The 54,063-nt window shown below is 69.3% G+C and carries 59 protein-coding genes (1 of these 59 only partly in view); 32 read left to right on the forward strand and 27 right to left on the reverse strand.

Going from position 1 to position 54,063, the window contains the following annotated elements; all coding sequences use genetic code 11:
- Nucleotides 1-195: 195 nt before the first annotated feature.
- Nucleotides 196-1,347, reverse strand: a complete 1,152-nt coding sequence (locus Q0833_RS00005) for a TIGR03862 family flavoprotein (RefSeq protein ID WP_298428753.1) — start codon at nt 1,345-1,347, stop codon at nt 196-198.
- 10 nt (nt 1,348-1,357) lie between these two features.
- Here Q0833_RS00005 and Q0833_RS00010 point away from each other — a divergent pair, with 10 nt between their 5' ends.
- Nucleotides 1,358-1,702: an HNH endonuclease gene (locus Q0833_RS00010; RefSeq protein WP_298428755.1), complete on the forward strand. Its 345-nt coding sequence runs from the start codon at nt 1,358-1,360 to the stop codon at nt 1,700-1,702.
- Here Q0833_RS00010 and msrA read toward each other — a convergent pair.
- The 4 genes from msrA to Q0833_RS00030 all read right to left on the reverse strand — a co-directional run bounded on the left by msrA (nt 1,699) and on the right by Q0833_RS00030 (nt 5,234).
- Entirely contained in the window at nt 1,699-2,322 is a 624-nt protein-coding gene (msrA, locus tag Q0833_RS00015; protein WP_298428758.1) for a peptide-methionine (S)-S-oxide reductase MsrA, read from the reverse strand. The genes Q0833_RS00010 and msrA overlap by 4 nt on opposite strands.
- Before the next feature lie 57 nt (nt 2,323-2,379).
- Nucleotides 2,380-3,411 carry an AbrB family transcriptional regulator gene (locus Q0833_RS00020; protein ID WP_298428761.1) on the reverse strand — a complete coding sequence of 344 codons (1,032 nt, stop codon included), beginning with the start codon at nt 3,409-3,411 and terminating at the stop codon, nt 2,380-2,382.
- 64 nt (nt 3,412-3,475) lie between these two features.
- Nucleotides 3,476-4,699 (reverse strand): argininosuccinate synthase, encoded by a 1,224-nt coding sequence (locus Q0833_RS00025; RefSeq protein WP_298428763.1) that lies wholly within the window; start codon nt 4,697-4,699, stop codon nt 3,476-3,478.
- Nucleotides 4,700-4,790: 91 nt separating this feature from the next.
- Nucleotides 4,791-5,234, reverse strand: a complete 444-nt coding sequence (locus tag Q0833_RS00030; RefSeq protein ID WP_298428766.1) for a PRC-barrel domain-containing protein — start codon at nt 5,232-5,234, stop codon at nt 4,791-4,793.
- A 143-nt stretch (nt 5,235-5,377) separates the two neighbouring features.
- Between Q0833_RS00030 and Q0833_RS00035 the strand changes: the two genes are divergently transcribed.
- Together Q0833_RS00035 and ilvA are read left to right on the forward strand one after the other, a co-directional pair.
- Nucleotides 5,378-6,136 carry a hypothetical protein gene (locus tag Q0833_RS00035; protein WP_298428769.1) on the forward strand — a complete coding sequence of 253 codons (759 nt, stop codon included), beginning with the start codon at nt 5,378-5,380 and terminating at the stop codon, nt 6,134-6,136.
- A complete protein-coding gene (gene ilvA, locus Q0833_RS00040; protein ID WP_298428771.1) occupies nt 6,129-7,373 on the forward strand; it encodes a threonine ammonia-lyase IlvA in 1,245 nt (414 codons plus the stop codon). The genes Q0833_RS00035 and ilvA overlap by 8 nt, the downstream gene beginning before the upstream one ends.
- A gap of 4 nt (nt 7,374-7,377) precedes the next feature.
- Here the strand turns inward: ilvA and Q0833_RS00045 are convergent, their stop codons facing one another.
- Nucleotides 7,378-7,698 (reverse strand): hypothetical protein, encoded by a 321-nt coding sequence (locus tag Q0833_RS00045; RefSeq protein WP_298428773.1) that lies wholly within the window; start codon nt 7,696-7,698, stop codon nt 7,378-7,380.
- Nucleotides 7,699-7,823: 125 nt separating this feature from the next.
- Between Q0833_RS00045 and Q0833_RS00050 the strand changes: the two genes are divergently transcribed.
- Nucleotides 7,824-9,107 (forward strand): PP2C family protein-serine/threonine phosphatase, encoded by a 1,284-nt coding sequence (locus tag Q0833_RS00050; protein ID WP_298428775.1) that lies wholly within the window; start codon nt 7,824-7,826, stop codon nt 9,105-9,107.
- On the opposite strand, the gene Q0833_RS00055 is transcribed toward Q0833_RS00050, so the two are convergent.
- Nucleotides 9,104-9,553 (reverse strand): NUDIX hydrolase, encoded by a 450-nt coding sequence (locus Q0833_RS00055; protein WP_298428777.1) that lies wholly within the window; start codon nt 9,551-9,553, stop codon nt 9,104-9,106. The genes Q0833_RS00050 and Q0833_RS00055 overlap by 4 nt on opposite strands.
- Nucleotides 9,554-9,715: 162 nt before the next feature.
- Here Q0833_RS00055 and Q0833_RS00060 point away from each other — a divergent pair, with 162 nt between their 5' ends.
- From Q0833_RS00060 to Q0833_RS00095, 8 genes are read left to right on the forward strand one after another with little or no spacing between them, the layout of a single operon-like run.
- Nucleotides 9,716-10,735, forward strand: coding sequence for an Hsp33 family molecular chaperone HslO (locus Q0833_RS00060; protein WP_298428779.1), 1,020 nt, complete (start codon nt 9,716-9,718; stop codon nt 10,733-10,735).
- Nucleotides 10,722-11,327 (forward strand): CoA pyrophosphatase, encoded by a 606-nt coding sequence (locus tag Q0833_RS00065; protein WP_298428781.1) that lies wholly within the window; start codon nt 10,722-10,724, stop codon nt 11,325-11,327. Before Q0833_RS00060 ends, Q0833_RS00065 begins: the two co-directional genes overlap by 14 nt.
- Complete coding sequence (locus Q0833_RS00070) at nt 11,311-12,450, forward strand: CCA tRNA nucleotidyltransferase (protein WP_298428783.1); 1,140 nt, start codon at nt 11,311-11,313, stop codon at nt 12,448-12,450. The genes Q0833_RS00065 and Q0833_RS00070 overlap by 17 nt, the downstream gene beginning before the upstream one ends.
- A 57-nt stretch (nt 12,451-12,507) precedes the next feature.
- Nucleotides 12,508-13,089, forward strand: coding sequence for a LysE family translocator (locus tag Q0833_RS00075; RefSeq protein WP_298428785.1), 582 nt, complete (start codon nt 12,508-12,510; stop codon nt 13,087-13,089).
- Between the two features lie 37 nt (nt 13,090-13,126).
- Nucleotides 13,127-14,986 (forward strand): ABC transporter ATP-binding protein, encoded by a 1,860-nt coding sequence (locus tag Q0833_RS00080; RefSeq protein ID WP_298428788.1) that lies wholly within the window; start codon nt 13,127-13,129, stop codon nt 14,984-14,986.
- The gene (locus Q0833_RS00085) at nt 14,983-16,830 is read left to right on the forward strand and encodes an ABC transporter ATP-binding protein (protein ID WP_298428790.1); all 1,848 of its coding nucleotides are present in this window, start codon (nt 14,983-14,985) and stop codon (nt 16,828-16,830) included. The genes Q0833_RS00080 and Q0833_RS00085 overlap by 4 nt, the downstream gene beginning before the upstream one ends.
- A 40-nt stretch (nt 16,831-16,870) precedes the next feature.
- Nucleotides 16,871-18,085: a class I SAM-dependent RNA methyltransferase gene (locus tag Q0833_RS00090; RefSeq protein WP_298428792.1), complete on the forward strand. Its 1,215-nt coding sequence runs from the start codon at nt 16,871-16,873 to the stop codon at nt 18,083-18,085.
- Nucleotides 18,082-18,957 carry an ion transporter gene (locus tag Q0833_RS00095; protein WP_298428794.1) on the forward strand — a complete coding sequence of 292 codons (876 nt, stop codon included), beginning with the start codon at nt 18,082-18,084 and terminating at the stop codon, nt 18,955-18,957. Before Q0833_RS00090 ends, Q0833_RS00095 begins: the two co-directional genes overlap by 4 nt.
- Here the strand turns inward: Q0833_RS00095 and Q0833_RS00100 are convergent.
- From Q0833_RS00100 to Q0833_RS00135, 8 genes are all read right to left on the reverse strand, one after another.
- Nucleotides 18,840-19,616, reverse strand: a complete 777-nt coding sequence (locus Q0833_RS00100) for a sugar transferase (protein WP_367274927.1) — start codon at nt 19,614-19,616, stop codon at nt 18,840-18,842. The genes Q0833_RS00095 and Q0833_RS00100 overlap by 118 nt on opposite strands.
- Entirely contained in the window at nt 19,586-20,407 is an 822-nt protein-coding gene (locus Q0833_RS00105) for an NAD(P)-dependent oxidoreductase (protein ID WP_298428797.1), read from the reverse strand. Before Q0833_RS00105 ends, Q0833_RS00100 begins: the two co-directional genes overlap by 31 nt.
- 81 nt (nt 20,408-20,488) lie before the next feature.
- Nucleotides 20,489-22,417 (reverse strand): 1-deoxy-D-xylulose-5-phosphate synthase, encoded by a 1,929-nt coding sequence (gene dxs / locus Q0833_RS00110; protein ID WP_298428800.1) that lies wholly within the window; start codon nt 22,415-22,417, stop codon nt 20,489-20,491.
- A gap of 10 nt (nt 22,418-22,427) precedes the next feature.
- Nucleotides 22,428-23,297 (reverse strand): polyprenyl synthetase family protein, encoded by an 870-nt coding sequence (locus Q0833_RS00115; protein ID WP_367274928.1) that lies wholly within the window; start codon nt 23,295-23,297, stop codon nt 22,428-22,430.
- Nucleotides 23,294-23,536: an exodeoxyribonuclease VII small subunit gene (locus Q0833_RS00120; protein ID WP_298428803.1), complete on the reverse strand. Its 243-nt coding sequence runs from the start codon at nt 23,534-23,536 to the stop codon at nt 23,294-23,296. The genes Q0833_RS00115 and Q0833_RS00120 overlap by 4 nt, the downstream gene beginning before the upstream one ends.
- Nucleotides 23,533-24,456 carry a histone deacetylase family protein gene (locus Q0833_RS00125; protein ID WP_298428806.1) on the reverse strand — a complete coding sequence of 308 codons (924 nt, stop codon included), beginning with the start codon at nt 24,454-24,456 and terminating at the stop codon, nt 23,533-23,535. The genes Q0833_RS00120 and Q0833_RS00125 overlap by 4 nt, the downstream gene beginning before the upstream one ends.
- Nucleotides 24,457-24,510: 54 nt before the next feature.
- Nucleotides 24,511-25,215, reverse strand: coding sequence for a response regulator (locus Q0833_RS00130; RefSeq protein ID WP_298428809.1), 705 nt, complete (start codon nt 25,213-25,215; stop codon nt 24,511-24,513).
- The gene (locus tag Q0833_RS00135; RefSeq protein ID WP_298428811.1) at nt 25,212-25,706 is read right to left on the reverse strand and encodes a MarR family transcriptional regulator; all 495 of its coding nucleotides are present in this window, start codon (nt 25,704-25,706) and stop codon (nt 25,212-25,214) included. The genes Q0833_RS00130 and Q0833_RS00135 overlap by 4 nt, the downstream gene beginning before the upstream one ends.
- A gap of 121 nt (nt 25,707-25,827) precedes the next feature.
- On the opposite strand from Q0833_RS00135, the gene Q0833_RS00140 reads away from it, so the two are divergent.
- Together Q0833_RS00140 and Q0833_RS00145 are read left to right on the forward strand one after the other, a co-directional pair.
- On the forward strand, nt 25,828-26,697 hold the full coding sequence (locus Q0833_RS00140) for a branched-chain amino acid aminotransferase (RefSeq protein ID WP_298428814.1): 870 nt from the start codon (nt 25,828-25,830) through the stop codon (nt 26,695-26,697).
- Nucleotides 26,698-26,998: 301 nt separating this feature from the next.
- Nucleotides 26,999-27,325: a DUF2794 domain-containing protein gene (locus Q0833_RS00145; protein ID WP_298428817.1), complete on the forward strand. Its 327-nt coding sequence runs from the start codon at nt 26,999-27,001 to the stop codon at nt 27,323-27,325.
- Between the two features lie 41 nt (nt 27,326-27,366).
- On the opposite strand, the gene Q0833_RS00150 is transcribed toward Q0833_RS00145, so the two are convergent.
- From Q0833_RS00150 to Q0833_RS00160, 3 genes are all read right to left on the reverse strand, one after another.
- Nucleotides 27,367-28,224: a C40 family peptidase gene (locus tag Q0833_RS00150; RefSeq protein ID WP_298428820.1), complete on the reverse strand. Its 858-nt coding sequence runs from the start codon at nt 28,222-28,224 to the stop codon at nt 27,367-27,369.
- Complete coding sequence (locus Q0833_RS00155) at nt 28,221-29,606, reverse strand: M17 family metallopeptidase (RefSeq protein ID WP_298428823.1); 1,386 nt, start codon at nt 29,604-29,606, stop codon at nt 28,221-28,223. The genes Q0833_RS00150 and Q0833_RS00155 overlap by 4 nt, the downstream gene beginning before the upstream one ends.
- An 86-nt stretch (nt 29,607-29,692) precedes the next feature.
- Nucleotides 29,693-30,073 (reverse strand): hypothetical protein, encoded by a 381-nt coding sequence (locus tag Q0833_RS00160; RefSeq protein ID WP_298428826.1) that lies wholly within the window; start codon nt 30,071-30,073, stop codon nt 29,693-29,695.
- A 153-nt stretch (nt 30,074-30,226) separates the two neighbouring features.
- Here Q0833_RS00160 and Q0833_RS00165 point away from each other — a divergent pair, with 153 nt between their 5' ends.
- From Q0833_RS00165 to Q0833_RS00175, 3 genes are all read left to right on the forward strand, one after another.
- Nucleotides 30,227-30,877 (forward strand): carbonic anhydrase, encoded by a 651-nt coding sequence (locus tag Q0833_RS00165; RefSeq protein ID WP_298428829.1) that lies wholly within the window; start codon nt 30,227-30,229, stop codon nt 30,875-30,877.
- A gap of 72 nt (nt 30,878-30,949) precedes the next feature.
- The gene (locus Q0833_RS00170; protein WP_298428832.1) at nt 30,950-31,924 is read left to right on the forward strand and encodes a sodium-dependent bicarbonate transport family permease; all 975 of its coding nucleotides are present in this window, start codon (nt 30,950-30,952) and stop codon (nt 31,922-31,924) included.
- Nucleotides 31,925-31,929: 5 nt separating this feature from the next.
- Nucleotides 31,930-32,241 carry a DUF3240 family protein gene (locus Q0833_RS00175; RefSeq protein ID WP_298428835.1) on the forward strand — a complete coding sequence of 104 codons (312 nt, stop codon included), beginning with the start codon at nt 31,930-31,932 and terminating at the stop codon, nt 32,239-32,241.
- Between the two features lie 7 nt (nt 32,242-32,248).
- On the opposite strand, the gene Q0833_RS00180 is transcribed toward Q0833_RS00175, so the two are convergent.
- From Q0833_RS00180 to Q0833_RS00190, 3 genes are all read right to left on the reverse strand, one after another.
- A complete protein-coding gene (locus Q0833_RS00180; protein WP_298428838.1) occupies nt 32,249-33,856 on the reverse strand; it encodes a DUF4139 domain-containing protein in 1,608 nt (535 codons plus the stop codon).
- Nucleotides 33,857-33,946: 90 nt separating this feature from the next.
- Complete coding sequence (locus Q0833_RS00185) at nt 33,947-34,969, reverse strand: aspartate-semialdehyde dehydrogenase (protein WP_298428842.1); 1,023 nt, start codon at nt 34,967-34,969, stop codon at nt 33,947-33,949.
- A gap of 137 nt (nt 34,970-35,106) precedes the next feature.
- Nucleotides 35,107-35,619 carry an ester cyclase gene (locus Q0833_RS00190; RefSeq protein WP_298428845.1) on the reverse strand — a complete coding sequence of 171 codons (513 nt, stop codon included), beginning with the start codon at nt 35,617-35,619 and terminating at the stop codon, nt 35,107-35,109.
- Between the two features lie 69 nt (nt 35,620-35,688).
- On the opposite strand from Q0833_RS00190, the gene Q0833_RS00195 reads away from it, so the two are divergent.
- The gene (locus Q0833_RS00195) at nt 35,689-36,255 is read left to right on the forward strand and encodes a TetR/AcrR family transcriptional regulator (RefSeq protein ID WP_298428848.1); all 567 of its coding nucleotides are present in this window, start codon (nt 35,689-35,691) and stop codon (nt 36,253-36,255) included.
- Between the two features lie 14 nt (nt 36,256-36,269).
- On the opposite strand, the gene Q0833_RS00200 is transcribed toward Q0833_RS00195, so the two are convergent.
- Nucleotides 36,270-37,430 (reverse strand): MFS transporter, encoded by a 1,161-nt coding sequence (locus tag Q0833_RS00200; protein ID WP_298428851.1) that lies wholly within the window; start codon nt 37,428-37,430, stop codon nt 36,270-36,272.
- 97 nt (nt 37,431-37,527) lie between these two features.
- Between Q0833_RS00200 and Q0833_RS00205 the strand changes: the two genes are divergently transcribed.
- Complete coding sequence (locus Q0833_RS00205; RefSeq protein WP_298434893.1) at nt 37,528-38,763, forward strand: Coenzyme F420 hydrogenase/dehydrogenase, beta subunit C-terminal domain; 1,236 nt, start codon at nt 37,528-37,530, stop codon at nt 38,761-38,763.
- On the opposite strand, the gene Q0833_RS00210 is transcribed toward Q0833_RS00205, so the two are convergent.
- The gene (locus Q0833_RS00210; protein ID WP_298428853.1) at nt 38,694-39,077 is read right to left on the reverse strand and encodes a hypothetical protein; all 384 of its coding nucleotides are present in this window, start codon (nt 39,075-39,077) and stop codon (nt 38,694-38,696) included. The two genes, Q0833_RS00205 and Q0833_RS00210, sit on opposite strands and share 70 nt — an antisense overlap.
- 63 nt (nt 39,078-39,140) lie before the next feature.
- Between Q0833_RS00210 and Q0833_RS00215 the strand changes: the two genes are divergently transcribed.
- From Q0833_RS00215 to Q0833_RS00235, 5 genes are all read left to right on the forward strand, one after another.
- On the forward strand, nt 39,141-40,883 hold the full coding sequence (locus tag Q0833_RS00215; protein WP_298428858.1) for an ABC transporter ATP-binding protein: 1,743 nt from the start codon (nt 39,141-39,143) through the stop codon (nt 40,881-40,883).
- Nucleotides 40,880-42,007 (forward strand): glycosyltransferase family 10, encoded by a 1,128-nt coding sequence (locus tag Q0833_RS00220; RefSeq protein ID WP_298428861.1) that lies wholly within the window; start codon nt 40,880-40,882, stop codon nt 42,005-42,007. The genes Q0833_RS00215 and Q0833_RS00220 overlap by 4 nt, the downstream gene beginning before the upstream one ends.
- A gap of 66 nt (nt 42,008-42,073) precedes the next feature.
- The gene (gene gmd, locus Q0833_RS00225; RefSeq protein WP_298428864.1) at nt 42,074-43,117 is read left to right on the forward strand and encodes a GDP-mannose 4,6-dehydratase; all 1,044 of its coding nucleotides are present in this window, start codon (nt 42,074-42,076) and stop codon (nt 43,115-43,117) included.
- Entirely contained in the window at nt 43,110-44,063 is a 954-nt protein-coding gene (locus Q0833_RS00230) for a GDP-L-fucose synthase (RefSeq protein WP_298428867.1), read from the forward strand. Before gmd ends, Q0833_RS00230 begins: the two co-directional genes overlap by 8 nt.
- On the forward strand, nt 44,056-45,237 hold the full coding sequence (locus Q0833_RS00235; protein WP_298428870.1) for a DegT/DnrJ/EryC1/StrS aminotransferase family protein: 1,182 nt from the start codon (nt 44,056-44,058) through the stop codon (nt 45,235-45,237). Before Q0833_RS00230 ends, Q0833_RS00235 begins: the two co-directional genes overlap by 8 nt.
- Here the strand turns inward: Q0833_RS00235 and Q0833_RS00240 are convergent.
- Complete coding sequence (locus Q0833_RS00240; RefSeq protein ID WP_298428873.1) at nt 45,234-46,070, reverse strand: alpha-1,2-fucosyltransferase; 837 nt, start codon at nt 46,068-46,070, stop codon at nt 45,234-45,236. The genes Q0833_RS00235 and Q0833_RS00240 overlap by 4 nt on opposite strands.
- 45 nt (nt 46,071-46,115) lie before the next feature.
- Here Q0833_RS00240 and Q0833_RS00245 point away from each other — a divergent pair, with 45 nt between their 5' ends.
- Entirely contained in the window at nt 46,116-47,153 is a 1,038-nt protein-coding gene (locus tag Q0833_RS00245; RefSeq protein ID WP_298428875.1) for a glycosyltransferase family 4 protein, read from the forward strand.
- Complete coding sequence (locus Q0833_RS00250) at nt 47,150-47,875, forward strand: glycosyltransferase family 25 protein (RefSeq protein ID WP_298428878.1); 726 nt, start codon at nt 47,150-47,152, stop codon at nt 47,873-47,875. Before Q0833_RS00245 ends, Q0833_RS00250 begins: the two co-directional genes overlap by 4 nt.
- On the opposite strand, the gene Q0833_RS00255 is transcribed toward Q0833_RS00250, so the two are convergent.
- Together Q0833_RS00255 and Q0833_RS00260 are read right to left on the reverse strand one after the other, a co-directional pair.
- A complete protein-coding gene (locus tag Q0833_RS00255; protein WP_298428881.1) occupies nt 47,833-48,528 on the reverse strand; it encodes an HAD family hydrolase in 696 nt (231 codons plus the stop codon). The genes Q0833_RS00250 and Q0833_RS00255 overlap by 43 nt on opposite strands.
- Before the next feature lie 175 nt (nt 48,529-48,703).
- A complete protein-coding gene (locus tag Q0833_RS00260; RefSeq protein WP_298428885.1) occupies nt 48,704-49,600 on the reverse strand; it encodes a D-amino acid aminotransferase in 897 nt (298 codons plus the stop codon).
- A gap of 87 nt (nt 49,601-49,687) precedes the next feature.
- Here Q0833_RS00260 and Q0833_RS00265 point away from each other — a divergent pair, with 87 nt between their 5' ends.
- Complete coding sequence (locus Q0833_RS00265; RefSeq protein ID WP_298428888.1) at nt 49,688-49,828, forward strand: hypothetical protein; 141 nt, start codon at nt 49,688-49,690, stop codon at nt 49,826-49,828.
- Between the two features lie 178 nt (nt 49,829-50,006).
- Here Q0833_RS00265 and Q0833_RS00270 read toward each other — a convergent pair whose 3' ends face one another.
- Complete coding sequence (locus Q0833_RS00270) at nt 50,007-50,294, reverse strand: YggT family protein (RefSeq protein WP_298428891.1); 288 nt, start codon at nt 50,292-50,294, stop codon at nt 50,007-50,009.
- Nucleotides 50,295-50,401: 107 nt separating this feature from the next.
- Here Q0833_RS00270 and Q0833_RS00275 point away from each other — a divergent pair, with 107 nt between their 5' ends.
- The 5 genes from Q0833_RS00275 to Q0833_RS00295 form a co-directional block, all read left to right on the forward strand.
- A complete protein-coding gene (locus tag Q0833_RS00275) occupies nt 50,402-50,944 on the forward strand; it encodes an acyl-CoA thioesterase (RefSeq protein ID WP_298428894.1) in 543 nt (180 codons plus the stop codon).
- A gap of 72 nt (nt 50,945-51,016) precedes the next feature.
- Nucleotides 51,017-52,384 (forward strand): MFS transporter, encoded by a 1,368-nt coding sequence (locus Q0833_RS00280; RefSeq protein ID WP_298428897.1) that lies wholly within the window; start codon nt 51,017-51,019, stop codon nt 52,382-52,384.
- The gene (gene mepA / locus Q0833_RS00285; protein WP_298428900.1) at nt 52,357-53,217 is read left to right on the forward strand and encodes a penicillin-insensitive murein endopeptidase; all 861 of its coding nucleotides are present in this window, start codon (nt 52,357-52,359) and stop codon (nt 53,215-53,217) included. The genes Q0833_RS00280 and mepA overlap by 28 nt, the downstream gene beginning before the upstream one ends.
- Nucleotides 53,184-54,032, forward strand: coding sequence for an esterase-like activity of phytase family protein (locus Q0833_RS00290; RefSeq protein ID WP_298428903.1), 849 nt, complete (start codon nt 53,184-53,186; stop codon nt 54,030-54,032). Before mepA ends, Q0833_RS00290 begins: the two co-directional genes overlap by 34 nt.
- Nucleotides 54,033-54,036: 4 nt before the next feature.
- A protein-coding gene (locus Q0833_RS00295) for an aconitase X (protein WP_298428906.1) crosses the window boundary here: on the forward strand, nt 54,037-54,063 show its beginning. The gene runs 1,611 nt beyond the window's last position; the window shows 27 of its 1,638 coding nt (coding positions 1-27); it begins with the start codon at nt 54,037-54,039; the stop codon falls past the right edge of the window.

Genomic DNA, 54,063 nt, shown 5'->3' on the forward strand with positions numbered 1-54,063 from the left:
CGGGGGGCGGGGGGGCGCCCGCGCCGCCCTCCCGGGCGGGGGGGGCGGCCCCGCCGGGGGGGGGGGGGGGGGGGCGGGGGGGGGGCCCCCGGGGGGGGGGGGGGGGGGGGGCGGGTGCCGCCCCCCCCCCGGGGGGGCCCCCCCCCGCCGGGGCTCCGCCCCGGACCCCGGCATATTTGCGGAACATCGAAGGGGTCAGGCGCGCATGGCATGGCGGGCGGCGGCGGCCCCGGCCCAGCGTCCCGTCGCGAGGCAGGCGGTGAGAAGGTGGCCCCCGGTGGGGGCCTCCCAATCCAGCATCTCGCCGCAGGCGAAGGTGCCGGGCCTTGAGATCATCATCAGATCGGCGTCCAGCGCGTCCCAGCGCAGCCCCCCGGCGGTCGAAATCGCCTGATCCATGTCGCGTGGACCGAGCAGGGGCACCGGCAGCGCCTTCAGGAGGGGCGCGAGATCGGAGGGCACGGGACGGCCCCATTCCTGCACCAGCGCGATCTGCACCGGGTCGAGCCCCAGTTTGCGAAGCCGGTTCGGCAGGCTGGCCTTCGGTGTTCGGGCCAGCCGGTCGCGCAGCTCTTCGACCGTCAGGTCGGGCTTGAGATCGAGGGTCAGCGGCGCGCCATCCCGCAGGCGCGGCGTCAAGGGATAAAGCCCGCCGCCCTCGAGCCCTTCGGCCGAGAGCGTGACCTCGCCCCGATGCGCGACGCCGTCGACGATGAGGGCCGCGTTCTTGATGGGGTGCCCGAAATGCCGGGTCATGTGCTCGCTCCAGGCCACTCGGAAGCCGATATTGGACGGCGCGAAGGGGGCCACGATCCCGTCCAGCCCCGGCAGGTCGGCCCATGCCCCGTCAGACCCGAGCCGCCGCCACGACGCGCCGCCCAGCGCGAGGATCGTGGCGTCCGGCGTGACGAGGCGATCCCCGATCCGCAGCGCGTCGCCCGTCCATCCGGTCCAGCGGGCGCGCGTCTCGAGCGTCACGCCCAGATCGGCGAGGCGGGCGAGCCAAGCGCGCAGAAGCGGCGAGGCTTTCATGGCCTTCGGAAAGACGCGGCCCGTCGAGCCGATGAAGGAGGGCTGGCCCAGCCCGTCCATCCAGTCGCGGATCTCGGTCGGCCCGAAGGCCGAGAGAATAGGGGCCAGTTCTTCGGTGCCGAATGTGTCGGGCGGGCCGTCATGTGTGATGTTCAGGCCGGATTTGCCCGCCATCAGCAGCTTGCGGGCCGGGCTCGGCATGTGGTCGTGGATCGTGACGCGCACGCCGGCGCGGGCCGCGACTTCGGCGGCGGCAAGGCCCGCGGGTCCCGCGCCGATGATCGAGATGCTTGCCGGATATGCGCCGCGCTCCATCCTCGGGGCCATGGCGCAGCGCGTTCCCGAAGGCAATGAGATCGATCCCAAAACGGGGCTGCCGCTCTGCGCGCTCTGCGACCGGGTTATCCCGGCCGAGGCGCGTCAGAGCCTGCATCACCTCGTCCCGAAGCTGCGCGGCGGCAAGGGCGGGGCGGTCGTGCTCGTGCACCAGATCTGTCACAACGAGATCCATGCCAGCGCGTCCGAGGCCGAGCTCGCCCGGCTCTGGAACACGCCCGAAGCGCTGCGGCGTCACCCGCGGTTGGCCGCGTTCATCCAGTGGATCCGCACGCGCCCGCCCGGCTTTCATTCGAAGACGCCCGGCGCGCGGCGGGGCGGGCGGCGGCGCTAGGGCAGGAACGGCGCGTCGTCGCCCCAGACCGCGCGCACGCGTTCGTCGCGGCCACAGCCCTTGCGGTACCGCTTGTAGGCATCGGCCTTGGTGACGAACACGCCGACCGACGTGATCCCGAGCCGGTCGTCGGACTTGTAGTAGTCCTGATGGTAGTCATCGACCGGGTAGAAGGTCCCGGCGGGGATGATCTTGGTGGCGACCGGCTGACCCAACTCGGCCGCCGCCTCGGCGAGAGCCGCGCGGGCGATAGCGTCCTCTTCAGGCGTCGCGGGGAAGATGGCGGAGGTGTATTCGAGGCCGCGGTCGCAGAACTGCCCGCCCGCATCCAGCGGGTCGATCGACCGCAGGAAGAGCGAGACGAGCGTCGCGTAATTCACCGTCGCGGGGTCGTAGGGGATCTCGACCGCTTCGATATGGTCGCCCGAGCGGCGATAGACCGGGTTGGCGGTCGAGCCGCCGGTAAAGCCCGAGACGACGTCGCCCACGCCGGGGACGCGTTCGAAATCGGATTCGACGCACCAGAAACAGCCGCCCGCGAAGGTGGCTGTCGCGGCGGGCGCGAGGGTGGGGATCAGGGAGGCGAGGGCGAGGGCGAAGGCCGGGGCGATGCGTGTCATGAGATCTCCTTGCCGCGACAAACGCGCGTTGGCCAAACACGTTTCATCACGCGCGTGTCAGGGGGCGTCGCGGTCCAGCCATCGGAACACGAGCGGCGCGCAGGTGATGACCAGCACGATCCGCATCAGGTGGTGCAGGATCACATAGGCCACGTCGGCGCCCGCGACGATCGCCATCACCGCCATCTCGGCCTGGCCGCCGGGCGAAAACGCGAGGATCGCTTCGATCGGCGGGGCGAGGCCCAGGAGGTAGACGATCTCGGCGAAGGCGGCGGCGATGGCCGCGAGGATCAGCGCGTGCCCCAGCCCGGCCACGAGGAAGCGGCGTACCTCGGCCGGCGTAATGCCTGAGTACTTCACCCCGACGACCATGCCGATGAAGAACTGCGCGGCCTGGATCGCCTCGGCCGGCGGGCGCTGTTCGATGATGCCCGCAAGGGCCAGCGCGCCGGAGAGGATCATCGGCCCGAGGATCGACGCGCCGAAGAGACCGATCCGCTTGGCCACGCGCCAGCCGACCAGCCCCGCGACGGCCATCAGCGCAAGCTGGATCGGTGCCACGGCCGAGAGCGCCGCGCCGGGCGCGGTCGTCAGGTCGATGCCATAGGCGATGACGAGGATCGCAGGCACGATGGTCACGATCAACAGGACGCGGGTCGCATGCAGAAGCGAGAGCGCGCGGGGGTCGCCGCCCGCTTCTTCGCCGAACAGGAGCATGTCCTGCAGCCCGCCGGGCATGGCGGCATAGAAGGCGGTCGCCCGATCGAAGCGGCAGATGCGGTGAAGATAGGGATATCCCGCCAGCCCCGCCGCCAGCAGAAAAAGCGGCGCGAGCATCAGGCTGAGCGCCATGGCGGGAAGCTGGCCGATCAGCGCGGGCGACAGCGACGCACCAACCGCGACCCCGAGCACGGTGCGCATGGTGTCCGTCAGCGGCGCCCAGGAGACGAGGTGGACCCCGGCCAAGGCGGCGAAGAGGCAGGCAAAAAGCGGGCCCAGCAGGAACGGAAGCGGCAGGCCGGCCCAAGCGAAGACCACGACACCCAGGGCGCAGATCGCCGTCGTCAGGGCCAGGCGCGCGACGCTCACCGCCGCGCGCCGAATTCTTGGAAGAATTCGATCCAATTCCTCGGGAGGAATTGGCCCCGCACCTTCAGCGGCCGCCGACCCGCTTGTTGCGGTTCGCCACGAGCTTCAGGCGCAGCGCGTTGAGGTGGATGAACCCCTTGGCATCGCGTTGATCGTAAGCGCCCGCGTCTTCCTCGAAGGTGACATGCGCTTCGGAATAGAGCGAGTGGTCCGACCAGCGGGCGACGGTGCGCGCCGAGCCCTTGTAGAGCTTGAGGCGGACGGTGCCGGTCACATGCTCCTGGCTCTTGTCGATCAGCGCCTGCAGCATCTCGCGCTCGGGCGAGAACCAGAAGCCGTTATAGATCAGCTCGGCATAGCGCGGCATGATGCTGTCCTTGAGGTGTCCGGCCCCGGCATCGAGCGTGATCTGTTCGATCCCGCGATGCGCCTCGAGCAGGATCGTGCCGCCGGGCGTCTCGTAAATGCCGCGGGACTTCATGCCGACGAAGCGGTTCTCGACGAGATCGAGGATGCCGATGCCATGCGCCCCGCCCAGTTCGTTGAGCTTCGTGAGGATCGCGGCCGGGGACATCGCCACGCCGTCGATCGACACGGCATCGCCGCGCTCGAAGCCGATCTCGACCATCTGTGCCTCGTCCGGCGCGTCCTCGGGACGGGTCGTGCGCTGGAGGACGTAGTCGGGCGCCTCCTCGGCCGGGTCTTCCAGCACCTTGCCCTCGGACGAGGTGTGCAGAAGGTTCGCATCGACGCTGAACGGCGCCTCGCCGCGCTTGTCCTTGGCTATGGGAATCTGGTGCTTCTCGGCGAAATCGATGAGCCTTGTGCGGCTCGACAGGTCCCAGAGCCGCCAGGGCGCGATGACCTTGATATCGGGGTTGAGCGCATAGGCCGCCAATTCAAAGCGGACCTGGTCGTTGCCCTTGCCGGTCGCGCCGTGGGCGACCGCATCGGCTCCCTCGGCTGCGGCGATCTCGACCAGGCGCTTGGAGATGAGCGGCCGGGCGATGGACGTGCCAAGCAGGTAGAGCCCTTCGTAGAGCGCGTTGGCGCGGAACATCGGGAAGACGAAATCGCGGGTGAACTCCTCGCGCAGGTCCTCGATGTGGATCGAGGTCGCGCCCATCATCTCGGCCTTCTTGCGCGCGGGCTCCAGCTCCTCGCCCTGGCCCAGATCGGCGGTGAAGGTCACGACCTCGCACCCGTATTCCGTCTGGAGCCACTTCAGGATGATCGAGGTGTCCAGCCCGCCGGAATAGGCGAGCACGACTTTCTTGGGCGCGTCCATGGGTGTCTCCGAATGCCTTTGGCCTTCGGGTATGCCCCTTGCGCAGAAGCTTCAAGGGAAAGGCGGGGACGGATGCGCCCCCGCCGGGGTGTCACTCGGCCGGGGTGCGCACCAGTTCGGGCGCGTTCTCGAGCATCCCTTCGGACATGGTCACGCCGAGGAAATACTCGCCCGGATCGTCGTCCTCGCGCACGCCGCGCAGCGCGGACCAGTCCAGCGCCACCTCGCGCTCGCCCAATCCGAGGAAGCCGCCGACATCGATCACGACGGCCTGCAGAGAGCCGTCGACGCCGATGATCAGATCACCGATCTCGCCGATATCGTCCCAGTCGGCGACCGTCCCGGCGGGCAGCGCGGCGGTCGGGTCGATCTCGCCGTCGGTGGCGTGAACCCGTGTCCCGATCAGGGTCGTGGCGAGATAGCTCTCGCCGTATTCCAGCGTCGTGGTCGAAAACGGCGCGGCGGCGTGGCCGTCGGCGAGCGCGGCTGTGCCGGTCAGGGCGAGGGCCACGAGCGATGTCTGAAGCAATTTCATTGCAGATTCTCCGTGGGTTGGCAGGCCGATGGCCCAAGACGTGACCTAGCGCGCCGGGCCGGTCGGTCGATCCGCAGCCGCGTTGACGCAGGCGAGGGCCGCGCGTAGCGGTGACGCGACGGTGATCTGACGGAGTGGACGCGATGCTGGGCTGGAAGTTGTTCCTGCGGGCGGTGAACCTCATCCTCGACAATCTCGGTGCCGCGCTGCGGCTGACGGCGCTGCCCTACGGCCTGGCCGCGATCGCGTCGATCTGGGTCGCGACGGGCTGGACGGAATTCGTCGGAAAGGTCACCTTCGATCCGAGCGTTCCCTACACGGGCGATTTCGCGACCGCAAAGCTGATCGAATTCGGCTTCGTCGTCCTCGCCTATCTCTGGGTCGCGGTGGCGTGGCACCGCTTCGTCCTGCTGGGCGAGGAGGGGCGCGGCTGGGTGCCGCCGGTCCACGGCGGGCTGATGCTCGGCTATCTCGGGCGCTCGCTGCTCGTGGGTATCGCGACGGTCGCGATCGTCGCAGCCGTCGCGACGATGCTGTCGGTGCTCCTGCTGCCCATCTTCGGGGCGAGCGTCGGCGCCTTGATCAGCGCGGCCGCGCTCTTTGTGGCGATGCTGTTGTTCTACCGGTTGGGCGTCGTGCTGCCGGCCGGGGCCGTGGGAAAGAGGATGACCTTCGGCGAGGCGATGCGCGCCACGGCGGGCCATTCCGGCACGGCGGTGGTGCTCGCCATCCTGACGGTCGCCTTCTCGTCCCTTCTGCAGCTTCCGACCGTCATCGACGGCGGCGGCGGGCTGATCACCGTCGTCTACCAGCTCGTGGTCCAGTGGATCGGGCTGATGTTCGGGGTCGGCACGTTGACCGCGCTCTACGGCGTCGTGGTCGAGGGGCGGCCCGTTGACTGATTTCGCCGAGCGCGCGCGGGCGGCGACGGCGGCGATGCGGGATGTCTTTCCGCCGACGCCCTGTCAGCGCAACGACTATCTCTCGGACCGGTTCGGCGCCGATATCTGGCTCAAGCGCGAGGATCTGACGCCCGTCCGATCCTACAAGCTACGCGGCGCGTTCAACGCGATGCGCAAGCTGGGCGGCGTGCGCGTCGCCTGCGCCAGTGCGGGAAACCACGCGCAGGGTGTCGCGTGGATGTGCCGCCATCTGGGCGTCGACGGCGTGATCTTCATGCCGGTCACGACGCCGGGCCAGAAGATCGACAAGACCCGTCTTTTCGGAGGCGACCGGGTCGAGATCCGTCTCGTCGGGGATTTCTTCGACGACACGTTGGCGGCGGCCAAGGCGTTCTGCGCCGGGGATGGCGCGCATTTCCTGTCGCCCTTCGACGACGACGACGTGATCGAAGGGCAGGCCGCGGTCGCCGTCGAAATGATCGAACAGATGGACGTTCTGCCCGACCTGATCGTGGCCCCTGTGGGCGGCGGCGGCCTGACGGCGGGGATGCTGTCCTATCTGCGCGCGGTCGGGCGCGGGCTTGAGACCGTGCCCGAGATGCGGCTGGTCGAGCCGCGCGGGGGCGCAAGCCTGACGGCGGCGCTGGCGGCCGGGCACCCGGTGACGCTGGATCGTCTCGACAACTTCGTCGATGGCGCGGCGGTGGCGCGGATCGGCGACCGCACCTTCGCGCATCTGAGCCAGGTGCCCGAGCGCCATGTGCTGCGCGTGCCCGAAAACCGTCTCTGCATCACGATCCAGGAGCTTCTGAACACCGAAGGTATCGTTCTGGAACCGGCGGGCGCGCTTTCCGTGGATGCGCTGCGCGACCTCGGGCCCGAGATCGAGGGGCGCCGGGTCGTCTGCGTCACGACCGGGGGCAATTTCGACTTCGAGCGCCTGCCCGACGTCAAGGAGCGTGCGATGCGCTTCGCGGGGACCAAGAAATACTATGTCCTGCGGATGCCGCAGCGTCCGGGCGCGCTGCGCGACTTCCTCGATATCCTCGGGCCGCGGGACGATATCGCGCGGTTCGAATACCTCAAGAAGTCGGCGCGGAATTTCGGAACCGTCCTGATCGGGATCGAGACCGACACCCCCGCCGCCTTCGAGCGGCTGGAGCAGGAGATGGAGGCGATCGGCTTCGTCTGGCGCGACTTGAGCGAGGATCCGATGCTGGGCGAGCTGGTGATCTGACGCATCACGCGGCGATGGCCGGTTGCCCCAGCGCCACGCGGGTTTCGTCGAGCGCCGTCGAGAGCGGCCCCGCGGTCGCCGCCCGCAGAGGTGCCGCGACCGCGGCCGCCGCGTCCGCGGCTTCGGCAAACCCGGTCAGCCCGATATTGAGCGCCCCGCTGCGCAGGAAATGCGTCGCGCGCGCATGCGCATCATCGGCAAGGCCGCCCGCGATCTCGGCAATCGCCTCCTCCGCCTCTCCGAGGAACAGGGCGACGATGAATGTCAGGTCGTCTGCGCCGATCTCGGCCTCAAGCTCGGACATTCGGTCGGTATCGATCATCATCGACACCTAGGGCCCGCGACCTTTACCGGCCCTTAACGCCCGGCGGCGAAATGCACCGCATTCGAGCGTTCACCCCGCCTTAAGGTCCGCCCGCTAGGCCCGTCGGGATTGCTCGAACGGACGCCATGCGACAGATCGCCGATCTCGAACCGACCACTGTGCATGCGCGGATCCGCGTGCTCGTGGTGGATGACAGCGCGTCGCAGCGTGCGCTTCTGTCGCGCATTCTCGCGGGGCTGGACCTCGACGTCGTGACGGCGCCGGACGCGGGCTGCGCGCTCCACATCCTCATGTCGGACGAGGCGGCGGAGATCCGCATGATCCTCAGCGATTGGCAGATGCCGGGCATGGACGGCCCCGATCTCTGCCGCGCGGTGCGCGAATTGGCGCGCGACCGCTATGCCTATTTCATCCTGATGACGTCCGAGACCAATCGCGGCATGAAGGCCCGCGGGCTGGAGGCCGGGGCGGACGATTTCGTGACGCGCCCCGTCGACATGGCCGAACTGCGCGCGCGCATCACCACCGGTCGGCGCATCCTGCGGATGCAGGAGGAACTGATTGCCCGAAACCGGGAGGTGCGATCGGCGCTCGATGACCTGCGGGCGCTGCATGACGGAATCCAGCGCGACCTGGCCGAGGCGCGAAAGCTGCAACGCGCGTTCCTTGCGCCACGCCATCATACGGTCGACGGCGCCGAGCTCAGCCTGCGGCTCGTGACCTCGGGCCAGATCGGCGGCGACCTCGTGGGGCATTTCGCGATCGACGCGACGCGGATCGGGCTGATCTCGATCGACGTCTCGGGTCACGGCATCGCCTCGGCGCTGCTGACCGGGCGGCTGGCGGGCCTGTTCTCGTGGCGCTCGCGGTGGCGCAACATCGCCTTTCCCGACCCCAACGGGCCGCCCGCCTCGCCCGAGGTGGTCATGGACACGCTCAACGAGTTCATGCTGCAGGAACTGACCTCGGACATCTATTTCACCGCCGTCCTCGCCTATGTCGACCTCCGCACCGGGCGGGTCCGCCTCTGCCAGGCCGGGCATCCCCATCCGCTCATCCGCCGGGCGGGAGGGCATGTCGAGCGCGTCGGCGCGGGCGGGCCGCCGGTGGGACTGATCCCCGGCGCGACCTTCGAGTGCATCGAGGCGCGGTTGGCGCCGGGTGATTCGTTCCTCGCCTATTCGGACGGACTGACCGAATGCGTCGATGCCGAGGGCCGGATGCTCGATGAAGAAGGTCTGATGGCGATCCTGGCGGAGATCTCGGGGCCAACCGAAGACGGGGTCGAGCAGGTGACCGACGGGCTCAACGCCCATGCCGGCGGCGTGGCGTTCGACGACGACATCTCGATGCTGCTCCTGCGCTTCGACGGGGCGGCGGCCGGGGCGGGGACCGGTCTTGCGGCCTAGCCCGTCCCGCGCAGGACGTGACGCAGGATCGCGGCGCTTCCGGGGGCAGGCAGCCGCGCCATGGCCGCGCCCGGCGGCATCCATATCGCCCGGTGCCCCGCTTCGGTGGGCGGCCCGAGCCGCAGGCCCGGTCGGCAGAGATAGACCGCACAGACCTTCTCGGCGTGGATCCGGTATTCCGGCATCCAGTTGAACTGTCGAAAAACGCCAACGCGGCGCAGGACGCGGCAGGTGTGGCCCGTCTCCTCCAGCACCTCGCGGGCGAGCGCGGGCAACGCGGCCTCGCCCGGATCGATGCCGCCGCCGGGCAGTTGAAGGTCGGGGCCGTCTTCGGTTGCCTGTTCGGTCAGCAGGATGCGTCCCGCATCAAGCAGGATCGCGTATGCGCCGGGCCTGCGGCGATACCGGATGCCGGGGCGGGGCGGCGGGCCGAAGATCGGGATCATGCGCCCCTCTAGCCCGCCGCGCGCGCCGCGCCAATCGCCCGCCGCGGACCGGCGCCCCGCTGCCCGCCTTGCGCCCGCGCCGTGGTTTCCTATCTAGGGCGCGACCATTGCCGCCCCGCCGCCTGCCATGGCATTCGGGGCCGCGAACGGAAGGATTCCGACATGACCGACGCCACGACCCTTCTCTGGGACGATACCGTGCTGCCGTTCCAGCTCGACGCCAGCGACATCCGCGGCCGCATCGCCCGTCTCGACGGCGTACTCGAGCGCGTGCTCGAACAGCACGACTATCCGCCCGCCGTCGAATCGCTCGTGGCCGAGATGGCGACGCTGACCGCGCTGATCGGGCAAACGATCAAGCTGCGCTGGAAGCTGTCGCTGCAGGTCCGCGGTGACGGACCCGCGCGGCTGATCGCGACCGACTACTATGGCCCGACCGAGGACGGCGCGCCCGCACGCATCCGCGCCTATGCCAGCTACGATCAGGACCGGCAGGCCGAGATGACGCTGGCCGGTGCGACGCCGTTCGAGCTGATCGGGAAGGGGTATTTCGCCATCCTGATCGACCAGGGGCCCGACATGGCGCCCTATCAGGGGATCACGCCGATCGCCGGGGGCAGTCTCGCGTCCTGTGCCGAGACCTATTTCGCGCAATCCGAGCAGATCCCGACGCGCTTCGCGCTGGCCCATGGCCGCTCGACCCTTGCGGGCGGGCCCGAGCAATGGCGTGCCGGGGGCGTGATGCTGCAGCACATGCCCAAGGCGGGCATGTCCGTCACCGGCGAGGGCGGCACGGGCGAGGGCGGTCTGATGGCCGCATCCGACGTGCTCGATGCCGATGCGGGCGAGAACTGGAACCGCGTCAACATCCTGCTCGACACGACCGAGGAGCTGGAGCTGATCGGCCCGACGTTGGCCCCGACCGACCTTCTGGTGCGGCTGTTCCACGATGAGGGGCCGCGCGTCTTCGATCCGCAGCCGGTGCGCTTCGGATGTTCCTGCTCGGCCGACAAGGTGCGCCAGTCGCTGTCGATCTATTCGGCGCGCGATATCGGCCACATGACGACCGATGAGGGCATCGTCACCGCCGACTGCCAGTTCTGCGGCGCGCATTACGAGTTCCAGCCCGAGACGCTGGGTTTCGAGGCGACCGCGTCCGAAGATGCCGATGACGCTCGATGACATCGCGGCGGCGCTGGCCCGACCGGCGCCGCCGCGGAGCGCGCAATCCTCGGATTTCGATCTGAACCCGGACGTGATCCTGCCGAGCGGACGCGTCTTGCGGGATGCGGCCGTGCTGATCGGCCTGTCGGAGGGGCCGTCGGGCCCGCGTGTCCTGCTGACCAAGCGATCCTCGCGGCTGCGCCACCATCCGGGGCAGATCGCGTTTCCGGGCGGCAAGCTGGACCCGGGCGAGACGCCCGAGATCGCGGCCCTGCGCGAGGCGCGCGAGGAAGTCGGCCTGCCCGAGGGGGCCGCGCGCATCCTTGCGCGCCTGCCCTGCCACGAGACGGTGACGGGGTTCGCGGTGACCCCTGTTCTTGCCCGGATCGCGCCATTCGATCCGGTGCCCGAGCCGGGCGAGGTGGCCGAGATTTTCGACGTGCCCTTGGCACATGTGCTCGACCCCGACCGTTACGTGGTCGAGAAGCGCCGCTGGCGCGGGGAGTGGCGCCGCTACTACGCCGTGCCCTATGGTCCCTACTACATCTGGGGGGCGACCGCCCGGATCCTGCGTGGACTGGCGGAGCGGATGGGTGAAGATCGAGGATGACTGGCTGACCGCCGCGACCACGCAGGTGGTCATGGCGATGTTGGACGACGCGGGCTTCCGCGCGTTGGCGGTGGGCGGCTGTGTGCGCAACGCGCTTCTGGATGCGCCAGTCTCGGATATCGACATCGCGACCGACGCGCATCCCGAACGGGTGGTGGAGCTCGCCGAAGGTGCAGGGCTGAAACCGGTCCCGACGGGCATCGCCCACGGCACCGTCACCGTCGTCGCGGATGGCGTCCCGCACGAGATCACGACCTTCCGGCGCGACGTCGAGACCCATGGTCGCCACGCGACCGTCGCCTTCTCGGACAATGTCGCCGAGGACGCGGCGCGGCGCGATTTCACGATGAACGCGCTCTATGCTGATGCCGCGGGACACGTGATCGACCCGCTGGGCGGGCTGTCGGACCTACGGGCGCGGCATGTCCGCTTCATCGGAACGCCCGCCGACCGGATCGTCGAGGATTACCTTCGCATCCTGCGCTTCTTTCGGTTCACGGCCTGGTACGGTGACCCCGCGCTCGGTCTCGATGCGGAGGGTCTGGCCGCCTGCGCCGCGCATGCCGAGGGTCTGGAGCGGCTGAGTGCCGAACGGATCGGGCACGAGATGCGCCGTCTGCTGGCCGCGCCCGATCCGGCCCCAGCCGTCGCGGCGATGGCGCAGGCGGGCATCCTCGCAAGGGTTTTGCCGGGGGGAGATGCGACGGCGCTCGCCCCGGCGGTGCATCACGGCGCGTCGGACTGGATCGCGCGACTGGCGGCGCTCGGGGGCGATGCGTCGGGCCTGCGTCTCTCGAAGGCGGAGGCGCGGCATCTGGACGAGATCGCGACCGCCGCGCGGGACGGCACGGCACCCTTCGCGCTGGGCGATGCGCTGGGAGTTCGGGCGGCTGACGCGCTTCGGGTGCGTGCGGCCCTGCTGGGCGCGCCGCTGGATGTGCGCGACCTCGACATGGCGGCGCGGGGGGCGACGGCGCGGTTCCCCTTGACCGCGAAGGACCTGATGCCGAACCTGTCGGGGCCGGATCTCGGGGTGGCGCTGGCGCGCGGGCGCACGCTCTGGCGGGCAAGCGAGGGACGTCTCGACCGCGCGGCGCTGAAGGCGCGGCTCCTCGAAGAATAGGATCTTCGCGCAGTCGGCGCTTGACCGCGGAGCCTCGCGCGGGGCACGGCGCCGTGGATGATCGATCCGCTCTATCTCTTCGTGTTCTTCGGGCTCTTCACGCCCGGCCCCAACGTCATCCTGCTGACGGCGTCGGGTGCGCGATTCGGGTTTCGCCCGACGCTGCCGCATGTGCTGGGCGTCGCGTTCGGCGTGGGCGTGACCTCCGCGCTGACGGCGCTGGGCGTGGGGGCGGTGCTTCTGGCGCTGCCGGGCCTCAAGCTTACCCTGCAGGTCCTAGCGGTGGCGTGGATCCTCTGGATGGCGTGGAAGCTCCTGCGCGCACAGGGCGCAGCGGCGGATGGCCGCGACCGGCCCTTCACATTCGTCGAGGCGGTGCTCTTCCAATGGGTGAACCCCAAGATCTGGATCATCGCGTTGGCGGCCGCGTCGGGCTATGCCAGCGACCTGCCCGCCCATCTCGAGGCGCTCCGGATCGGGAGCGCGTTCAGTGGCATCAACCTGTTCGTCTGCCTGTTCTGGACCTTCGCCGGCACGCTTCTGGCCTACCTGCTGACGACACCGCTGGCCTGGCGCATCTTCACGAGCGTGATGGCGGCGGCGCTGGCCGTGTCGGGATTGATGGTCTTCGCGGCCTGAACGCCTATATGGTGCGGGCAGCCCGAAGGCCCAGCCCATGTTCCGCTACTTCGAAAATCTGGTCGATCCCTATGTGGAGCACGACGACGAAGACACGCCGCCGTCCCGGCTCTGGCCGTTCCTCGCCGTCTATTCGCGCCCCTTCGCGCGCGTCTTCGCGGTCACGGCGCTCTTCTCGGTGATCGTGGCCGCGGTCGAGATCTGGCTGATCTCCTACATGGGACGGCTGGTCGATCTCTTGTCGGACACGCAGCCCGCCCAGTTCCTTGCCGATCACGGGTGGGAGCTGGCGCTCGTCGCGCTCTTCATCCTGGCCGTGCGGCCCGCGATTCAAATGATCGACGTTCTGCTTCTCAACAACGCGATCCTGCCCAATTACGGCACGCTGATGCGGTGGCGGGCGCACAAGCACGTGCTGCGCCAATCGGTCGGCTGGTTCGAGAACGATTTCGCCGGGCGGATCGCCAACCGGATCATGCAGGCCCCGCCGGCGGCCGGCGAAGCGGTGTTCCAGGTCTTCGACGCGATCACCTTCGCGCTGGCCTATCTTCTCGGCGCGGCGTTCCTTCTCTGGGGTGCCGATCCGCGGCTCCTGATCCCGTTGGCGGTCTGGGCGGCGCTCTATGCCGCCCTCGTGCGCTGGACGGTGGCGCGGGTCGGGCCCGCGTCGAAGGCGTCGAGCGACGCGCGATCGATGACCACGGGCCGCGTCGTGGACGCCTATACCAACATCCATTCGGTCAAGCTCTTCGCCCATGAGGGGCGCGAGCTGGATTACGCGCGCGACGCCATCGAGACGACGCGCCGGACCTTCGCGGCCGAAATGCGGATCTTCACCGTGATGGACGTGGCGCTCGTGATGCTGAACGGCCTCCTGATCGTCGGCGTCGTCGGCTGGGGCGTGATGCTCTGGGTTCAGGGCACCGCCAGCGTCGGTGTCGTCGCGGCGGCGACGGCGCTTGTTCTGCGGCTCAACGCGATGACCGGCTGGATCATGTGGGCGCTGACCTCGTTCTTCCGCTCCCTCGGCGTCGTCGAGGAGGGGATGGAGACCATCGCCCAGCCGATCCGCCTGACCGACGCGCCGGGGGCCGTTCCGCTGAAAGTCGCCGACGGCGCCATCGCATTCGACGGCGTGACGCATCACTACGGCGGCGCGAAGGGCGGGATCACGGACCTGACCGTGCATGTCGCGCCGGGCGAGAAGGTCGGCGTGATCGGTCGCTCGGGGGCGGGCAAGTCGACGCTCGTGAAGCTGCTCCTGCGGTTCTACGACCCCGAGCGGGGCCAGATCGCCATCGACGGCCAGGACATCACGGCCGTCACGCAGGAAAGCCTTCGCCACGCCATCGGCATGGTGCAGCAGGATTCGTCGCTCCTGCATCGGTCGGTGGCCGAGAACATCCGCTACGGGCGCGCCGATGCCACCATGGCCGAGATCGAGGCTGCGGCCGCCAAGGCGCAGGCGCATGACTTCATTCGCGACCTCGAAGACCCCGAGGGGCGCGGCGGATACGACGCGCAGGTCGGCGAGCGGGGCGTGAAGCTCTCGGGTGGGCAGCGGCAGCGCATCGCGCTGGCCCGCGTCATTCTGAAAGACGCGCCGATCCTCGTGCTGGACGAGGCGACCAGCGCACTCGACAGCGAGGTCGAGGCCGCGATCCAAGACACGCTCTACGGCATGATGGAGGGCAAGACCGTCATCGCCATCGCCCACCGCCTGTCGACCATCGCGGCAATGGACCGCATCCTCGTCATCGACGATGGCCGCATCATCGAAGAGGGCACCCATGACGCCCTTCTGGCACGCGACGGGCTCTATGCGGCGTTCTGGGCACGGCAGTCGGGCGGCTTCATCGACACCCGTGCCGCCGACGCGACAACGGCGGCGCAATGATCGACGCAATGCTCTCCCGGCTGGGCGACCTGATCGCGCCCTTCGCACGTGCCGACGGGCCGCCGCCGACCGAGCTCTGGCCGTTCTTTCGCTGGTGCCTGTCTGGGGCCTGGGGCGTCGTGGGCGTGGCCTTCGCCATCTCGGCGCTGGCCGGCGTGACCGAGATTGTGACCGCGTTCCTCCTCGGTGCCGTGATCGACAGCGCGGTGGTCGGGCCGGAGGGCTATTTCGTACGCAACGCGCTCCTCCTTGCGGGCTTCGTCGCGTTCTACCTCATGCTGCGGCCGGTGATATTCGGCGCCTCGGCGGCGATGAACGGTCTCGCCGTGTCGCCCTCGGTTTATCCGCTGGTGCAGTCGCGCCTGCATCGCTGGTCGCTGGGCCAGGCCGTGACCTTCTTCGACAACGATTTCGCGGGCCGGATCGCTACCAAGCAGATGCAGACCGCGCGCGCCGTAACCGAGGTGACGTCCGAGGTCATCAACGTCGTCGCCTTCACGCTGGCCTCGGTGATCGGCTCGGCGCTCCTGCTCATCACGATCGACTGGCGCATTGCGCTCGCGCTGACGATCTGGCTCGGCGGCTATGTCGTGATGTTCCGCTACTTCATGCCCCGCATCCGCAAGCGGTCGAAGGCACGGGCCGGGGCGCGCGCGATGGTCACAGGGCAGGTCGTCGACACCATCACGAACATCAAGACGGTCAAGCTCTTCGGTCATGCCGACCACGAGGACCGCGCCGCACTCGACGCGATGTCGACATTGCGCGACCGGGCGATCGATTTCGGCCGCATGTCCACCGGCTTCCGCTTCACGCTCATGGCGCTGGCGGGGGTGTTGCCCGTGGTCCTGATCGGCGGCGCGATCCTCCTCTGGCGCGCGGGGCAGGCCACGCCGGGCGAGATCGCGACCGCCGGCGCCATCGCCATCCGACTCAGCCAGATGTCCGGCTGGGTGTCGTTCACGCTGATGGCGATGTACGCCAATATCGGCGAGGTCGAGGACGGGATGAACACTCTCACCCCGCGCTGGACCCTGATCGACAAACCGGATGCGCGGGTCTTGGACCGGGTGAACGGAGCCGTCGCGGTGCGCGACGTGACCTTCACCTACGGGCGCGAAGATGGCGGCCTGCGCGATCTGACGCTGACCTTGCAGCCGGGCGAGAAGCTGGGTGTCGTCGGCGCGTCGGGGGCGGGAAAATCGACGCTCGTGGCGCTGCTCCTGCGGCTCTACGACCCCGAGGAGGGGGCGATCACCCTGGACGGCCACGATCTGCGCGATGTCACGCAGGACAGCCTGCGCCACCAAATCGGCATGGTCACGCAGGAGACGGCGATGTTCAATCGCTCGGCCCGCGACAATATCCTCTACGGGCGTCCCGACGCCACCGATGCCGAGGTCGAGGATGCCGCCCGTCGGGCGGAAGCGCATGACTTCATCACCGGGCTGCGCGACCATAAGGGCAATACCGGCTATGACGCCTTCCTCGGCGAACGGGGCGTCAAGCTTTCGGGTGGCCAGCGGCAGCGGATCGCCTTGGCCCGCGCCATCCTCAAGGACGCGCCGGTTCTCATCCTCGACGAGGCGACCAGCGCGCTCGACAGCGAGGTGGAGGCCGCGATCCAGCAAGCGCTCGACCAGGTGATGCGCGACAAGACCGTCATCGCCATCGCGCACCGCCTGTCGACGATCGCCCGGATGGACAGGATCGTCGTCATGGAGGCGGGCCGCATCGTCGAGACCGGAACCCATGGCGAACTTCTGGCCGCCGAGGGCACCTATGCGAAGTACTGGCGGCGTCAGTCGGGCGGGTTCATCGGCGTCGAGGATGTCGCGGCCTGACGGGCTGGCCGGGGCGGCGGACCTTCGGTATGGCGCGGCCATGACGCTCACCATCACCCGGCTCGGCCACCATGGCGACGGCATCGCGACCGGCGAGGACGGCCCGATCTACGTCGCGCGCAGCCTCCCGGGCGAGGTGGTGACCGGGGACGTCGAAGGCGACCGCCTGTCCGCCCCTCGGATCGTGACGCCCTCGCCCGACCGCGTATCGGCGCCTTGTCCCCATGCGAGGCGTTGCGGCGGATGCGCGGTGCAGCACGCCTCCGACGCGTTCGTCGCCACGTGGAAGGCGGATCTGGTCCGCGCCGCGCTGGCCCGCGCCGGTCTCGAGGCCGAAATCGCATCGGTCGAGACCTCGCCCTCCCGCAGCCGCCGCCGCGCGACGCTTTCGGCACGGAGGACCCGCAAGGGTGCCGAAATCGGGTTCCATATCCGCGGCTCGGCCGAGATCGTGGCCATCCCCGACTGCCGCGTGCTCTCCCCGGCGCTGCTGGCCCGTCTGCCGCAGCTCGAGGCGCTGGCCCGGATCGCCGCGCCGCGCGGCGTCGAGGTCGCGTTACAGATGACCGAGACGGCCGCCGGCGTGGATCTGTCGGTGACCGGCGCCCGCGACCTCGATCGCGACTTGCTGGCGGCGCTGGCCGAACAGGGGCACGGGTTTGTGCGGATCACCTGGAATGGCGAACCCGCGGTCCAGCAGGACACGCCATGGGTGGCGCTGGGGCGCGCCCGCGTCACGCCGCCGCCAGGCGCGTTCCTTCAGGCAACGGCGGCGGGCGAAGCCGCCCTGACCGCGCGCGTGACCGAGATCTTGGGCGGGGCGCAGCGGGTGGTGGACCTCTTCGCGGGATGCGGCACGTTCACATTCCCGCTGGCCGAGACGGCCGCGGTTCATGCCGTCGAGGGCGATCGCCCGGCACTCGCGTCGCTTCTGGCGGCCGCGCGCGCGACGCCCGGCCTGCGGCCCGTCACCGGCGCGGTCCGCGACCTCTTCCGTGAGCCGCTCCGCCCCGACGAGCTTGAAGGCTTCGACGCCGCCGTGATCGACCCGCCGCGCGCGGGGGCCGCCGCACAGATGGCGCAGATCGCTGCGTCGGGCCTGCGGCGCGTGGCGGTCGTCAGTTGCGATCCCGGCACCTTCGCCCGCGACGCGGCCACGCTCGCGAAGGCGGGGTTTCGCATGGGGCCGATCACGGTGGTGGACCAGTTCCGCTGGTCACCCCATATCGAGCTGGTCACGAGTTTCGAGAGATGAACATGCGCGCCCGCCTTGCTGCCCTTCTGGACCACCCCGTCGCCCGCAACCTCGTGATCGGGGTCATCCTGCTGAACGCCGTGACCCTCGGGCTCGAGACGGTACCGCCGGTCATGGAGGTGTTCGGGCCCGTGCTCGTCGCGATCGACACGGCATGCCTCGCGTTCTTCGTGGTCGAGCTCGGGGCCAAGATGATCGCACAGGGCCGGGCCTTCTGGCGGCAGGGCTGGAACCTCTTCGATTTCGTGATCGTGGGCGTGGCGCTGGTGCCCGATGCCGGGCCGTTCAGCGTGCTGCGCGCCCTGCGCATCCTGCGCGTGCTGCGGATCGTGTCGGTGTTTCCGCGCCTGCGCCGCGTCGTCGAGGGGTTCGTCACGGCGCTGCCCGGAATGGCGTCGGTGTTCCTCCTGATGGGGATCATCTTCTATATCGGCGCGGTAATGGCCACGAAGCTGTTCGGGGGCGGCTGCCTCGGCCTCGGGATCGAGGGCTGCACGCCCGAGCGGAATGCGCAGCTTCTGGAATGGTTCGGGCATCTGGGCGCGTCGGGTTACAGCCTGTTCCAGATCATGACGCTGGAAAGCTGGTCAATGGGCATCGTCCGGCCGGTCATGGAGGTCTATCCCCACGCTTGGGCCTTCTTCGTGCCGTTCATCATGATGACGACCTTTGCCGTGGTGAACCTGCTGGTCGGCCTGATCGTGAACTCCATGCAGGACGCCCATGCCGAGGAATCGAACGCCGCGACCGACGCCTATCGCGACGACGTGATCGAGCGGTTGCGCGCGATCGAGCGGACCCTTGCGACGACCGACACCCGAGGGACGGACGCTGCGATCCGCCCGAAGGATCGGCCGAAGGACCGTGCGTAGCGTCCCCTGCGGCGCGGTCGGATGCGGCCGGGCAGAAGCCGCGTCGCCGTCCAGAACATCAACCGCAGATCCGTGCCGAGATGCCGGTGCCTCCGGTAGAGCAGATCGAGCGCGGCCTTTCGCGGGATGGAACGGGTGACATAGAGATGCTCGACCTCGGCGGCGGTCCGGCAGCGGGCGAGATCACGCTCCTCGTGGGCGGCGTAGACGAGGCTCGCCAGTCCGGTAATCCCCGGCGGGTCGGCAAGGACGCGGGAATAGAGTTCGGGATACATCTCGACATAGCGGCGGAGTGGCGGGCGCGGCCCGACAAATGCGATGTCGCCGCGAAGCACGTTCCAGAGCTGAGGAAGTTCGTCGAGCCGCGCATGCCGGAGCAGGCGTCCGAGCGGTGTGATGCGGTCGGACTTGTGCCCGCCGGTCACACCCATGTCGTGGGGGTCGGGTCGCATCGTGCGGAACTTCCAGAGCGTGAACGCGGTCGCAGGTCCTCGCATTCGCTCGGACCGAAAGAAAACAGGCCCGTCGTTCTGACGCCAGATCAATGCCGCGATGAGCAGCATCGGAAGCGCGAGGATCACGGCGAGGATCAATGCGAAGCCGAGATCGAACGCGCGCCGCGGGCCGATCATGCGGCTTGCCCCGCGCAGGCCTGCCATTCGGAGACGAGGGTCGCAGCGCTGCCGTGCGGCACGCGATGGAGGCGCGACAGCGTCCCGACATCGAGGTCGACGGACGGGATCGCAGCGGAGTCGGCGGGCACCGGTCGCCACGTGCGGCCCGCCTCGGCCAGGAGGTCTGCCATGGCGACGGTGCCCGGCGCGGCCACGTTCATGACATCGGGGAGCGGGCCGGGATGAAGGGCGATCCGGGCGAGGACCCGCGCCAGCGTGAGCGGCCCGATATAGGAACGGCGCGGCGTCGTGCCGTCGCCGAAGGTCGTGAGGGCGGGATGGGTGTCGTCGCGCAGGTTTCCCAGGAGTGCGTCCGCCCCTGCGATGTTGCCGACGCGCAGGATCACGACATCCGGCCCGTCAGGCCGGGATCTGCGCCAATGCCGTACCGCGCGCTCCATATCGACCTTCGATGCGCCGTACGGGGCGACCGGGCGGGGCGCGCGCGCCTCGTGGACCGGGCAGTCGACGCGCCCGTAGATCGCCGCCGAGGACATCAGAACGACGCGGCGCAGCCCGGCCTCGGACGCGGCGTCGAGCGCGCCCAGCGCCGAAGTGACGTTGCCGCGGAGCGTATCGGCCGAACCGCTGGTGACCCCGGCGAGACAGACCAGCGCCGCGCATCCCGCGAGGCGCGGGGCAAGTGCCCCGTCGGCGCGGCCGTGCCATCGGACGCTGTCGCCCCAGACCCGGCGGACCAACCGGGCGACGCGGCCCGACCGACCGGTGACGGCGATGCGCCCGGCATCGGGAAGAGGGCATATCGGGACGGGCATCGTGCGGTCTCGCGCTGGGGATCTTCCCCACGCCTAGCCGACACGAATTTCCGAATGATTAAGCCGCGGATCTTACGGAATTCACGCCCGCTTGCCCAACATCTCGACATCCAGAAGCGACAACACCCGCGCCTCGATATCCTCGGCGTTGAGCCCCGCCTTGGCGTACATGTCGGCCGGTCCGCCCTGGTCGATGAACGCATCGGGCAGCACCATGGACCGGAATCGCAGGCCCTGATCGAAGACGCCCTCGTCCGAGAGAAGTTGGGCGACATGGCTGCCGAATCCGCCGACGGCGCCCTCCTCGATGGTGATCAACGCCTCGTGGTCGCGGGCGAGCCCGAGGATCATCTCGCGGTCGAGCGGCTTGGCGAACCTGGCGTCGGCAATGGTCGGGTCGATGCCGCGCGCCTGCAGGCGTTCGGCCGCCTCGCGGACCTCGGAGAGACGCGCGCCGAAGGACAGGATCGCGACCCGCGCGCCCTCGTGGATCATGCGGCCGCGACCGATCTCGAGCGGCTCGCCCCGTTCGGGCATCTCGACGCCGACGCCTTCGCCGCGCGGGAAGCGGAAGGCGATGGGTCCGTCGTCATGGGCGGCTGCGGTCGCGACCATGTGGCAGAGCTCGGCCTCGTCGGCGGCGGCCATGACGGTGAAGTTGGGCAGGTTCGACAGGTAGGCCACGTCGAAGCTGCCGGCATGTGTCGCGCCATCGGCGCCGACCAGCCCCGCGCGGTCGATGGCGAAGCGCACCGGAAGGTTCTGGAGTGCGACGTCGTGGACGACCTGGTCATAGCCGCGCTGCAGGAAGGTCGAATAGATCGTGCAGAAGGGCTTCATGCCCGACGCGGCGAGGCCCGCACAGAAGGTGACCCCATGCTGCTCGGCGATGCCGACATCGAAGCAGCGGTTCGGGAAGCGCTCGGCAAAGAGGTTGAGGCCGGTGCCGTCGGGCATCGCGGCGGTGATCGCGACGATGCGATCATCATCCTGCGCCTCGCGGATCAGGTTCTGCGCATAGACCTTGGTGTAACTCGGCGCGTTCGAGGCGGCCTTGGCCTGCTCGCCCGTGACCATGTCGAACTTGCCCGTGGCGTGACCCTTGTCGGCGCGCCCCTCGGCCGGGCGGAAGCCCTTGCCCTTCTGGGTGATGGCGTGGATCAGGATCGGTCCCGTGGCGCGCACCTTCACCGTCCGCAGGATGGCCAGCACCTGCTCGATGTCGTGTCCGTCGATGGGCCCGACATAGGAAAAGCCCAACTCCTCGAAGAGGGTGCCGCCGACCGTCATGCCCTTGAGCAGCTCCTTGGCGCGGCGCGCGCCCTCCTGGAACGGCGGGGGCAGAAAGCCCACGGCGCCCTTGGCGGCGGCCTTGAACTCCTGGAACGGCGCGCCGGCATAGAGGCGCGAGAGATAGGACGACATCGCGCCGACGGGCGGGGCGATCGACATCTCGTTGTCGTTCAGGATCACGATCAGCCGCTTGCCCAGATGGCCCGCATGGTTCAGCGCCTCGTAGGCCATCCCGCCCGAGAGCGCGCCGTCGCCGATCACTGCGATGGCGTCGCCGTTGTTCGGCGCACCCAGCTCGCGACCCATGGCAAAGCCCAGCGCCGCCGAGATCGACGTGGAACTATGCGCCGCGCCGAACGGATCGTAGGGCGACTCGCTGCGCTTGGTGAAGCCCGAGAGCCCGTCCTTCTTGCGTAGCGTCAGCATCCGGTCGCGGCGACCCGTCAGGATCTTGTGCGGATAGCACTGGTGCGAGACGTCCCAGATCAGCTTGTCGCGCGGCGTGTCGAACACCGCATGGAGGCCGACGGTGAGCTCGACCACGCCGAGGCCCGCGCCCAGATGGCCGCCGGTCTGGCTGACGGCCCAGATCGTATCGGTGCGAAGTTCGTCGGCGACCTGCCGCAACTCGCGATCGGTCAGGCCCTTGAGGTCGGCGGGCCCGGCGATGCGGTCGAGAAGGGGGGTCGCGGGGCGGGGCCGGTCATCGGTCGTCATGGGGTCGTCCTCAGCGGTCGCGGGTCACCACATAGCGGGCGACGGATCTCAGCGTAGCCCCCTTTTCGGTGTAAGGCAAAAGTGACAGTTGGGCCTGTTCAATCAGCCGTTCGGCTTCGGCGCGCGCGCCCTCGACGCCCATCAGCGACACGAAGGTCGCCTTGCCTGCGGCGGCGTCCTTGCGCAGCGCCTTGCCCGCCGCGTCCGCATCGCCCTCGACGTCGAGGAGGTCGTCGGCGATCTGGAAGGCCAGGCCGAGATGCGTGGCGAAATCGACCAGCGCGGCAGGGTCGGCCCGTCCGAGAATCGCTCCGGCCCGGCAGGGCCATTCGAGAAGGCGCCCGGTCTTGAGTCGCTGCAGTTCGGTGATCTCATCGAGGGTCAGGGGCGTGCCCGCGCTTTCGGCCGCGATGTCGAGAGCCTGACCACGGACCATTCCCGCGGCCCCCGCATCGCGCGCGAGCGTCAGGACGAGCTCGGCGCGGACGCCCGCGTCCGGATCGGTCGCGGGATCGGCCAGTATCTCGAAGGCGAGGGCCTGGAGCGCGTCACCCGCCAGCACTGCCGTCGCCTCGTCCCACTTGCGATGCACGGTCGGCTGGCCGCGCCGGAGGTCGTCGTCATCCATGCAGGGCAGGTCGTCATGGACCAGCGAATAGGCATGCACGGCCTCGATCGCACAGGCGGCGCGTAGCGCGCGGTCGCGGGGCACGTCGAAGAGCCGGGCCGCTTCGAGAAGGAGGATCGCACGGAGCCGCTTGCCGCCGCGCAGGGCGTGGCGCATCGCGTCGCCCACGGGGCCGTCGAACGGGCGGAGCGCGGCATCCAGCGCTGTCTGAACCTCCGCCTGGGCGGTGCGCAGAACGGCGTCGAGCGTCACGTGTCGTCGGCGGGCCGGGTGCCGACGGGATTGCCCTGCGCGTCGAGCGTGATCTGCTCGACCTTGGCCTCGGCCTCTTTCAGCTTGGCCTCGCACCGCGTCTTGAGGGCCGCGCCGCGCTCGTAGAGCCGGATCGAGTCGTCGAGCGACACGTCTCCGGAATCGAGCTGGTTCACCACCTGCTCGAGCTCGGCAATCGCCTCCTCGAAGCTCATCTCGGCCACCGGTCGATCGGTCATGATCCTGCCCTCCGCAACACGTCCACATGGGCCGCGACCGAGGCCGCCAGCGCGTCGAGGTCATAGCCCCCTTCGAGACAGGAGACCAGCCGCCCGCCCGCGTGGTCGCGCGCCAGATCGCAGAGCGTCTTGGTGATCCAGACGAAGTCCTCCTCGCTCCATTCGAGCTGCGCCAGCGGGTCGTCGCGATGCGCATCGAACCCCGCCGAGACGAGCACGAGCTCGGGGTCGAACGCGGTCAGGCGGGGCCATGCCTCGTCCATGAAGCGCGCGCGAAACACGCTGCCGTCCGAGCCGGGCGGCAGGGGGATGTTGAGGATGGTGTCGTATTCGCCGCGCTCCGACGGCTCGCCCGAGCCGGGCCAGAGCGGGGATTGGTGCGTCGACACGAAAAGCGCGCGTGCCTCGGACCACAGGAGGTCCTGGGTCCCGTTCCCGTGATGGACGTCGAAGTCCACGACCGCGATCCGGGTCAGGCCGTGGACCTCCATCGCATGCCGCGCGGCGATGGCGACGGTGCCGAACAGGCAGAACCCCATGGGCTTGGCGGTCTCGGCATGGTGGCCGGGCGGGCGCATCGCGACGAAGGCGTTCGGGGCCTCGCCCGCGATCACCGCATCGACCGCGCGGCAGGCGGCGCCGACGGCCAGCCGCGCGGCGCGCAGCGTGCCGGGCGCCATGTGCGTGTCGGCATCGAGCTGGGTCCAGCCTTGCCGCGGGGCCGCGATCGCCAGCGTGTCGATATAGTCCTGCGGGTGGCAGCGGGTGATGGTCTCGTCGCTGGCCTCGGTCGCGTCTTCCCGTGTCAGGTCCATGTCGGCGAGGGCCCGGCGGATGGCGGGCAGGCGGTCGACCTGTTCGGGATGGCCGGGCGGATTTTCGTGCGCGTCGACGTCGTCGTGGGTGATGAGCAGGGTCATGGTGTCCGACGGTGGGGTAAGGCGTTCCTCACCCTACGGCCGCGCCGGGCCGGGTCAATCCGGCGCGAGCATGTAGCCCTCGCCGCGAACCGTCTGGAGATAGCGGGGCTGCTTGGGATCGGCCTCGAGCTTGCGGCGCAGCCGGGTGACCTGAACGTCCACGGCGCGCTCGCCCGTCGCCTCGCCATCGCCGCGACCGAGCTGTTCGACCAGCTGCGCGCGGCTGATCGCCTCGTGCGGGGTCGCCGCGAAGATCCGCATCAGCGTCGTCTCGGTCGCGGTCAGGCGGACCGCATCGGACCCGCGCCAGAGCTCGCCCCGCTCCATGTCGTAGCGGAACGGCCCGAGTTGCAGGACCTTCGGCACCGCACCGGGACCCGTGGGCACGCGGCGCAGGATCGCCTTGAGCCGCAACAGCAGCTCTTTCGGCTCGAAGGGCTTCGAAAGATAGTCGTCCGCCCCCGATTCGAGACCCGTGATCCGGTCCTGCGTCTCGCCCTTGGCGGTCAACATCAGGATCGGCATCGGCCGGGTCTCGCGGATCTCGGCGCAGAGCACGTAGCCGTTATCGCCCGGCATCATCACGTCGAGGATCGCGATGTCGAAATCGAGCCCCGCCAGAAGACGCCGCGCATGATCCGCGTCGCGCGCCCCCGTCGTCAGGTAGCCGTTGCGCATCAGGAACTTCTGCAGAAGCCCGCGAATGCGGTCGTCGTCGTCCACCAACAGGACATGGGCCTGATGAGTGCTGTCGGTCATCGCTCGCCATCCCGCGCGGCGGTGAAGTGATGGCGCATCTCGGGATCCATCATCTGCTCGAGCACCTGCCGGAATCCGGCCACGGCCTGCGGCCCGGCGGCGCGGAAGGCGCCGCGCATCCGGTTGCGCTGCGCATCCGAAAGCTCCCGCTCCAGCGCCTCGCCCGCCTCGGTCAGGTGCAGATGACGCTCGCGGCGGTCGCGCTGGCCGACCCGGCTGTCGACGAGCCCGTCTTCGACCAGCGTCCGCAGCACGCGGTTGAGCGATTGCTTCGTGACCCCGAGGATCGCGAGCAGGTTGTTGACCGTCGTGCCCGGCGTGCGGTGGATGAAATGCAGCGCCCGGTGATGCGCGCGCCCGTATCCCTTGCCCGACAGGATCCGGTCGGGATCGGCCGTGAAGCCGCGATAGGCGAAGAACATCGCCTCGATCGCGCGGCGCAGCTGTTCGTCCGTGAGGAACAGGAGATTGTCGCTGTGATCGTCCGCCATGCGGGGAAACTACGTCAGCCTTGTTGACATTCCAAGACCGGATTGTTAGCGGAAGGCACAATCTGCGAAATATTATGTCCGAAACGGCACTGTTTCGGTAACGAACGGGATGGAGGGTGTCATGGCTGGGTCCTATGCGGAACTCGACGGCAAGATCTGGATGGACGGCAAGCTGATCGAATGGGGCGATGCGAACGTGCATCTTCTGACCCATGCGATGCACTATGCCTCTGCCGTGTTCGAGGGCGAGCGGGCCTATTCCGGGAAGATCTTCGAGAGCCGCAAGCATTCCGAGCGCCTGCTCGAATCGGGCCGCCAGCTCGACATGGAGATCCCGTGGACCGTCGATGAGATCGAGGCCGCCAAGTACGAGACCATGAAGGCCAACGGGCTGGAGGACGCCTATGTCCGCGTTCTCGCCTGGCGCGGCGCGGGTGAGGACATGGGCGTCTCGTCCGCGCGCAACCCGGTGCGGATGGCCGTCGCGACCTGGGCCTGGGGCAACTATTACGGCGACGCCAAGATGAAGGGCGCCAAGCTCGACATCGCCAAGTGGAAGCGGCCCTCGCCCGAGACGGCGCCGAGCCACGCGAAGGCCGCCGGCCTCTACATGATCTGCACCATGTCCAAGCACGCGGCCGAGGCGAAGGGCTGCTCGGACGCGATGATGTTCGACTATCGCGGCTACGTGGCCGAGGCGACGGGTGCCAACATCTTCTTCGTCAAGGACGGCGAGGTCCATACGCCCGACCCCGACTGCTTCCTCAACGGGATCACGCGCCAGACGGTCCTAGGGATGCTCAAGGACCGTCAGATCAAGGTCCACGAGCGGCACATCATGCCTGAGGAGCTGGAAGGCTTCGAGCAGTGCTGGCTGACCGGCACCGCCGCCGAGGTGACGCCCGTGGGCCAGATCGGCGATTACAACTTCGAGGTGGGCGCGATCACGCGCGATATCTCGGACGCCTACGAGAAGCTGGTCCGGACCTGACGAGCACGCCTGCACAAGACGGACCCCGACCGGGAGGACGGGATCCGTCTCGTCATGCAGACGGCACTGGTTAAGGTGGTAGTGCTCCCCGACACGACACACTGGGTGGGGGCTATGAACACCGCGCCGGGGAACTGAGCTTTCGCTCCTACTGAACTCTGTATCGGTTTGTCGGGCGGCGAATATCAGGTCGCGCGGTGCCCTAGCCCGGGTCTTTTCGTGGCATCGGCATGGCATGGTTTACGGAGGCCCTTTTGCGCAACGCCTTGATCTGTCCGGACGGGCGCGCCACCTTTCACGAATGAACGCGATGCCGCCCCCGCCCGCCGATGCCGTCCACTTCCATCGGACCGAGTTGGGGCCGATCCTGTCGCTCTACGGGCGAATGGTCGCCGCGGGCGAATGGCGCGACTACGGCATCTCGGCGCTGCGCGAGGTCGCGGTGTTCAGCGTCTTCCGCCGCACGGCCGAACAGCCGATGTACCGTATCGAGAAGCGTCCCAAGATGGCATCGAAGCAGGGCATGTGGAGTGTCGTGGGCATGGATGGCCGCATCCTGCGCCGGGGTCATGACCTCAAGACGGTGCTGCGCGTGCTCGAGCGCAAGCTCATCCGCGCGGTGGACTAGCCCGCTTCGTCCGGCGGACCGTCCACCCCGGGGCCGTCCGCTCAGCGGCCGGTATCCACCCGTCGCCGCATCGCGATCTCGCCGCGACCGGTGCCCGCCCCGTGGCTGTCGATGATGCGGTCGCGGGCAACGTGCAGCGGTTCGTAGGCGACGGCCATGTGATGCGCGTTCGCATGCAGAAGAGTGTCGGCATCCGACATGATCCCCACATGCCCGTCCCAGAAGATCAGGTCGCCGCGCGCCGCAGGCTCGTCGGGATGCAGCGGGCGTCCGACGCCGCGCTGCTGGTCGCTGTCCCTCGGACAGTCGATGCCACAGGCCACCAGCGCCTGCTGCACCAGCCCCGAACAGTCGATCCCCCAGCGCGAGCATCCGCCCCAGAGATAGGGCGTCCCGAGGAACATATCGGCCACGCCGACCGGGTCGGCGAAGCGGGCACGCAGCTTTTGAAGGTGCCCGGTCGGAATGAAATGCCCGGTCGAGATCTTCTGGAAGTCGCCCATGTCGGAGATCACGCGCACATGGCTGCCGAAGAAGATCGCGACTTCGGGCGGGGCCTTCAGCCGCGCCTTGGGGTAGAGATGCGTGGCGGGCGCCGCGACCCAATGCGTCGCCGCCTCCTGCCGCGAGAGGGCCGCGCCGAGCACGTAGCCGCAATAGCCGTCGCGCAGGCTCTGGCCGAAGGCGAACCCGTCCCGCTCGTCGATGACGCGGAACGCCTCGCCGAAGAGAAGCTGGCTCGCCCGGTCGCCACGCGGCGCATCCGAAAGGTTGACGATCGGCTGCTGCACCGTCCGAATGGTGCCCTTCACGTAGCGCGTGGCCTCGACGACGCCGCGCAGCTCATGGGCGGCGGCGTGCCCGTTGGCGGGCGTCATGCGGGGGTCGATCGCGCTCATAGGTCCAGCACCTTCGGAAGGGCGTCGAACACCGCGCGCGCGCCCATCCCGACGCCGCCCTTGGGGCGCGCGGGCGCGGCGGTCGGGTTCCAGCCGTAGATGTCGAAATGCACGAAACGCGGCGTGTCGGCGACGAAGCGGTCGAGAAAGAGCGCGGCCGTGACCGATCCCGCCATCCCGCCCGAGGGCGCGTTGTCGAGATCGGCGATCGCGGGCTCGATCATGGTTTCGTAGGGCCGGTGGAGCGGCATCCGCCAGAGCGGGTCGCGGACCCGCGCGCCCGCATGGGACAACGCCATCGCGAGCGCGTCGTCATCGGTATAGAAGGGGGCCAGGTCGGGCCCGACCGCGACGCGGGCCGCGCCGGTCAGGGTCGCCATGCAGACCAGCAGGTCCGGCGGCGTCTCGGAGGCGAGCGCAAGTGCATCGGCCAGCACGAGCCGCCCTTCGGCGTCCGTGTTGTTGACCTCGACCGTCAGCCCACTGCGCGCCGTCAGCACGTCGCCGGGCCGGAACGCGTCGCCCGAGACGGCATTCTCGACCGCCGGGATCAGGACGCGCAGGCGCAGGCCGACGCCCGTCGCCATGATCATATGAGCAAGCCCGAGGACGGTGGCCGCCCCGCCCATGTCCTTCTTCATCAGGCCCATCGACGCGCCGGGCTTGAGGTTCAGGCCGCCGGTGTCGAAGCAGACGCCCTTGCCGACAAGGGTCAGCTCCGGGCCGGTCTCGCCCCAGGTCATGTCGATCAGGCGCGGCGCCCGACTGGCCGCGCGACCGACCGCGTGGATCATCGGCAGGTTCGCAGCCAGAAGGTCGTCGCCCGTCGTCACGGCGATCCGGGCACCATGGCTTTCGGCCAGCGCGCGGGCGGCGGCCTCGAGCTCGTCGGGGCCCATATCGGCGGCGGGCGTGTTGATGAGGTCGCGGGTCAGGCATTCGCCCCAGGCGATCGCCTCGAGCCGGGCGGCATCGATCCCGCGGGGCGCGCGCAGGCGCGGGCGCTCGGACGCGCCACCCTTGTAGCGGGTGAAGGCGTAGCCCGACAGAAGCCAGCCCAGCGCTGCCTCCTCGGTGTCATTGGCCGAGAGATCGGCGTCGAGCGCGTATGTTCCGGCGGGCAGCGCCGCGGCGGCACGGGCAATCGTGAAGCGCGACCGCGCCCGGTCGCGGCGACGGCCCCATCCGACGAGAACGCGCGCGATCGACAGGTCCGGTCCGGGCACGCGCAGCACCTGGCCCGCGCGTCCGGTGAAGTCGTTCGCCCGCGCCCAGTCCCGCGTCGGATCGTCCTGTCCCGCGAGCCAGTCGTCGAAGCCATCCTGCGGCACGGGCCGAACGGGGATCGCGCGGGTGTCGGGGTCGGCGAAGCGTGGCGTCATCGGGTCCTCTGCGCCACGGGTCTGCGGCGCGGCACACCCTAGCGTCCGCGCCGTGCGCCGCAAGGTCCGGCACGGCGCGGGTCGCGTCAGGCGACGGTGTCGTGGCAGACCTGCCAGTCGGACATCGTGGCCGGATCGGCCAGGCGGAACATCCGCCAGGCGCAGGCCTCGAGCGCGGGGCGGTCGCGCGCGGCGAGCTGGTCGCGGATCGCTTCGGTGCAGACGCGCAGCGTGCGCATGCCCACTTCGTCCGCCAGGCGGTGCAGGTCGTCGATGGTGCGCGCGAAGGCGGGATCGCTCGCGCGGAACTGCAACGCGGCGCAGCGGAGCCCCGCCTCGATCTCGGCGAGGAGAGCGGCGATCACCGCCTCGGCGTCGCCCCGGTGACGGTCGCAGAGCGCGGCCAGCGTATCGTGGTCGAACTCGACCGGCTCGAAGGGGCGGATCATCGGAATCGTTTCGGACATCGGGTCAGCTCCTGTATCTCGTGTCGCCGGACAGACTCGCGGCCGATCGGGGCGGAACCGGGGCACCGTCGCGGCCAAAGTTTCGAGAAACCTCTCGAATTGCACGCAACGGGCTTCTAGAAGAGCGACGATGCAAGACGGGACGAGACCGACATGAGATCCGCCAAGCCTCTGCCGGGATCGCTGGTGCAGCGATATCACGGCTGGAAGGCCACGACCTTCGCCGACAACGCCGCCTGGTATCGCCGTCTTGCCCTCGAAGGGCAGCGGCCGCGGGCGATGGTGATCTCCTGCTGCGACAGCCGGGTGAACGCCGCCGCGATCTTCGGTGCCGAGCAGGGCGAGTTCTTCATGCATCGCAACATCGCCAATCTCGTCCCGCCGAACGAACCCGACGGGCTGCATCACGGCACGTCGGCGGCGGTGGAATACGCGGTCCGCTCGCTTCACGTGGCGCAGATCATCGTGCTCGGGCATTCGCATTGCGGCGGTGTGAAGGGCTGCGAGGAGATGTGCTCGGGTCATGCCCCCGAACTCGAGGAACGCTCGAGCTATGTCGGGCGCTGGATGGACCTGCTCCGACCGGGCTGGGAGGCGGTGCGCGACATTGCCGACGAGCCCGCACGTCTCGAGGCGCTGGAAAAGCAGGCCGTGCTCATCTCGCTCGACAATCTGATGACCTTCCCCTTCGTTGCCAGCGCCGTCGAAGCGGGCGATCTCGCGCTGCACGGCCTCTGGAACGACATCACCGAGGGCGTGCTCGAGATCTATGACGCGCCCGGCGACCGCTTCGTGCCGCTCTGACCGGAGCCCGTCGGGCTTGACGCATCGGCAGGAGCGGCTAGGCCGGACCCGGCCCATTCCCCGGAGCACGCCATGGACCTTCTCGACCTCGCGCTCGGCAACCTGCTCTCGCCGATCATCCTGTCCTTCGCGCTGGGACTTGCGGCGGCGCTGGCACGATCCGAGCTGACGATCCCGGAAGCCGTGGCCAAGGGGATGTCGATCTACCTCCTCTTCGCGATCGGCTTCAAGGGCGGCGTCGCGGTCAACGTCGCGGGGCTCGACGTGACGCTGGTCGGCGCGCTGGTTGCGGGCGCGATCCTGTCCTTCGCGCTGCCCTTCGCTGCGTTCTCGCTTCTTCGCGTGATGACGCGGCTCTCGACGCTCGATGCGGCGGCGGTGGCCGCGCATTACGGCTCGATCTCGATCGTGACCTTCGTCGCGGGCACCTCGGTGCTGGACGCGGCCGGGATCGGCTCGGACGGGTGGATGGTCGCCGTGGCCGCCGTGATGGAGGCGCCCGCCATCCTCTCGGCGCTGTGGCTGGTCGCCCGGTCGGGGCAGGGCCGCGCGATGGATGCCGAACTCTGGCGCGAGATCCTGCTCAACGGCTCGATCGTACTTCTGGTGGGCAGCTTCGCGATCGGCTGGATCACCGGGCAGGAGGGGCTCGACCGGATCGCGTCCTTCATTGTCTCGCCCTTCCAAGGCGTGCTCTGCCTCTTCCTTCTCGACATGGGGCTGGTGGCCGGGCGCGGCCTGCGCGAGGCGCGGGGCGTGCTGCGGCCCGGCCTTCTGGCCTTCGGGATCACGATGCCGCTGGTCGGCGCCTGCGCGGGCGCGCTGGCGGGCGTCCTTCTGGGGCTCGGCACCGGCAGCACGATGCTCTTCATGGTGCTCGGCGCCTCGGCCAGCTACATCGCGGTGCCCGCCGCGATGCGCGTGGCCCTCCCCGAGGCGAACCCGTCGATCTACCTCACCCTTTCGCTGGGGGTGACCTTCCCCTTCAACCTGACGCTGGGCCTGCCGATCTACCTGGCGTTCGCTCGCTGGATCACCGGAGGCTGAGCCCCATGCAGACACACCCCGCAAAGCGCGTCGAGATCATCATCGAGGCCATGATGGAGCGGCGCCTGACCACGGCACTGCTCGAGGCCGAGGTTTCCGGCTTCACCATCCTGCCCGTGCAGGGCGGATCGGGCCGGTCCGGGCACTGGACCCGCTCGGGCCAGGTCAGCCGCGCGGGCGGCATGGTCGCCGTGACCTGCATCGTCCGCCCCGAGCGGCTGGACACGCTGCTGGAAGCCGCCTTCGCCGTGGTCGAGCGCCATATCGGCGTCGTGACTGTCACCGATTGCGAAGTGCTCCGCGCCGAACGGTTCTAGACCCACCTCACGGTCGCCAGTCGAGCACCTGTCCCTCGGGCCATGTCGCCTCGACCCGGATGCGGACTTCCGCCTCGCCGCCGGGGGCGATCTCGAGATCCCAGCGCGACACGCCGCGCGCGTCGTCGACGTCGCGGGCATCGGGCGCGGGCGTCGCGCGCACGGTCAGGTCCAGCGCCTCCTCCTCCGAGTAGGGCAGCGCGTAGAGCGTCTCGACCACCTCGGCCGCATCCGAGAGGTTGCGGACCCGGAACGCGATATCCTGCACCCGCGTGCCCGAACTCGAGAAGATGCCACGCTCGCCCGTCGCGTTGTCGAGCACGGTGAACTCCAGCGGCAGGTCGCGGCGCGGCCCGAAGGCGATCTCGAACATGTCGCCGGCCGGCACGAGCGGCAGCGCGCCTTCGCCGACCCGCGTCGCACCCCGGTAGCGCGTGACCGCACCCGGCAGCAGCGTCTCGGACGGGCCGTCGGCGGCCTCGGCCATCAGGAAGGCGAAGGCGTCGCGGCGCGGTGACGCCCGGTTGAAGACGCGCACCGGCAGGTCGAGCGTCCCCAGCGTGACCGTGACCGAGGTTTCGGTCGGCGGCAGATCGACGGGCACGGGTACGGCATAGGTCAGGACCGGCATCCCATCCACCGCGACGGCCATGATGCCCTCGCTGGCGGCATCGGCCATGGGCGCGGGCGCCATCGCGATCGAGCGGCTTTCGACCATCTCCTCGCGCAAGACTTCCTTCTGGGTCAGGATCGCGCGGTCGGGGAAGACCGGCGCGGGATCGGCCTGTCCGGTCGGATCGGCCGTCGAGAGACGGACCGACACGCCCCGGAGCGGCAGCCCCGAATCCTGCCGCATCTCGGCGCGGCGCACGATCGACAGGCGACCGGCGTCCTCGTCGAGGATGGCATCGTAGAGCGGGCGCCAGCCGCCGAACGCGTCCTGCCTGAGGGCGAGGGCGACGGGCCCGGCCTCGGAGACGGTGATGTCCAGCACAAGAAGATCCACGGGGTCCAGCCGCGCCCCGGTCGCCTCGAGATCGGTCCGTGCCTGCGCCACGTCGCGGCCGGCCTCGTCCACCGCCTCGTTGGCGGCGCGAACGGCGGCCCGGGCCTCGATCTGGGCGGTCTGGGCGCGGGCGACGCCGTCGGCCACCGCCGACGCGGTCGCGGTCAGGGCGGCGGGGTCGAGCCCCGTCAGCGCCTCACCCGAGACCGAGCGCCAGAACGCGATCTGCGCGCTGGCCGCCTCGGCCGCCGCCTGTGCGCGGTCGGCCGCGTCGCGGGCGCGGTCGAGCGCGTACTGCGCCGCCTCCCATGCGGCGAAGGCCGCGGCCTGCGCCTCGTCGAACACGGCACGCCCGTCCACGAGCCCGCCGGGCGCCGTGCCCTGCGCCACGAGACGGGCGCCGTCCAGTTCGATATCCGGGACCGTGCCGCTCCGGCCGGCCATCGGGATCAGCAGGCGGTGCGTGCCCGCGGAAAGCTCGGCCCCGTCGCGCCGCGTCAGCGTCACGCCGTTGGAATAGAAGGTCGCGTCCGTCACGGGCGCGGGCAGCCGCAGCTCGTCCGCGAGCGCGAGGCCCGGCAGCAGGATCAGAAGGGCGATGAGGCGCATGGCGCGGGCTCCGGCGTTGCAGGGGTCCGCGCCAGTATGGCAGCCGAGGAGGGCGGGGTCAGCCCCGGACCCGCTGCTATCGGATAGCGGTCAGCCCTTCTTGAGGACCCGCTTGCCCAACGTCTCGGCAATCTGCACCGCGTTCAGCGCCGCGCCCTTCCGGAGGTTGTCCGAGACGACCCAGATGTTCAGCCCGTTGTCGATCGTGCTGTCCTGCCGGATGCGGCTGACGAAGGTGGCGTAGTCGCCGACGCATTCGACCGGCGTGACGTAGCCACCGTCCTCGCGCTTGTCGACGACCAGGATGCCAGGCGCCTCGCGCAGGATGTCGCGGGCCTCGTCTTCATCGAGAAAGTCCTCGAACTCGATGTTGACCGCCTCGGAATGGCCGACGAAGACCGGAACGCGGACGCAGGTCGCCGTGACCTTGATCTTGGGGTCCACGATCTTCTTGGTCTCGGCGACCATCTTCCATTCTTCCTTGGTCTCGCCCGAGTCCATGAAGACGTCGATATGCGGGATCACGTTGAAGGCGATCTGCTTGGTGTAGACCGAGGGCGCCCGTTCCTGACCGGGGACATACATGCCCTTGGTCTGATCCCAGAGCTCGTCGATGGCCTCCTTCCCGGTGCCCGAGACGGACTGGTAGGTCGAGACGACGACCCGCTTGATCCGGGCGCGGTCGTGCAGCGGCTTCAGGGCCACGACCATCTGCGCGGTCGAGCAGTTCGGATTGGCGATGATGTTCTTCTTGGCGTAGCCGTCGACGGCTTCGGGATTCACCTCGGGCACGACCAGCGGCACGTCCGGGTCGTAGCGGTAGAGCGACGAGTTATCGATGACGATGCAGCCCGACTTGGCGGCGCGGGGGGCATGGATCTTCGTGGCGTCCGAGCCGATGGCGAAGAACGCGATGTCCCAGCCGGTGAAGTCGAACTGCTCGAGGTCCTTGGTCTTCAGGGTCTTGTCGCCGAAGCTCACCTCGGTTCCCATCGACCGGCGCGACGCGAGCGCCGCGATCTCGTCGATCGGAAACTGGCGCTCGGCCAGGATGTTCAGCATTTCGCGGCCCACGTTCCCCGTGGCGCCGCAGACGACGACCTTGTAGCCCATTTCGACCTCCTATGGCGGGACCGCCGCTATACGGATCGGGGGGGCGGAGCAAGCTGCGAACGTGGCGCTGGCGGCCGAGCACCTCCGAACGACGCGCCGCTGACACGCGCGCGACCTCCGGGCTGACCGCGCCGGGCCTATCGCATCGGAGGGATGGCGCCGATGGCGGTCATGACGGCAAGAAGATCGGTGAAGTAGCGGCTTTCGACGACCTTCTCGTCCCGCAGCCGGAACAGCGTGACGTCTGGGACGTCGACCGATGCGCCCGAGGCGGGAATGCCGAGGAAGGGGCCATCGTGCCGGCCCGTCAGACGACCCCGGACGATGACGGTGTTGCCCTCGGCCACGACGTCTTCAACGGACATGTGGAGATCGGGAAACCCCGCGAAGAGATCCCGGTTGAACGCGATCGCGGGCGCGCGCCCCTCGGTCGGCGGGAAGGCGTGGAAGTACGTCCGGACATTCGGGGCGAGATGGGCGCGCCATACCGCCTCCCAGCCGGGGCGAGCCCCCCAGCCATCGTCGAACAGGCGCGTGACGATCGCGACGTTTCGGTCTTCTGTGGCGGTCCGATCCTGCGCGACGGCCGGGGCCGGACTCGCGACCAGAGCGGCGAAGAGGCTCGTTGCAAGGGCTGCGACACGATGCATGCAAATCTCCATACAGTATGTACGGAAATAGATATTGATTGTCCCGCCACCAAAGTCAATACAGTCTGTATGGACGCGCCACCGGAGTCACGACTGGGACCAAACGCCTGGATCGATGCGGCCTACGCCGCCTTCGAGCGGGGCGGAGTCGGTGCAATCCGGGTCGATCCGTTGGCGAAGGCCCTGGGGATCACGCGCGGCAGCTTCTACTGGCACTTCAAGGACCGTCAGGCGCTGCTTCGGGCGGTGATCAACCGGTGGGACGCGACGAACACCGAAGCGACCATCGCCGAGAACGAGGCCGTGGGCGGCGCTCCCGCGGCGCGGTTGCTCCGCCTGCTTCGAACCTGTGCGACCGATGACGGTCGGTTCGAGATCGGGATACGGGCCTGGGCAAAGGATGACGCCGGGGCGCGCAGTATCCTCGAGCGGATCGACGGACGCCGGATCGGGTACATGGCCCGCCTCGCGACCGAGGCCGGTGTCGCGGAGGAGGACGCGCGGATACGGGCGCGGGTCGGCTATCTGGCGTGGCTCGGCTCTTACATGAACGCGGTTTCGGGCGACCAGGCGCAGCGTCTCGCCGATATGGACGGCCTTTGGCATATGATGCTGGAGGATGCCGCGATCGCGTGATCGGCGCGGCCGGGTCAGTCCGTCTTGTCGGGCGCGAAGAGATAGATCGCACAGCCGGCCAACAGCGCCAGCGCGAAGACGCTGAAGAGCGCGCGGTAGCCGTCGAGACCGCCGCCCGCCGCCGCGTGGATCGGGCCGGTCGCAAATTGCATCAGGCCGACCCCGCCGATCCCGAAGAGGTTCATCAGCGTGACACCCCGCCCCACCAGCGCGGGCGGAAAGAAGGCGCGGCCATGGGCGACCAGCATAGGGAAGCTGGATCCGAACGCCCCGATCGCCGCCAGGAGGAGCGCCGCCGTCCAGAGCCCCGGCATCGGCACCGCCCAGAGGATCGCGCAGCAGATCCCGCCCGCGAGATTGCCGGCGAAGACGACCCATTTGCGGGTGCCGAAGATGCGGTCCATCGGGCCGTAGGCGAAGTTGCCCGCGATCATGGCGAGGCCCATCGCCAGCGTCACCGCGCCGACCAGCGCCGGGTCGTAGATCTCGGAGATGTAGGGCCCGGCCCAGAGGCCGCGCAGCCCGGCGGCGGGCGCGTAATTGACCAGCATCATCGGCAGGATCGCCCACATCGCCGGAATGCGCAGAAGGTCGAGAAGCGAGCCCGCGACCGCGCCCTCGGCCGCCTCGGGATCGCGCACCAGAATCCATGTGCCCAAGGCCGTCAGGGCCGTGAGCGCCGCCAGCGCCCACATCGCCCCCCGCCAGCCCAGCGCCGCCGCGGCCCAGTCGAGCGGCACCGAGGCCGCGATATTGCCGAGTGAGCCGACCCCGATCAGCACGCCCGCCAGCGTCGCGAACACCGCTGCCGGGTAGACCCGCGCGAAGATGTAATAGCTGGCCATCAGCACCGGCGCGCAGCCCGCGCCGATCAGCCCCATCGCGACCTCGATCTGCCAGCGCGCCGTGGCGACGGCAAAGAGCGCGGCACCGCCGGCCCCGCAGACCCCCAACAGGATCGCGGCGGTCTTTCGGGGGCCGATCCGGTCCAGCGCCCAGCCGATCGGGATCTGCATCGCCGCGAAGACCAGAAACCAGATCCCCGAGGCGCGGCTGAGATCGGCGGCCGCGATGCCGAGATCGGCGGTCAGGTCGGGAGCGAGGACGGCGAGGAACGCGCGGTAGAACTGCGACAGCACGTAGCCGAGGGTCAGGATTGCGATGCCCGTCTTCATGAGCGCAGCCGTGGCACGGGGCGGCGGGCGCGGCAAGACGGCTCGCGTCGGCGCGCGGGTGGTGGACGCCGCCGCCCTGCCCGCGCAGGGTGCGGCCATGCCCGCCATCCCGCTCCACGCCCCCGACCTCGCTCCGCCCGCGCCGCGCGGCGCGATGTGCACCGATTGCGGCCTGTCGCGGATGGCGCTCGCGCCCCGCTGCGGCACGGCCTGCCAGTTTACGGTGCCGGATTTCCCGGCCCGTGAGGCCGCGGCACATGGCCGATCCGACGGGGACGCGCATTTCGGCCCGCATCTCGCCATGCACCGCGCCGCGATGGTGCCGCCGAAGCCGGGCGCGCAATGGACGGGCATCACGACGTCGCTGGCCGCGCGCCTGCTCGAGACCGGGACGGTCACCGCCGTCCTGACGCTGGCGCCCGCGCCGGACGATCCGTTCCGGGGGGTGCCGGTGATCGTGACGGATCCCGCCGACATGGCGCAGGTCCGGGGGATGCGGATGGGGTTCTCGCCGCTGCTTGCGCTGCTCGAGCCGGCGATCGACGCGGGGCATCGACGGATCGCGCTGGTGGGCATCCCCTGCCAGGTCCACGCGCTGCGCGCCATCGAGGCGGAGCTGGGGCTCGAGCTGGTCTACGTCATCGGGACGCCCTGTTCGGACAACACGACCATCGACCGGTTCCACGACTTCCTCGGGCGGCTGACGGACCGGCCCGGCGACGTCACCTACCTGGAGTTCCGCGCCGATTACCGCGTCGAGATGCGGTTTCGTGACGGCGGCGTGCGGCTGATCCCGTTCCTGAAGCTGCCGCTGGCGGACCTGCCGCCGGATTTCTTCCCGATGACCTGCCGGACCTGCACGGATTACACCAACCGGCTGGCCGATATCACGGTCGGCTACATGGCGGGCGACGGGGACCAGTGGGTGATCGTGCGGAACGCTCGGGGGGCCGAGATGCTCGGAGCACTGGGCGACGACATCGCGATCCGTCCCCTGACCACGCGCGGCAAGCGGGCGGGGGCCGTGATCGGCTTTGCGGCCAACGTGGAGCGGGCGGCGGGCGGGTTGCCGCTTCGCCGGATGCCGGGCTGGGTGCGCCCCATCGTGGCATGGCTGCAACCCCGGATCGGTCCCCGCGGGATGGAATTCGCGCGCGCCCGGCTGGAGATGAAGGCCGTCGAGACGATCCTGCATCTGCGGCGCGCGATGCCCGGCCGCATGAAGCACATGGTGCCCGCGCATGTCTGGGCGCTGGCCGCGCCCTATGGCCTGACGCCGCGTCCGGGCGAGACCCCCGCCACCAGCACCAGCGACCAGAGCAAGACCCCCTGAGAATGGGCGGCAAGCGTCTCGCGTCCTGTGAAGGTCAGGAGCCGTCCGAGGTCGAGCGGTGTGGGGGGCGTTCCGATGACGATCTGCCACGGGAGGCCGTCGAAGATGGCGAGATAGTAGAGGTAGAAGAGCTGCGGTGAGAGCCACAGCACCGCCCAGGCGAGCACCAGCGCCCCCGCGATTCGCAGCCCGCGCGGCCCAGGAAGACGGCGCGCCACGGCGATCGCCGCCGCCCAGAGTGCGAGCGCCACGAGAACGAGCCCCGCCCGTTCCGACGTCGTCAGCGTGAAGAAGCTGTCGCCTTCGTAGCCCATCGCGCCAGCTTGCCCGTCGCGGGCGTCCTGCGCTACTGCCCGTTGGACCCGCCCGGAGGCCGCTTGGACCAGACCCGCAATCCGTTCGCCCGCCTCTGGACGGGATATCTGCGCCGCCACCTCTGGTGGATCCTGCTGGCCGCGCTCTTGATGGCGGTCGAGGGCAGCACCGTGGGCCTTCTGGCCTGGATGCTGGAGCCGATGTTCGACGTGGTCTTCGTCGCGGGCCGCTCCGAGATGATCTGGGTCGTGGGAGCTGCGATCTTCGGGCTCTTTGCGCTCCGGGGCGTGGCAGGCGTCGCGCAGCGCATCATCATGGCGCGGGTCGCGTTTACCGCGTCTTCGCGGCTTCAGCAGGACCTTCTGACCCATGTCCTGCGGCTGGACAGCGCCTATTTCAGCGCGACCTCGCCCGGCACGCTGATCGAGCGGGTGCAGGGCGACGTGCAGGCCATCCAGACGATGTGGACCGCGATCATCACCAATGTCGGGCGCGACGCGGTGGGTCTCGTGTCGCTGATGGTGGTCGCGATCCTCGTGGACCCGGTCTGGACTCTCGTGGCGATCGTGGGCGCGCCGCTGCTGGTCGCGCCCAGCCTGATTGTCCAGCGTTACATCCGTCGGAAGTCGATCGCGCTGCGCGACATCGCGGGACGGCGGACGACGCGGCTGGACGAGATCTTCCACGGCATCACGCCGATCAAGCTGAACGCGATGGAGGGCTACCAGGAACAGCGCTTCCGGGCCGCCACCGAGGAGATGGTGCGCGCCACGGTCCGCACCCAGGCCGGGCAGGCGACGGTGCCCGCGCTGGTGGACGTGGCCGTGGGCCTCGGGTTCCTCGCGGTGCTGCTCTATGGCGGGCCGCAGATCATCGCGGGCGAGAAGACCATCGGCGAGTTCATGTCCTTCTTCACCGCCATGTCGCTGGCCTTCCAGCCGCTGCGGCGGCTGGCCAGCATGTCCGCACTCTGGCAGCAGATGATCGCCTCGCTCGAGCGGATCTACGCGCTGCGCGACACCGTGCCCACGATCCTCGAGCCCGCGACCCCCGCCGTCCTGCGGCCCGAGGACACGACGGTCGCGTTCGACGATGTCCGTCTCGCCTATGGCGACAACCCGGTGCTGCGCGGTGTGTCCTTCGATGTGCCGCAGGGCACGACGACGGCGCTGGTCGGGCAGTCGGGCGCGGGGAAGTCGACGCTCTTCAACGTGCTGACCCGACTCATCGACCCGGAATCGGGCAGCGTCACGATCGGTGGGCGCGATATCCGTGACTGGGGCATCAAGGATCTGCGCGGTCTCTTCTCGGTTGTCAGCCAGGACACGCTCCTCTTCGACGAGACCCTGCGCGAGAACCTTCTCCTCGGGCGCGGCGACATTTCCGAGGCGCGGCTGCGGGCCGCGCTCGACGCCGCGCATGTCAGCGATTTCGTGGACGACCTGCCCGCGGGGCTGGACACCGAGGCCGGGCCGCGCGGCTCGAACCTCTCGGGCGGCCAGCGCCAGCGGGTCGCAATCGCGCGGGCGCTGCTGCGCGACACGCCGATCCTGCTGCTCGACGAGGCGACGAGCGCGCTGGACACCAAGTCAGAACGGCTGGTGCAGACCGCGCTGGCCCGGCTGTCGGAGGCACGCACGACGCTCGTCATCGCCCACCGCCTGTCGACGATCCGCGACGCTGACCAGATCGTCGTGCTCGATCAGGGCCGCGTGGTCGAGCGGGGCAGCCATGCCCAGTTGCTTGCGGCGGACGGCCACTATACGCAGCTGCACCGCCTGCAATTCGGAGACGACGCGACATGAGCGACAAGCCCACCATCCGAGCCCATGTCTTCGCCACCTACGGCGGTGGCCTCGCCAAGCAGTTTCCGGGCGAGCGCATGGTCTGGGACGACGTGCATTTCACCTTCGGGATGGACCTGCCCGACGATGCGGACGTCCTGATCGTCCATATCCGGGCCAGCTATTCGATCCCCACGCATCTCCCCAAGGAGCGGACGGTCTTCATCGCCGGCGAGCCGGATGTGATCCATCCCTATTCCAAGGGCTTTCTCGACCAGTTCGGCATCGTCGTCTCGCCGACCGTGAAGGCGCTCGACACCGTGAAGTGGCAGGAGAACTACGCGTCGATGTGGTTCGTCGGCGTGCCCTTCGGAGAGGATGCCGCGTCCAAGCCGGTGCTGGGCTACGACCATTGGTCTGCGCTCGAGGTGCCCGAGGGCAAGCTCGACAAGATCAGCGTCGTCACCTCCGACAAGACCTCGACGGATTATCACCGCCGCCGGCTCAAGTTCCTCGAACGGCTCAAGGAGCTGATCCCCGACCGGCTCGAGATCTTCGGGCGGGGTATCCGCTCGGTGGACGACAAGGCCGATGCGCTGCTCCCCTACAAGTATCACCTCGCGCTCGAGAATGGCGGCGGCCCGGATACCTTCACCGAGAAGCTGTCCGACCCGCTCCTGACCTGGACCTTCCCGTTCTATGCCGGCTGCACCAATACCGAGCGCTACATCCCCGAGGGCGCGCGCCGCGTGCTCGACCTCGACGATCCCGACGGGGCGGCGCGCGACATGGTCGCCGATATCGAGAGCGGGCGCTGGGAGGCGTCGCTGCCGGACCTGAAGATCGCGCGCGACGCGATGCTGCACGAATGGAACCTCGCCGGGCTGATGGCGCGGGCGGCACGGGCGGCCTACGAGATGCCGGTCGCCAAGCCCGGACAGCGCCACGTGATCCGGTCCGAGCGCTCGCTCTGGCCAGAGCCGGGGACGCGGGGGAGCATCCCGCAATGGGCGTTCCGGTCGCTGCTCCTGAAGATCGATCCCAAGATCGAGCTGCGGATGCACCGCTTCGTCGAGATCAACGAACGCCTGAAATCCGAGCGACGCGCCCGCCGCTTCGCCCGGCAGGAAGGTCGCGACGGCTAGGACCCGCCCTCGACGCGGGGCACCCCCGGCACTAGGACCAAACCCAGACGGGGCGAAGGAGACATCATGAAGCGCGCACTCATCACCGGCATCACCGGCCAGGACGGCGCCTATCTCTCGGAGTTCCTGCTCGACAAGGGCTACGAGGTGCATGGGATCAAGCGGCGCACCTCGCTCTTCAACACGGCGCGGATCGACCATCTGTTCGACGGCGCGCCGGGGCAGGAGGGGCGGTTCGTGCTGCATCACGGCGATATGACGGACTCGTCCTCGCTGACGCGGATCCTGTCCTCGGTAAAGCCGGACGAAGTCTACAACCTTGCCGCGCAGTCCCACGTCGCCGTCTCGTTCGAGGAGCCGGAATACACCGCCAATTCCGATGCGCTGGGCCCGCTGCGCCTGCTCGAGGCGATCCGTTTCCTCGAACTGCCCGCCCGGTTCTACCAGGCCTCCACCTCCGAGCTCTACGGCCTCGTCCAGGAGACGCCGCAGCGTGAGACGACGCCGTTCTACCCGCGTTCGCCCTATGCGGTGGCCAAGCTCTACGCCTACTGGATCACGGTGAATTACCGCGAGGCCTACGGCCTGTTTGCCTGCAACGGCATCCTCTTCAACCACGAGAGCCCGCTCCGGGGCGAGACCTTCGTGACCCGCAAGATCACCCGCGCGCTGGCCCGCCTGAAGCTCGGGACCGGCGATGTCCTGAAGCTCGGGAACATGGACGCCAGGCGCGACTGGGGCCATGCGCGCGACTACGTGGAGATGATGTGGCTGATGCTGCAGCAGGACTCGCCCGAGGATTTCGTGATCGCCACGGGCGTTCAGTATTCGGTGCGTGATTTCGTCCGCGCGGCCTGTGCGGCGCTGGACATGGAGGTCACGTTCGAGGGCGAGGGCCTGGACGAGGTCGGCCGCGATGGCGAGGGCCGCGTCATCGTCGAGGTCGATCCGCGCTATTTCCGCCCTGCCGAGGTCGAGACCCTGCTGGGCGACGCCGCCAAGGCCCGCGAGAAGCTGGGCTGGACGCCGCAGACGCCGTTCGAGACGCTGGTGGCCGAGATGGTCGAGGCCGATCTGGCCGAGGCCCGGCTGGAGAACTTGCGTGGCTGACGCCTTCGACCTTTCGGGCAAGCGGGTCTATGTCGCGGGGGCCACGGGCATGGTGGGCGGGGCGCTGGTTCGCCGCCTCTCCGAGGAGCCCTGCACCGTCCTGACGACTGGACGGACCGATCTCGACCTGACGCGGCAGGCGGATGTCGAGGCCTGGTTCGATCGCGAGCGGCCCGATGCCGTTATCCTCGCCGCCGCGCGTGTTGGCGGGATCGGGGCGAACACGGCCTATCCGGCCGATTTCCTCAACCAGAACCTCGCCATCCAGACGAACGTGATCGAGGCGGCGCACGGTACGGGCTGCGACCGCCTGCTGTTTCTCGGCTCGTCCTGCATCTACCCCAAGGACAGCCCCCAGCCGATGCGCGAAGAGCATCTGATGCAGGGCCCGCTTGAGCCCACGAACGAGGGCTACGCGCTGGCCAAGATCGCGGGCATCCGGGCCTGCCAATATCTCTGGCGGCAGCACGGACGGCATTACATCTCGGCGATGCCGACGAACCTGTTCGGGCCGGGCGACAATTTCGACCTTTCCGCCGGCCACGTCATCCCCGCGCTGATCGTGAAGTTCGTGGAGGCCGTGCGGACGGGCGCCCCCGACGTGGTGATCTGGGGCACGGGGTCCGCGCGGCGCGAGTTCATGCATGCCGATGACTGCGCCGACGCGCTGGTCTTTCTCCTCAAGCGCTACGACGCGCCCGAGCACATCAATGTCGGCACCGGCGAGGAGGTCTCGATCCTCGAGCTGGCCGAACTCATCGCCGAGCTGACCGGCTTCGCGGGCGAGATCGTGAAGGACACGACCAAGCCTGACGGCATGGCCCGCAAGCTGATGGATTCGTCGCGCCTGCGGGCGCTGGGGTGGACGCCCCGGATCGGCCTGCGCGACGGGCTGGCCGCGACCATCGACACCTATCGCGCCCAGACGGAGGCCGCCCATGCCTGATACGATCCTGCCGCTCGCCACCTCATCCTGGGACCAGGCCGAAAACGATGCCATGCAGCGCGTGATCGCGTCCGGCTTCTATTCCATGGGTAAGGAGGTCCGCGCCTTCGAGGAGCAGTTCGCCGCCGCGATGGGGTCGAGGCACTGCGTCATGGTCAATTCCGGCTCGTCGGCGAACCTGCTGATCGTAGGCGCGCTGCGCTACCACTCCCGGCCGCTGATGCCCGGCGACGAGGTGATCGTGCCGGCCGTCAGCTGGTCCACAAGCTATTATCCGTTCCAGCAATACGGCTGCCACGTGAAGTTCGTCGATATCGACGCGGACACGCTGAACTACGACCTCGACGCGCTCGAGGCCGCGGTCACGGACAAGACCCGCCTGATCCTCGTGGTGAACTTGCTGGGCAATCCCAACGATTTCGACCGGATCGACGCCATCGTCGGCGGGCGCGACATCCTCGTGATGGAGGACAATTGCGAGTCGATGGGCGCCACGCTGGGCGGCAAGCAATGCGGCACCTTCGGGATCGCGGGCAGCTATTCGAGCTTCTTCTCGCACCATATCTCGACCATGGAGGGCGGCCTCGTCTGCACCGACGACGAGGAACTCTACCACATCATGCTGTCGGTCCGGGCCCATGGCTGGACGCGCAACCTGCCCTCGCCGAACCACGTCACCGGCACCAAGGGCGACGACCCCTTCACCGAAAGCTTCCGCTTCGTGCTGCCGGGCTACAACCTGCGCCCGCTCGAGATGTCGGGCGCGCTGGGGCAGGCGCAGATCGCCAAGCTGCCGATGCTGGTCCGCGAGCGGCGCGCCAATGCCGATCGCTTCCGCGCGATGATGCAGGCGTTTCCGCAGGTCCGGATGCAGCAGGAGATCGGCGAGAGCAGCTGGTTCGGCTTCTCGATGGTTCTGGACCCGTCGGCGGGCGTGACGCGCAAGGCGCTGGTCGACGCGCTGACCGAAGCGGGGATCGAATGCCGGCCCATCGTTGCCGGCAACTTCGCCCGCAATGAGGTGGTCGAGAAGCACTTCGATTATTCCATCCACGGCGAGCTCTCGAATGCCGACCTGATCGACGCCCACGGCCTCTTCATCGGCAACCAGCACTATCCGCTGGACGAGGCGTTCGAGACGCTGGCGGGCGTGCTGCGCCGGGTCTTCGCCTAAACCCGGACCCAGTCATCGGGGATCAGGTCGGGATTGGTCATCGCGGGATCGGTGAACCAGATCCGGGGCGCGATCACGCGTTTCTCCGCGCGCGGGTTTAGCCACGCGCCCCACCAGCTGAAGGTCGAGTTGGCGATGACGTGGTGGCGGCAGAGGGACATCAGCGTCATGTCCACCTCGGGCCCGGTGCCGGGCAGGTCGATCACTTCCATCGGGGCGTCGAGCGTCAGGTTTTCCCGTACCCATGCCGGGTCATCGCTGAACGCGTAGACGCGCAGGTCGGGACGCTCCGACCGCAAGGCCGCCACGGCGCGCGCGTAGTATCCCGCGTCGCAGGCCCCGTAGGCCCCCGAGGTCAGGTAGTCGCCGCGCCGGACATGGAGGGAGACCGCGTTCCGATCGGAGCGGATGCTCTCCGCGACGGCCTCCGCTGCGGGCGGCAGGGCCTGGGCCAGCGACAGCTCGGCTCGGATCGTGTCGGCATGCGCCGCGAAGTAGCGCTCGGACTGGAAATAGCCGTGCAGATACGTGCCATCCGGCGCCGCCGCGATGCGCGGGTCGTAGCCGGGTCCCTCCTGTCGCAAGAGCCTGCGCGTCGTCGCGCGCCAGAGGCCGTAGCGAAGGGGATGGCGGCCTCGATCGGGCGGCAGGTCGGCCGGCGGCACGGTGGCGATGCGGAACGCGTCCAGACCATTGCGCCAGTGCCCGCCCTTGGCATCGGTCTCGCGCGCGTCGAGGGCGAGGTCCGTGCCACGCCCGAGGGCCAACGCGCGGCCCGTGGCGTATTGGAACATCTGGTTGCCCAGACCCCCGAGGAGGCGCGCGGTGATCATGGGCGGTTCTTGCCAAAGCGCGGACGGGATGGCCATAGCGTGGGAATGGCCGAGCTGATCGTCACGAACTTCAATCCGAACTTCACCGGCGTCTCGGCCACGGCCGCCGGAGTCGTCCGCCATCAGGCCGCGCGCTACGACATGGCGCTGGCGGGACGGGCGCTGCCGGATTGCCCGGCGCCGATCACGCTGGCCGAGGCGCGCGCGCAGAGCCGCGACCACGGCGACCGCCCCTTCGCGATCTGGCACGTGCGCCGCAACCCCGAGATGCAGGCCGGGATCTGGGCGCGGGACGTGCTGCGCCTGCCGATCCGGCTCGTCTTCACCTCCGCCGCGCAGCGCCGCCATTCGGCCTGGCCCCGCTGGCTGATCTCGCGGATGGATGCGGTCATCGCGACGACCGAGGCCGCCGCGACCTACGTGCCGCATGTGCGTGCCGTCGTGCCCCACGGGGTGGACACCGACCGCTGGGCGCCTACCGAGGACCGCGCCGCCGCGTGGGCCGCGACGGGCTATGGCGGCACCCATGGCGTGGCCGCGATCGGGCGCATCCGCCCGGAAAAGGGCACCGACCGCTTCGTCGAGGCGATGCTGCGGCTGCTGCCGACCCGCCCCGGACTGACCGCGCTGGTGATCGGGCAGGCCGGACGCGGACATGCCGCGTTCGAGGCGGATCTGCGCGCGCGGGTCGCGGCGGCTGGACTGGCCGACCGCATCCTCTTTCCGGGCGAGGTCGCGGCGGGCGATCTGCCCCGCCTGATGCGGGCATTGTCGGCGCTGGTCGCCCTGCCGCGCTATGAAGGCTACGGGATGACCCCGCTCGAGGCGATGGCCTCGGGCGTGCCGTTTGTCGCCACCGATACCGGTCATTTCGCGCGGTTCGCGGGCGCGCAGGCGGGGCGTATCCTGCCCGACGGCGACGACGTGCCAGAGGCGGCGGCGAAGGCCCTTCCCGACCTTCTCGACGATCCCGATGCTGGACGCGCGGCGCGGGCCCGCGCCGTCGCAGAATTCGGCATCGACCGGGAGGTGGCGGGGATCGGCGCCGTTTATGATATGCTCTGGGACGGGGGGACGCGATGAAGGTCGAGGCTGCACTCATCGTCCATCTGGCCCGCGCCACTCAGCGTCGGTCACAGGTGGACCGCCTGATCGAGGATTGCCCGGTCCCGGCCGAGATCCTGGACGCGGTCGACGGGCGCGCGCTGACCCCCGAGGCGCTGGCCGCACGCTACGTCGCGGGCCTGCACCGCCCGCGCTATCCCTTCGAGGCCAATCCCGGCGAGATCGCCTGCTTCCTTAGCCACCGGGCCGCATGGACGCGGATCGTCGAGGCCGGTTGGGATGCGGCGCTGGTGATCGAGGACGATGCCGGGATCGAGGCGGAGACGCTGCGCCGCGCCATCGCGCTGGCCGAGGCCCATCCCGGCGAAGGGTTCGTGCAGTTTCAGACGCGCCCGCCCGGGCCGGGGGAGACGGTCGCCTCCGACGGCGAGATCGCCCTGATCCGGCCTGAAGTCGTGCCCCTGCGGACCACGTTCAACCTCTTTACGCGGGACGCAGCGATGCGGCTGCTGGAGGCGACCGAGCGGTTCGACCGTCCGATCGACACGACGCTCCAGATGCACTGGATCACGGGGGTCGTTCCGCTGGTCCTCTGGCCGTCGGGCGCCACCGAGCAATCCGAGGCCGTGGGCGGCAGCGTCATCCAGGCGCGGGTGCCCGGCTGGGCCAAGATGCGCCGCGAGGTCATGCGGCCGATCTACCGCGCGGCGATCAAGCGCCGTTCGCGCAAGGCGCCGTAGAACGGCAGTGCCGCCGCCATGAGGTCGTCCCGATCTACGTCCGGCAGCGGCCCCTCGGGTCCCGCGAAGCCGGTGGAGCGATGGACCGCGCCGTACCAATGGGGTGCCCAGACCCCGTCCGCGCGATGCCCGCCGGCAGGCCAGGACAGCATCGCTTCGGTCCAGGGCAATCCGATCTCGTCGCAGAGCGCCCGCAGCATCGCTTGCGGGTCGTCCCGCAGGTCGGCCGTGTCGATGACGATCCCGCCCAGCCGGTCGTAGAGCGTCGCCTGCGCGGCGAAGGCGATGCCGTCCTCGGTTATCTCGTCGCGCTTCTCGCCGTAGCTCGCGATGACGCGGGCCGGGTGGCGGATCAGGTGCACATGGACCGCGCCCTCGGCCCAGTCGAGCGGCATCCCGGCGGCCATGTGATGCGCCATGTGCTTTTGGTAGACATGCGGGTCGCCATCCCGCGCGCAGACCCGCGCAACCTCGGCGGGGTCGATGGGCTGGCTGTCGAGAATCGCGTCGCGCATCGGATGATCGCTTCCGGTCGCGGCGAGATAGGCGGCGTAGAACGGCTCGTCCATGACCGTGAAATCGGGCCGGTTCCCGAAGGCATACATCATGGCGGTGGAGAGGTTCCGGGGACCGGACCAGGTGACGATACGCATGTGGTGTCCGAGCGGTTGAGAGCGAATGTCGGTCTTCGCGACCGTCCGCGCGAGATCGGGCCGGGTCAAGGGCTGTGTCGGCACGGACGGGCGCCCGGATCGGCCCTGCACATGGCGGGATGGACCGGCTCCGCCTCCGGGCATTACGGTCACCCGCGCGCGGCGCGTGGGGCGGCTAGACGCTGACCAATATCTTGTAGAGCTCCCGGAGCCGCTGCGTCACGGGGCCGAGCTCTCCGGTTCCGATCACGCGGCCGTCGATCATGCCCACGGGCGTCTGCGCGCCGAAGGTGCCGGTGAGGAACGCCTCGTCGGCGCCGTAGGTGTCGACCAGCGAGAAGTTCCGCTCGAAGACCGGGATGTCGTTCGCACGGCAGAGGTCGATCACCTTCTGCCGCGTGATCCCGTTCATGCAGTAATCGCCGGTCGAGGTCCAAACCGCGCCATTCCGCACGATGAAGAAGTTGCACGCATTGGTCGTGTTCACGAAGCCATGCACGTCCAGCATCAGCGCCTCGTCGGCGCCGGCCTTCTCGGCAGCGATGCAGGCGAGAATGCAGTTGAGCTTGGAATGCGAGTTCAGCTTGGGATCCTGCGTCATCGGCAATCCGCGCAGGTGCGGCACGGTTGCGAGCGACACGGGGCGGGGGATCTTCGGGCGCGAATGCTCCATGATTATCACCATGGTCGGCCCCGAGACCGAGAGGCGCGGGTGCTGGAACGGCAGGCGCTTCACGCCGCGCGTGACCATCAGCCGGGCATGGGCGTCGGAGGTCATGCCATTGGCGGCACGCGTCTCCTCGAGGGCATCAAGCACCTCGTCCGGGCTGCGGCCGATATCGAGGTCGATCGCCTTCGCGGCCTCGAAGAGTCGGGCGACATGCTCGTCGGGAAAGGTCCAGCGCCCATCGTATAGGCGCAGCCCTTCCCAGACGCCGTCGCCCAGCATGAAGCCGCTGTCATAGACCGAGACCTTCGCGTCGGGCCGCGGCGTCAGGGTTCCGTCGATCCAGATGAGGATATCGGCGTTGCGCGCGTCCTCCTCGGCCTCGTGTGTGCTGATCTTGTCCATAGGCGGGAGGCTGCCGTCACGCGGGCGTGATTTGCAAGCCGTCGCCCGCCGCGTGAAGGTAGACCGAACGGTTCAGGAGGGGCGATCATGACGCGCGAGACGACACAGAACCTGCGGCTGGTCCTTCTGGTGATCGCGATCCTCGCGGGTGTCGCGGTCCAGGGGCATCACGACCGGAGCGGCAAGGCCGAGGCCGAACCCCGGATCGAGACCTCGATGCTGGGATGACGCGGCCGCGGGCGGGATGATCCCGCCGCGGAGGATTCGGCACGCTCTCGCCGATCTTGGGTGGCGAGAACGGTTGACGGAGCGATGTGTCGGATACGACGCGCGTTATGCATGTCCATGCGGTCCGGCATCCGGGTCCGCATGACGAACCCCGTGCCGGCGCGGAACGGGGCGGGCGTCAGTAGAAGGCCGGCGCGTTGTTGATGAGCACGGTGCGCAGCACGAAGATCCCGAGGATGACGATCAGCGGCGCGAGGTCGAGCCCACCCATCTGCGGCAGTGCCCGCCGGATCGGGCCGTAGACCGGCTCGAGCAGGCGGTTCAGCCCGTCCCAGATCTGGGCGACGATCGGCTGGCCGAGGTTGAGCACCCCGAACTGGATCAGCCAGGACATGATGATGTGGACGATGATGATCGTCTGCGCCACCGAGAGCAGCATCATGATGATCTGGAAGAGCGAGGTCATGGGCGGTTCCTGTGGTTGCGCCCCCGATCTAGGCGCGGCGAGGAGCCATAGCAACCGGACGCCGCGTTCGGGTTGACGCCGCGCGCGCCCGGCCGGAGGACGACACCATGTATCCATTCCTGCGACTCGCCCATCAACTCGTCCGCGCGCGGGGTCTGCCCCCGCTCGGGCTTCGCGACGTGCATGTTTCGCAACATCGCTGCTGGCCCTGGGATCTCGACGGGTTCATGGAGATGAACAACGGGCGCACCCTGACGCTCTACGACCTGGGGCGCTTCGGGGCCGGGGTCCGCATGGGCCTTTCGGGCGTCCTTCGGGAAAAGCGCTGGGGTCTCGCCGTCGCGGGGACGAGCGTGCGCTACCGCAAGCGCGTCACCGCCTTCCAGAGGATCGAGATGCGCACCCGTGTCGTCGGCTGGGACGCGCGCTTCGTCTATATCGTGCAGGACATGTGGGTCGCGGGCACCTGCTGCAGCCAGGCGCTCCTGCGGACGGCGGTGGTGGCAGGCGGCCGGGCCGTGCCGACGTCCGAGGTGCTGGCCGCGATGGGCGAGGACGCGACGCCGCCCGAGCTGCCCGAATGGGTCGCGGCATGGATCGAGGCCGAGGCCACGCGCCCCTGGCCCCCGGAACGGCCCGCCGCCGCCTGACGGGCCGTCACGCGAGCGTTGCATGAGCGTGCTTTCCCGACCAAGGTCGCCGTGACGACCGGGGAGACGGCCATGACCACCGAAACGGACGCCGGGGCCCTGCGCAAGCGGGTGCGCGGCTGGATGATGTTCGACTTCGCGTCGCAGCCTTACAACACGCTTCTGCTGACCTTCATCTTCGGACCCTATTTCGCGACCGTCGTCGGCGACCCGGTCGCTGCGCAGTCGATGTGGGGCTTCGCCATCGGCTTCGCGGGCTTGGCCATCGCGCTGCTGGCGCCGGTGCTCGGTGCACTTGCCGATGCGTCCGGGCGGCATCTGGGATGGATCTGGTTCTTCTCGGGGCTCTACATCCTCGGGGCGGCGGCGCTCTGGTGGGCGGTGCCCGACGCGGACGGCGTGACGCTGATCCTCGTGGCCTTCTGCCTCGGACTGATCGGCATGGAATTCGCGACGATCTTCACCAATGCGATGCTGCCCACGCTGGGCCCGCGCGACGAGATCGGCCGCATCTCCGGCAGCGGCTGGGCGCTGGGCTATGTCGGCGGGGTGATCGCGCTGGTCATCATGCTGCTGCTGTTTGCCGAGAATGCGTCGGGCGTGACCCTGCTGGGCCAGCCGCCGCTGTTCGGGCTGGACCCCGAAACGCGCGAGGGCACCCGCTTCGTCGGGCCGTTCACCGCGATCTGGTACGCCGTCTTCATGATCCCGTTCTTCCTCTGGGTCCGTCCGGTGCGCCGCGCGGCGGTGGAGGGCATCCCGCTGGGTCGCGCGCTCCGGGCGCTGGGGGACACGCTCCGCCGCCTGCCCGAGACGCCGGGCTTCACCGCCTATCTCGGGGCGTCGATGCTCTACCGCGACGCGCTCAACGGGCTCTACACCTTCGGCGGGATCTACGCGGTCGGCGTGCTCGGCTGGTCGGTGATCGATGTCGGCGTCTTCGGCATCCTCGCGGCCGTGACCGGTGCGATCTTCGCATGGATCGGCGGGCGGCTGGACCGGGCGCGCGGGCCGAAGCCGGTGATCACCGGCTGCGTGCTGGCGCTGCTCGTGGCGACGGTCGCGGTTGTCACGGTATCACCCACCTCCGTGATGGGTCTGCCGGTCGCCGAAGGCTCGTCCCTTCCGACGATCGCCTTCTACGTCATCGGCGCCGTGATCGGCGCGGCCGGCGGGTCGCTCCAAGCCTCCAGCCGCACGATGCTCGTCCGGCAGGCCAACCCCGACCGCATCACGGAAGGCTTCGGCCTCTATGCGCTCGCGGGCAAGGCGACGGCCTTTCTCGCGCCGTTCCTGATCGGCTGGGTGACGCTCGCCTCGGGCAGCCAGCAACTCGGCATCCTGCCCATCGCGGGCCTGTTCATCGGCGGGCTGATCCTGCTACTCTGGGTGAAACCTGAAGGGGAAGCCGCATGGTCCGCACGACCCTCATCTGTCTGATATCGCTGCTTTTGGCGCTGCCGGCGCAAGCCCAGCTCGCCAAGGAGCAATTCGGCGCGCAGTCGCGCCCCTCGGCGCAGTCGCCCGAGCCCTTCGGCAGCTATGCGCGGGGATGTGCCGCCGGTCTCGTCGAGCTGCCCGAAACCGGCGACAGCTGGCAGGCCATGCGCCTCAGCCGCAACCGCAACTGGGGCCATCCCGAACTGATCGACCTCGTGCAGGAGGTCGGGCGGCACATGAACCGCATCGGCTGGGGTGGCATCTATGTCGGCGACCTGAGCCAGCCGCGCGGCGGCCCGATGCTGACCGGGCACCGCAGCCACCAGATCGGGCTCGACGCCGACATCTGGCTCTATCCCGCGACCGACATGACGCTCAGCCGCCGCCAGCGCGAGAATATCAGCGCCGTGTCGATGCGTCGGGCCGAAGGGGCCTACGTCAATTCCAACTGGTCCCGCGGCCAGCACGAGCTGGTCAAGAAGGCCGCGCAGGATCGCCGCACCGCGCGCATCTTCATCTTCCCCGGCGCCAAGGTGCAGATGTGCGAGGACGAGACCGGCAATCGCGACTGGCTGCGCAAGGTGCGTCCCTGGTACGGGCACCATTATCACATGCATGTCCGCATCGCCTGTCCGCGTGGCGCGCGCGGCTGCGTCGACCAGGACCCGCCGCCCCGCGGCGATGGCTGCGCCGAGGCGCGGGAATGGCAGGCCAATATCCTGAACCCGCCGCCGCCCGATCCGAACGCCCCCGCACCCACCCCGCGTCGCGAACTTCGGCTCGCCGATCTGCCGCAGCAATGCGCCTCCGTACTCTCTGCGCCCTCGCGCTGATCGCTGGACCCGCCTCCGCCGCCGACTATCTCGGGAGCCACACCTGGCGCCCCGAATGGCACGGGGCGGGCGGGTTCTCTGCGCTGTGGCTGGATGCTGACGGCGCCGGGTTCGTCGTGCTGTCGGACCGGGGCGCCTGGGTGCGCGGACGCCTCTCGCGAGACGCCGCCGGGGCGGTCGCCGGGGTCGCTGTCGACGATCGCGGCCCGCTCCTGCGATCGACGGGGGACGATTTGCGCGGTCTGGAGCGCGACGCCGAGGGCATTGCGCGCGCCGGGGATGCCTTCTACGTCAGCTACGAGGGCGTGCACCGCGTGATGCGGCATTCCGACATCGCGGGCGCGCCCGAACGCTTCGAACAGCCTGACGCGTTCGAGGGGTTGCAGGACAATTCCGGCCTTGAGGCGCTGGCCGCCGATGCCGAGGGCCGTCTCTATGCCATTCCCGAGCGGTCTGGCGCGCTGGACCGGCCCTTCCCGGTCTGGCGCTTCGACGCGGCGGGCTGGGCGGTTGCGTTCGATTTGCCGCGCGACGGCCGCTACCTCGTGGCCGGGGCGGATGTCGGGCCGGACGGGCGGCTTTACGTGCTCGAACGGGATTTCGCGCTGATTGGGTTCCGCAGCCGCGTTCGCAGCTTCGACCTCGACGGCGGCGACGCGCGCACCGAGATCGAGAGCGGGCTCGCGGCGCATGACAACCTCGAAGGCATCTCGGTTTGGCGCGACGCGACGGATCGCCTGCGCGTGACCCTCATCTCCGACGACAACCTCCGCGCGGTGCAGCGCACGGAGTTTGTCGACTACGTGCTGGACTGACGGCATGGAGGCGCGCGCGATCCTGCCAGGT

It is taken from the genome of uncultured Jannaschia sp., from assembly GCF_947503795.1.
Taxonomy (GTDB): Bacteria; Pseudomonadota; Alphaproteobacteria; order Rhodobacterales; family Rhodobacteraceae; genus Jannaschia.

Bases quoted from the DNA above. Each gene is read 5' to 3' on its own strand.
- Q0833_RS00260 (WP_298428885.1), bottom strand. From the start codon at position 49,600: ATGGACAAGATCAGCACACACGAGGCCGAGGAGGACGCGCGCAACGCC.
- Q0833_RS00280 (WP_298428897.1), top strand. From the start codon at position 51,017: ATGACCACCGAAACGGACGCCGGGGCCCTGCGCAAGCGGGTGCGCGGC.
- Q0833_RS00090 (WP_298428792.1), top strand. From the start codon at position 16,871: ATGACGCTCACCATCACCCGGCTCGGCCACCATGGCGACGGCATCGCG.
- Q0833_RS00075 (WP_298428785.1), top strand. From the start codon at position 12,508: ATGATCGATCCGCTCTATCTCTTCGTGTTCTTCGGGCTCTTCACGCCC.
- Q0833_RS00240 (WP_298428873.1), bottom strand. From the start codon at position 46,070: ATGATCACCGCGCGCCTCCTCGGGGGTCTGGGCAACCAGATGTTCCAA.
- Q0833_RS00045 (WP_298428773.1), bottom strand. From the start codon at position 7,698: ATGATGATCGATACCGACCGAATGTCCGAGCTTGAGGCCGAGATCGGC.
- Q0833_RS00175 (WP_298428835.1), top strand. From the start codon at position 31,930: ATGCAGACACACCCCGCAAAGCGCGTCGAGATCATCATCGAGGCCATG.
- Q0833_RS00010 (WP_298428755.1), top strand. From the start codon at position 1,358: ATGGCGCAGCGCGTTCCCGAAGGCAATGAGATCGATCCCAAAACGGGG.
- Q0833_RS00130 (WP_298428809.1), bottom strand. From the start codon at position 25,215: ATGACCGACAGCACTCATCAGGCCCATGTCCTGTTGGTGGACGACGAC.
- Q0833_RS00290 (WP_298428903.1), top strand. From the start codon at position 53,184: ATGCGCCTCCGTACTCTCTGCGCCCTCGCGCTGATCGCTGGACCCGCC.
- Q0833_RS00025 (WP_298428763.1), bottom strand. From the start codon at position 4,699: ATGGACGCGCCCAAGAAAGTCGTGCTCGCCTATTCCGGCGGGCTGGAC.
- Q0833_RS00085 (WP_298428790.1), top strand. From the start codon at position 14,983: ATGATCGACGCAATGCTCTCCCGGCTGGGCGACCTGATCGCGCCCTTC.
- Q0833_RS00065 (WP_298428781.1), top strand. From the start codon at position 10,722: ATGACGCTCGATGACATCGCGGCGGCGCTGGCCCGACCGGCGCCGCCG.
- Q0833_RS00170 (WP_298428832.1), top strand. From the start codon at position 30,950: ATGGACCTTCTCGACCTCGCGCTCGGCAACCTGCTCTCGCCGATCATC.
- Q0833_RS00060 (WP_298428779.1), top strand. From the start codon at position 9,716: ATGACCGACGCCACGACCCTTCTCTGGGACGATACCGTGCTGCCGTTC.
- Q0833_RS00005 (WP_298428753.1), bottom strand. From the start codon at position 1,347: ATGGAGCGCGGCGCATATCCGGCAAGCATCTCGATCATCGGCGCGGGA.
- Q0833_RS00205 (WP_298434893.1), top strand. From the start codon at position 37,528: ATGCCCGCCATCCCGCTCCACGCCCCCGACCTCGCTCCGCCCGCGCCG.
- Q0833_RS00195 (WP_298428848.1), top strand. From the start codon at position 35,689: ATGGACGCGCCACCGGAGTCACGACTGGGACCAAACGCCTGGATCGAT.
- mepA (WP_298428900.1), top strand. From the start codon at position 52,357: ATGGTCCGCACGACCCTCATCTGTCTGATATCGCTGCTTTTGGCGCTG.
- Q0833_RS00165 (WP_298428829.1), top strand. From the start codon at position 30,227: ATGAGATCCGCCAAGCCTCTGCCGGGATCGCTGGTGCAGCGATATCAC.
- Q0833_RS00050 (WP_298428775.1), top strand. From the start codon at position 7,824: ATGCGACAGATCGCCGATCTCGAACCGACCACTGTGCATGCGCGGATC.
- Q0833_RS00030 (WP_298428766.1), bottom strand. From the start codon at position 5,234: ATGAAATTGCTTCAGACATCGCTCGTGGCCCTCGCCCTGACCGGCACA.
- Q0833_RS00275 (WP_298428894.1), top strand. From the start codon at position 50,402: ATGTATCCATTCCTGCGACTCGCCCATCAACTCGTCCGCGCGCGGGGT.
- Q0833_RS00200 (WP_298428851.1), bottom strand. From the start codon at position 37,430: ATGAAGACGGGCATCGCAATCCTGACCCTCGGCTACGTGCTGTCGCAG.
- Q0833_RS00135 (WP_298428811.1), bottom strand. From the start codon at position 25,706: ATGGCGGACGATCACAGCGACAATCTCCTGTTCCTCACGGACGAACAG.
- Q0833_RS00080 (WP_298428788.1), top strand. From the start codon at position 13,127: ATGTTCCGCTACTTCGAAAATCTGGTCGATCCCTATGTGGAGCACGAC.
- Q0833_RS00100 (WP_367274927.1), bottom strand. From the start codon at position 19,616: ATGGCAGGCCTGCGCGGGGCAAGCCGCATGATCGGCCCGCGGCGCGCG.
- Q0833_RS00145 (WP_298428817.1), top strand. From the start codon at position 26,999: ATGAACGCGATGCCGCCCCCGCCCGCCGATGCCGTCCACTTCCATCGG.
- Q0833_RS00245 (WP_298428875.1), top strand. From the start codon at position 46,116: ATGGCCGAGCTGATCGTCACGAACTTCAATCCGAACTTCACCGGCGTC.
- gmd (WP_298428864.1), top strand. From the start codon at position 42,074: ATGAAGCGCGCACTCATCACCGGCATCACCGGCCAGGACGGCGCCTAT.
- Q0833_RS00265 (WP_298428888.1), top strand. From the start codon at position 49,688: ATGACGCGCGAGACGACACAGAACCTGCGGCTGGTCCTTCTGGTGATC.
- Q0833_RS00095 (WP_298428794.1), top strand. From the start codon at position 18,082: ATGAACATGCGCGCCCGCCTTGCTGCCCTTCTGGACCACCCCGTCGCC.
- msrA (WP_298428758.1), bottom strand. From the start codon at position 2,322: ATGACACGCATCGCCCCGGCCTTCGCCCTCGCCCTCGCCTCCCTGATC.
- Q0833_RS00235 (WP_298428870.1), top strand. From the start codon at position 44,056: ATGCCTGATACGATCCTGCCGCTCGCCACCTCATCCTGGGACCAGGCC.
- Q0833_RS00160 (WP_298428826.1), bottom strand. From the start codon at position 30,073: ATGTCCGAAACGATTCCGATGATCCGCCCCTTCGAGCCGGTCGAGTTC.
- Q0833_RS00185 (WP_298428842.1), bottom strand. From the start codon at position 34,969: ATGGGCTACAAGGTCGTCGTCTGCGGCGCCACGGGGAACGTGGGCCGC.
- Q0833_RS00140 (WP_298428814.1), top strand. From the start codon at position 25,828: ATGGCTGGGTCCTATGCGGAACTCGACGGCAAGATCTGGATGGACGGC.
- Q0833_RS00125 (WP_298428806.1), bottom strand. From the start codon at position 24,456: ATGACCCTGCTCATCACCCACGACGACGTCGACGCGCACGAAAATCCG.
- Q0833_RS00120 (WP_298428803.1), bottom strand. From the start codon at position 23,536: ATGACCGATCGACCGGTGGCCGAGATGAGCTTCGAGGAGGCGATTGCC.
- Q0833_RS00105 (WP_298428797.1), bottom strand. From the start codon at position 20,407: ATGCCCGTCCCGATATGCCCTCTTCCCGATGCCGGGCGCATCGCCGTC.
- Q0833_RS00150 (WP_298428820.1), bottom strand. From the start codon at position 28,224: ATGAGCGCGATCGACCCCCGCATGACGCCCGCCAACGGGCACGCCGCC.
- Q0833_RS00255 (WP_298428881.1), bottom strand. From the start codon at position 48,528: ATGCGTATCGTCACCTGGTCCGGTCCCCGGAACCTCTCCACCGCCATG.
- Q0833_RS00270 (WP_298428891.1), bottom strand. From the start codon at position 50,294: ATGACCTCGCTCTTCCAGATCATCATGATGCTGCTCTCGGTGGCGCAG.
- Q0833_RS00210 (WP_298428853.1), bottom strand. From the start codon at position 39,077: ATGGGCTACGAAGGCGACAGCTTCTTCACGCTGACGACGTCGGAACGG.
- Q0833_RS00190 (WP_298428845.1), bottom strand. From the start codon at position 35,619: ATGCATCGTGTCGCAGCCCTTGCAACGAGCCTCTTCGCCGCTCTGGTC.
- Q0833_RS00035 (WP_298428769.1), top strand. From the start codon at position 5,378: ATGCTGGGCTGGAAGTTGTTCCTGCGGGCGGTGAACCTCATCCTCGAC.
- Q0833_RS00250 (WP_298428878.1), top strand. From the start codon at position 47,150: ATGAAGGTCGAGGCTGCACTCATCGTCCATCTGGCCCGCGCCACTCAG.
- Q0833_RS00055 (WP_298428777.1), bottom strand. From the start codon at position 9,553: ATGATCCCGATCTTCGGCCCGCCGCCCCGCCCCGGCATCCGGTATCGC.
- Q0833_RS00155 (WP_298428823.1), bottom strand. From the start codon at position 29,606: ATGACGCCACGCTTCGCCGACCCCGACACCCGCGCGATCCCCGTTCGG.
- Q0833_RS00180 (WP_298428838.1), bottom strand. From the start codon at position 33,856: ATGCGCCTCATCGCCCTTCTGATCCTGCTGCCGGGCCTCGCGCTCGCG.
- dxs (WP_298428800.1), bottom strand. From the start codon at position 22,417: ATGACGACCGATGACCGGCCCCGCCCCGCGACCCCCCTTCTCGACCGC.
- Q0833_RS00220 (WP_298428861.1), top strand. From the start codon at position 40,880: ATGAGCGACAAGCCCACCATCCGAGCCCATGTCTTCGCCACCTACGGC.